This window comes from Nicoletella semolina, assembly GCF_004345745.1.
In the GTDB taxonomy this organism is placed as follows: domain Bacteria; phylum Pseudomonadota; class Gammaproteobacteria; order Enterobacterales; family Pasteurellaceae; genus Nicoletella; species Nicoletella semolina.
On the sequence record NZ_SLXJ01000003.1, the window covers coordinates 1 to 55,238 of the forward strand.

Here is a 55,238-nt window from a genome sequence, read left to right on the forward strand (position 1 = left end):
CGGTCAATGTCTAGCTTTAATTGTTTATGTGAACCAACCGTCAGTTCTTGTAGTTTCTGATTGATAATAGACTGGTTCTTTAGGGCGGCGATTAGAGCAGCGTCTTTGGGGCTGTTTCCAAATGGTAGCAACTTCATTGATACCAATGATGAATTAGATAAATTTCTGTCTGCTAATATCTCTTGTGCTTGTGTAGCTAACTCTTTGATTCCAATTTTTTTACCATTTCCGATATTTTCCATTATTTCTGACTTATTCCTTAGCACTTCCGTAACCTTAAGATATTGTGCTTCTGCTAAGCCTAACATTAATTTTTGTTGAGGCATTGGCAAAGACGGTAGTAATTCCTGCATACGTTTATAAATCCCATTCGCATACACGCCATTATAAGTAATCTTTGCAAAACTATCGAGAGTAAGAAGTTCAAGTTCTGTTTTCACATTATCTGAGATTTGCTCATGTCTATTATTAAGATATTCTTGGCTTTGCCCCAAAACAGATAGGCTATCGGCTTGTTGAGAAACACTCAACTTTGGATCAACAAGTGAACTGGAACTCTGAGCCACCCCCACACCACTCACACTCAACACAGCCAAAGCCACAACAGACTTCTTTAAGCTAAACACAGATTTTTGCATAATATTATTCTCCAAGTTAAGTAATATTACGCTGTCTAATACAGACAGCGACTTAACCACGGATTATCCCCCCCCCCCCCCCCGCATATTTTGTCAAGCGACTACACTCAAAATAGATAAAAAATTTATTTTTGTTTTAGCTAAAGAGGAAAAGCAGTGCGAATAACGCAGCATAGGGAATATATGAAATTACCTTTCAATCAGATTATTTAATTGTATTGCCAAAAACACTTTTCTGGCTGATTAGAGAAAGCTATTAAAGGCATAAAAAAGACCAAAACGGCTTTACTTTGTTACTCGTAAAACCGTTTTTCTCGCAGTTTTTGTAGTTCTCTACGTTGAAAGTTTCACTAATTTTCTTCTGGCTCGAAGAGAATTGAACAAAAGCCTTAATCATTAAGAGGGATAACAAGCATATCAACAGAGATATTATTCATCACTTGACGTGTTGATGAGATAAACTTACTCCAAAAATCTTGGTGATGTCCTGTTACTAATAAGTCAATTTGATATTTTTCAATCGTTTCTTCTAGCACCTGACTAAAATCACCTCTTCCATTTAGTCGTTCTGTAATAGGATAGTCAATTTTAGTAGATAATGCTTCCAACGCCTGATGAGAATCTTGCGAAGCACAGTCTTGGATAGAAGAAAGGTTAATATCAATTAATCCAGTGTAAAGGTCAGAGAAATTTACATCAACGTGAATAATAGACAGTTTAGCTTCACATTTTTTAGCTAGACTCGCCCCCTTACGGAGTAAAATTAGGCTCTCTTCTGAAAGATCTACTGCAACTAGGATATGTTTATACATAAAATCTCCTTATCTAATGAACGATTTTCAATCGTGATATTAGCATATTCTTTTAAACAAAAACTTGAACTCGTTCTCAAATTTACAAATTGATCGTAAAAAATTTATGCTAAAAAGCGTATAATTCGCATTATTTACACCGCTTGTTGGATTTATTTTTTCTATTCTAACATCAATATAATAGGTCTAACTTTTATGGCGAGCGGTCGATTTTTTGGAAAATTTTACACAGATGAGGTTGGTATGAAAAAAGAGGAAGTCGGTCATCACTTTTTAGCACGTCTTGGTAAAACACGCTTACGCCCAGGCGGTAAATTAGCAACAGACTGGCTGATTGCTAACGCTAATTTTCATTCAGAGAAAAAAGTGCTAGAAGTGGCTTGTAATATGGGGACAACCGCCATTCAAATTGCTAAACAGTTTGGTTGTCAAATCACAGGTGTTGATATTGATGAAGAAGCATTAAAAAAGGCAAAAGTCAATATTAATGAACAAGAAGTTAGCGATCTTGTTCAGGTTCAGCGTGGCAATGCGACAAGGCTACCTTTTGAAGATAACACTTTTGATATTGTTATTAACGAAGCAATGCTCACAATGCTTCCTATTGAAGCAAAAGAAAAAGCCATTCGTGAATATTTTCGAGTGCTAAAGCCAAATGGACTTTTACTGACTCACGATGTTATGCTCAATCGTGAGGATAATACTCAAGTTGTACTAGACAAGCTAAGAAATGCGATCAATATTTCCGTTACACCGCTCACTAAAGCAGGTTGGAAAAACACCTTTTCAAATTGTGGCTTTCGTAACGTAGAAACGTTTACTGGTGAGATGAGTTTACTCTCCCCTAAAGGGTTAATTCACGATGAAGGTATTTTAGGCACACTTAAAATTATTAAAAATGCTCTCAAACCAGAAAACCGAGAAACCTTCAAAAAAATGTTCAACACATTTAATGATCCTGAAAATAAACTCGGCTTTATCGCAGTGTGCAGCCAAAAATAAAAAATTGCATGTGTTGGCGATCAGTTTGCAAAAAATTGCAAGAATTCGACCGCTTACACACGCAATGTATCCATATTGTTTAACATTAATGTTCATCCACATCGTTTTGCAGATTTTTAGCTTTCACGATGAATGATAAAGCTCGCTAAACTCTCTAACGCAATTGTATCAAAAGGTAATTCCGCTAGTGCATTTAACGCTGTTTGGTATAATTCTTGAGCTTTATTTTTTGCCTCTTCTAAACCCAATAATTTAGGGTAGGTACTTTTATTTAGTGCCTGATCAACCCCTATATTTTTCCCCATTTGTTCACTGTTGCCAATCACATCAAGAATATCATCTTGCACTTGAAAAGCTAAACCAATCGCTTGTGCATAAGCAATTAATTTTTGCTTTATCTCTGACTGATTGACATATTCTGAAAGGTTAAACCCCATCAAAATAGCCGCCTCAATTAACGCACCCGTTTTGTAGCTATGAATCTGTTCTAATTCTGCTAACGACACTACCTTATGTTCAGAAAGTAAATCTAAACTTTGTCCTAAGCACATCGCTTTTGCAGATCCTGATAATACCAGACATTGTGCAACCTTTTGCTTATCCGTTAAATTTGGATCTTGTGTGATCAACTCAAAGGCAAAACTTTGTAACGCATCGCCTGCCAAAATGGCGGTTGCTTCGTCAAAGGCAATATGACAGGTTGGCTGACCACGGCGTAATTTGTCGTTATCCATTGCAGGTAAATCATCGTGTACTAACGAATAAGCATGAATGGCTTCCATCGCTGTAGCACAATGATCCAATTTATCCAGAGCAACGCCAAGCATTCTGCCCGTTGCATAAATCAAAAATGGGCGAATTCGTTTACCACCTAGCAGTACAGCGTAACGCATAGCGTTAAATAAGGGACTTTTACAAGCGGTCTGTTCTGCCAATTTTTTTGCAAGAAAATCATTTACACGTTGCTGGCATTGTGCGAGATCTGCATTGAGTGCGTAGTTCATCTTTCATTCCTTATGGTGTGTAATCCGAAAGGCTAGCATTCTCATCTTTCTGTAATAAAATTTGAATGCGTTGCTCCGCTTTTTGTAATTTCTCTTGCCCAAATTGTACTAATTTGATCGCAGTTTCAAATTCACTCAATGCCTCTTCAAGTGGCAGCTCCCCCCCCTCTAGACGTGAAACAATGTCTTCTAATTCCTTGAGCGTACTTTCAAAGTCTTGTGTTGGTTTTTTAGCCATTTATTCCTCCGATAAATAGAACTTCATTCTACTTGAGAATACTATAAAAGTAGATTTTTTTCTGCTATCGTGCAAAGTAATTTAAGATAAAACATCATTTAGGAGAATATGATGCAAGTCACAGAACTGAATCTTTATCCCATTAAATCAACTCAAGCCTATCAAGTCTCACAAGCTTTTATTCTCCCCCAAGGGTTACATTTCGATCGTGAGTTTATGCTAACAGAAACCACTGGAAAATTTATTACTGCTCGTAAAGATAGCTCACTTTATCGCCTCACCGCCTTTCCTATCCCGTTAGGTATTGTGATTTGTGATGAAAAAGGTGAACAGTGCATCGCACTTTACCGTGATTTTACGCACACTCAAACAAGCGAAGTATGGGGGACACATTTTCTCTCTTGGGTCGCACCTAAAAAAGTAAACTCGTGGCTTTCGCAATATATTGGACGAGAAGTTCAATTACGCTGGATTGGAGAACAGGGCTTGCGAACTGTGGAAACTTTCGCTAAAAATCCCCTCAGCTTTGCTGACAGCAATCCAATTCTACTTACCTCTGAATGCTCGCTTAAACAACTAAATAAATGGTCTCCTATCGCTGTCAGTATGGCACATTTTCGATCCAATATTGTCATTAATGGTCATACTCCTTTTGAAGAGGAACAGTGGCGGCGTATTCAAATTGGCAATGTCATTTTGCAATTTGCACAACATTGCACTCGTTGTGTGTTAGTTACACGAAATCCACACACACTTGAACTTGATCCTAACGTTGAACCCTTTAGAACCTTGAAACAACATCATACAAATGAGCAAGGTAAACCAATTTTTGGGATACATTTAGTACCTCAAAATAGTGGTGTAATTCGTTGTGGAGATACAGTGAAAGTGTTGGAAAAAAGATGAGGACAACAAAATGGAAGCATAAAAGGTGAGGGCACCTCCAGCTAAGTCTCGGCACATAAACATTTCGACTTTGGCTGCTTTCTTCCGAACCTGACCGAGTAAACCGAACGTTATTGCAAGCGACCGAAAATGCCCTCATAGAATTACACTTGATGTGTAAGGCTTGCGATTATAATGCTATCTTACTTATAGTACAAGCTAAATTATTGTTAAAACTGCCCAAACAAGTCATTGATTGCTTCGCTGATGGTTGGGTGAGTGAAGATTTGGCTCTTGAAATAATCCGCTTTGATGCCGTTATCCATCGCCAATTTAAATAAGTTGATGATTTCGTGGCTGTTTTCACAAAACAGCGTTACGCCTAGGATTTCACGAGTCTGTTTGTCAATAATCGCTTTTAAGAAGCCTTGCGTTTGATTGACGATTTTGGCTTTTGGTACGCTGTTTGCTGGCAGTTTGGCGACTTGATAATCCCTGCCACTGGCACGGGCTTGTTTTTCGGTCATACCGATGTGCGAAAGGGGCGGCTCAATAAAGACACTGGTTGGGAAAATTTGGCGATCATTGCGGCTTCTTGTGCCACTGCCAAACAAATCGTCCACCACGATGCGATAGTCATCAAGCGAGATGTAGGTAAACTGTGGGCTGCCTGCCACATCGCCCAATGCCCAGATGTGGTCGCTGGCTTTTAATTTGTCATTGCAAACCACATAGCCACGCTCATCAAGCTGCACTGAAGTGTTTTCTAATTTCAATCCGTCTGTATTGGCACGTCTGCCAATCGCCACCAGTACCGCATCAGCCTCAAGCGTGAGTTTATTGGTCAGCACTTCGGTGTGCGTATCTTGCTCTACAAACTGCTCAACGCTTGTGCCAAGATGTACCTCAATACCACGCTCAGCCAGCAGCCCTTGCATCACTTCACGCACATCGTCATCTTCTTTTGCCAGCAGAGTGTCATTTAGCTCAATAATACTCACTTTGCTACCAAAGGCTTGATACATAAAGGCAAATTCCAACGCAATAAATCCGCCGCCGACAATCACCAAACGCTCAGGGTGGCTGTCTTGAGTGTCGCCTAGATTGAGCATTTGTGTGCTGTTATAAATCCGCTTGCCGTCAATGCCTGCAATTTTTGGCATAATACTGACCGCTCCTGTATTGATAAAAATACGCTCAGCGGTGATTTGCTCGCCTGTGGAAAGCTCAACCGTGTGGTCATTGACAAAACTTGCCGTAGCGTTGATCACCTCAACATTCGCTAAATCGTCCACTTTTTTAAAATTCGCCTGACGCAAGGCTGAAATGAGGGCGGTTTTTTGAGCCATTGCAGAGGCAAAATCGTGCTTTTTGCCTGCAAATAGTAATTTTTTGGAGGGGATGCAGCCCACATTGATACAAGTTCCGCCATACATTTGGGCAGATTCTTCCACCAAAATGGTCGACTCGCCGTGTTTATCAAAGGTTGCCGCCAGCGTTTTACCTGCCTTACCAAAGCCAATGATAAGATTTTTGGTTTGTTTCATTTCTAACTCCTAGGTTATTTTATACGACATATTTTCATAACTACAAACGGCGAGCTTGCCAAAATGCTTTCGACCAGTAAGGGGAATTTATATCTGAATAAATCACACCACCTTTCGTTGAAGCGTGCAGAAATTGACCATTTTTAACATACACCCCAACATGCTTGCCGTTCGGTCCTCTACCTGTGTTAAAAAAGACTAGATCGCCTGTACGAATGTCTTTTCTATCCACTTTATTGCCAGCTTTTGCCTGTTCTACTGTTGTTCTTGGTAATTTAATGCCAAACAAATCACGATAAGTAATTTGCGTAAATGCAGAACAATCTACCCCCCTTTTACTGTTTCCTCCTAAACGATAGCGAGTATTTTTCCACTCTCGTTGGTGTTCACTTAGATGAGCGATCGTCATAATCGGATCGCTGATTGAAGTTTGATGAATAGCAAATATTTTATTGGTTGTTTTATTTGATACCTTTTCGCCTGTTTGGTTCGCACAAGCTGCCAATAATATTGATGTCCCTATAATGAATAAGAAACGACTCTTTCCAATTATGGTTTTCTTTATTTTTTTACATTCCATTTTGTTATTTACATATCCTATGAAATAGCCGACATAAAAGGCACTCAATAATAGAATGCCTTAATAAGAGAATAATAATTACGTCTTAACTTTCGCTTGTCCAACTCGCTCTCGCAATTTTTGCCCTGGTCTAAATGAAACTATCCTGCGTGCTGAAATGATTACATCTTCGCCTGTTCTAGGATTACGTCCTGGTCTAGGCTGTTTTTCTCGTAATAAGAAATTGCCAAACCCAGAAAGTTTTACATAATCCCCTTGCTCTAACGCAACACGAATTTCCTCAAAAAATTGCTCCACAAAGCATTTCGCAGTTTGTTGTTCAAGCCCACATTTATCAACTAGGTTTTCAACTATATCCATTTTAGTCAGTGTCATATTTCCCCCTACACTAATCTCGTAGCAAGGCTTGATAACGTTGAGATAAAGTTTCAAGAATTGATTGAACAACCGCATTAATTTCTTCATCTTCAAGTGTTTTTTCTGTGTCTTGAACCACTAAACTAATTGCAAGGCTCTTCTTACCCTCTGGTAAATTCTCTCCTTGATATACATCAAATAAATTAGCTGCGACCAATTTTTCTCCACCAATTTGACGACAAGTTTCTAAAACTTCACCTGCAAATACCGTTTTATCAACAACAATCGCAATATCACGCTTGTTAGCAGGGAAGCGAGAGATCTCTTTTGCATTTGGAATAAGGCGTTCTTCAATAGCTGAAAGACGCAGCTCAAATACAATTGGCCTACCAGACAAACCTAATTTTTGTGCAATTTTGGGGTGGAGCGTACCGATAAAGCCGACTTCTTCACCATCAACCACAATAGCTGCCGACTGTCCTGAGTGTAATGCTGGGAATATTTTAGCAACAAATTGCACATTGTCTTGTTTACTAGTCAAAGAAAGAATACGTTCCACATCGCCTTTCAAATCAAAGAAATCCACATTCTCACCTTTACTTTCCCAGTGTACTGAACGCTTATCCCCTGTAATCACCGCTCCTAACACAGCTTCTTGGCGAATACCATTTTCAGCATTTGCATCAGGAAGGAAACGTAGTCCTGTCTCAAAAATACGCACTCTATTTTGCTGGCGATTTTGATTATAAGCCACAGTATTTAATAAGCCTGTCAGCAGAGAGACACGCATTGCCGACATCTCACTCGAAATAGGATTTGGAAGAATAAGAGCTTCTTGCTCAGGGTGTAAAAGTTGTTGAATCTTTGGATCAACAAAGCTATAAGTAATCACCTCTTGATAATCATTATTCGCCAGAACTGCTCGAATATTCTTCTCTTCCAACACCTTTTCAGGCACCCCTTTCATTTGTAAATGTGCCAAAGGTGCATTATTTGGAATGCTGTTATAACCATAAATACGAGCGATTTCTTCAATCAGATCTTCCTCGATCTCGATATCAAACCGCCACGTTGGTGATTTCACTGTCCAGACCTCATCAGCATAAACCGCATTAAACCCTAAACGAGTAAAAATATCGGTAACGACCTCTGTTTCAATATGATGACCCAATAAGCTATCTAGCTTACTACGGCGTAATGTTACCTCTTTTGATTGAGGTAGATATTCATTATTCTCCGCTACATTAATTTCGCCAGCTTGTCCACCACAAATCTCCAGAATTAAGGCTGTTGCTCGTTCCATTGCTTGATAGGTCAATTCTGGATCAACGCCACGCTCAAAACGATGTGAAGCGTCAGTATGTAAACCATATTGGCGAGCACGACCCGCAATCGCAAGTGGTGCAAAAAATGCCGCTTCTAAGAGAATATCTTGAGTTTCACTGCTCACGCCACTCTCTTTTCCGCCAAAAATCCCTGCCATTGCAAGCGGTCCATTTTGATCAGAAATAAGTAATGTGTTTGACTGTAACTTAGCTGTTGTTCCATCAAGCAAGAGCAATTCTTCATTCTCTTTTGCAAAACGAACCTGTATAGGCTGAGCCACTTTCCCCATATCAAAGGCGTGCATTGGCTGTCCTAGTTCTAGCAAACTTAAATTGGTAATATCCACGATAGGATCAATAGAACGAACACCACAACGGCGTAGCTTTTCTTGTAGCCATAATGGTGATGGTGCTTTTACATTGACATTTTTAATCACACGCAAAAGATAGCGAGGGCAAGCTTCCGACGCTTGTAAATCTATCGCAATTTTATCCGCAATCGTCGCTTTAATTGGCTCAATTTTAGGCGTGTTTACAGACATTTGATTAACTACACCCACTTCTCGAGCAATGCCAGTAATACTCAAACAGTCTGCTCGATTTGGCGTTAAGCTAATTTCAATCGTATTATCATCAAGCGTTAAATAACGACGCAAATCTTCACCAATATGCTCTTTCGCATCGGCTGGCAATTCAATAATTCCATCAGTATCTATGCCAATGCCTAGTTCAGAAAATGAACAAAGCATACCCTCTGAAACTTGACCACGCAATTTAGTTTTCTTAATTTTAAAGTCATTTGGTAAAACAGCTCCCTCTGTAGCACAAGCCACCAGCAAGCCAGCACGGCAATTCGCCGCACCACACACAATATCCAATAAACGCTCGCCACCCACATTGACTTTTGTAACCCGCAATTTATCAGCGTCAGGGTGTTGCTCTGCTGAAACCACTTCCCCAACAACAACACCACTAAATTGTCCAGCAACGGGTTCAACGCTATCCACTTCTAGTCCTAGCATAGTGATTTGTTCACATAGCTGCTCTGTTGAAATAGTAGGGTTCACCCACTCTCGCAGCCAAGATTCGCTAAATTTCATTCTCTATCCCCTTCATTATAATTCTATTAGTCGTTTAAAAATTTGCAAAAATCAAACAAATAACGACCGCTTGTTAATCTATATCCTTGTTAATCTATGACTATTTAAATTGCTTTAAAAAACGCAGATCATTTTCAAAGAACGCTCGCAAGTCCGTTACATTGTATCGTAGCATAGTCAAACGCTCCACGCCCATACCTACCGCAAAACCTGAATATTCATTTGGATCAATACCTGCATTGCGAAGCACATTTGGGTGAACCATTCCACAGCCTAGCACTTCTAGCCATTTACCATTTTTCCCCATCACATCAACTTCCGCAGAAGGTTCAGTAAATGGGAAATAGGATGGACGAAACCGAACCTGCAAATCCTCTTCAAAAAAGCGGCGTAAGAAGTCGTGGAGCAGACCTTTTAACTCGGTGAAATTCGCTTTTTTATCCACATACAACAACTCGATTTGGTGAAACATCGGCGTGTGAGTTTGATCATAATCATTACGATATACTCGTCCTGGTGCCATAATACGGATTGGCGGCTGCATTTTTTCCATTGTACGAATTTGTACGCCTGAAGTCTGGGTACGCAACAAACGTTGAGCATCAAACCAAAAAGTATCGTGATCAGCCCTTGCTGGGTGATGAGCGGGAATATTCAACGCATCGAAATTATAATAATCGGTTTCAATCTCTGGACCTTTTTCTACGCTAAATCCTAATTCAGAGAAAAACTTCACCACTCGCTCAATCGTTATCGAAACAGGGTGAAATCCTCCCAACTCCATTTTTCGCCCTGGTAAGCTGACATCAATGCTTTCGCTTGCTAATTTAGCATTTAATTCCGCATTCTCGAGTTCTTCCTTTTTGCTATTCAGTGCATTTTGTGCAAGCTGCTTCGCTTCATTCACTTTTGCTCCAAAAGCAGGACGTTGTTCTACTGGCACATCACGTAACCCCTGCATTAATGCCGTAAAGTGTCCTTTTTTTCCAAAAAATTCAACTCGTAGTGTTTCTAAACCTGCCACATTCTCTGCTTTCTTAATCGCTGAAATTGCTTGTGCCACAATATTTTCCAATTGCTCAGCAATAGATTCTAAATTTTGCATACCAACCCTCTACTCAATAATAAAAATATGTTCACCAACTGAATATTTATTTGATGATGACAAAAACAAATGATAATACGTCTAGCGGAGCTTGTAAATTTTTATTACAACTAACACATTGATTTTAAACGCTCTTCATTTTCTTTTCGAAGTATAATTCAAGATTTATACTTGTTCAAAAACTCTCTTATTTTGTAAACTATTTGCAAAATCTTTCATCTATCTAACCGCTCGTGGGAGATTAATTCGTGATCTTCCCCACAACATACGCTAAAATAGCACCGAATATAAGAACGCAGGTGGCGTATTTTTGTATTACGTTGCTTAATTTAATCTGATCTATTTTATGGAGATACCTCTATGGCAATGAATAATATTTTAGGATTATTCGCACATTCGCCGCTTAAGCCATTACAAAAACATTCAAAAAAAGTAACTGAATGTTGTACATTATTAATTCCTTTCTTTGAAGCTACTTTTGATAATCGTTGGGAAGATGCAGAAGAAATTCGCAACAAAATCATTGATCTAGAACGTCGTGCTGATGCACTTAAACGTGAAATTCGATTAAAATTACCTCGTGGCTTATTTATGCCACTAGAACGTACCGATCTATTAGAACTCGTTACACAACTTGATAAATTAGCCAATTACTCAAAAGATATTTCAGGGCGTGTCATTGGTCGTCAATTATCTATCCCTTCGGAAATTCGCACTGATTTTATCCATTTCTTAGCTCGCAGCCTTGATGCTACCATTCAATCTGACAAAGTGATTAATGAGATGGATCAACTGCTTGAAACAGGTTTTCGTGGACGTGAACTTAACTTTGTCAATACGATGATTTTAGAGCTAGATACTATTGAAGATGATACGGATCAATTACAAATTATCCTACGCAAAGGATTGTTAGGAATTGAATCATCATATAATCCGATTGATATTATATTTTTATATAAAATCATTGAATGGGTTGGCGTACTAGCTGATCAAGCACAGCGTGTTGGATCACGTATTGAACTAATGTTAGCACGCTCATAGGAGAACAAAATGGAAATTATTCAACAATATGGACAGCTAATTATCATCATTACTACTATCTTCGGCTTTTTAATGGCGTTTGGAATAGGGGCTAATGATGTATCTAATGCAATGGGAACCTCCGTGGGATCAGGTACAATTACCGCTAAACAAGCAATTTTTATTGCCATGATCTTCGAATTTGCAGGCGCCTATCTAGCAGGTGGAGAAGTTACTGAGACAATAAAAAGTGGCATTGTTGATCCTAGTTTATTTACCCATACCCCTGACACTTTAGTCTTAGGAATGATGTCTGCCCTTTTGGCTGCAGGTGCTTGGCTACTCATTGCTAGTTTAATGGGTTGGCCAGTATCCACCACGCACTCTATTATTGGTGCAATTATCGGATTTTCTCTCGTTACCGTAGGAAGCGAAGCGGTAGAATGGAGACAACTCGGTGGCATTGTTGGAAGCTGGTTTGTAACCCCTCTTGTGGCTGGCTTAGTTTCATTTACTATTTTTAGCAGCACACAAAAATTAATTTTTGATACCGAACAACCAATGATAAATGCTCAAAAATATGGTCCTTTCTATATGGGATTAACTGCCTTTATTTTGAGCATTGTAACAATGACAAAAGGTTTAAAGCACGTTGGGCTTACTCTATCTACTTCAGAAACTGTCATTATTTCAAGTATTATTGCCGTAGTTTCAATCGTTGGCTGCTATTTCTATTTCCGTAGCAATGCCTTCGCCAACCGTGTACAAGGCGGTACGTTTGGTGGTGTTGAAAAAGTATTTAGCATTCTAATGCTGCTTACAGCTTGTTCAATGGCTTTTGCTCATGGGTCAAATGACGTCGCCAATGCAATTGGTCCATTGTCTGCTGTAGTATCCATCGTTGAACAAGGCGGTATCATTGCAGGCAAAAATACCTTAGCCCCGTGGATTTTACCATTAGGTGCAGCAGGCATTGTTGCTGGCATGGCAATAATGGGCTACAAAGTGATGGGAACAATTGGTACAGGGATTACAGATTTAACCCCTAGTCGTGGCTTTTCAGCAGAATTTGCGTGTGCGATTACTGTTGTTATAGCCTCAGGTACAGGCCTACCAATCTCAACAACTCAAACACTGGTTGGTGCGGTATTAGGGGTGGGTTTTGCAAGAGGAATTGCAGCACTAAATCTAGGCGTAATCCGAAATATTGTAGCCTCTTGGGTGATTACACTGCCTGCTGGAGCGATTCTTTCAATTATTATTTATCGTATTTTAGACTCATTTTTCCGTTAATTTGTAATTAAATCAAAAGGAAAGTGATTAATGCTTTCCTTTTGATTTTCTCTCCAATCTAGGATTTTCTATGCGGCAGCAAATTTCATCTTTATTTTTTGTATCATTACTAGCAAGTTTACTGTTGGGAATGTCTTTCTCCAGCTATGCACAAACATCACCATCTTCCCAAGCTTATCCAACACACTATGTTAGCGAAAATCTAAAGACCTATTTGCGTAAAGGACCAAGCGATCAATTTAAAATTTCAGGCACAATCACAGCAGGTGAAAAAATCACGTTAATAGAACGTAAAGAACGTTATTCCCTCATTCGTGATAGTAAAAACCGAGAAGCGTGGATACTCAATTCGGAACTGACCACAATCCCCAGTTCGAAGGAACTCACACCTAAACTTCAACAGCAAGTACAAGAATTAAGTCTCAAATTGCAAAAAATCGATCAAGATTGGCAACAACGTACCACAGAAATGCAGCGTAGAACGATCCAAGCACAGCAACAAAGCCACGATTTAATTGAACAAAATGCAAGACTAAAACAAGAAATCAACATTCTCAAAAATAAAAACCGAGAATTAGAAGCCTTTCAAGATACTGAGACTAGAGAAATTATGATTCAATATTTTATTTATGGTGGCAGTGTGCTATTTGTCGGACTGTTAATTGGATTATTGATGTCTATTTTCCTACCTAAACGCCGTTCACATTGGAATCACTAAATGTCTCTTAATAACATTAAAATTGTGCTAATTGAAACTTCTCACAGCGGCAATATTGGTTCTGCTGCTCGTGCAATGAAGACGATGGGATTATCCCAATTATGTCTTGTTTCACCAAAAAAACCTATTGATGAGCAGGCTATCTCATTAGCGGCAGGAGCAACGGATCTGTTAGAAAATTGCCAAACTTTCTCCAATTTTAATGACGCTGTTGCCAATTGTCAGCTTGTCATCGGCACCAGTGCTCGATTAAGACACCTACAAAATACCCTGTTTGAACCACGTGAGTGTGCAGAATTAGCGTTACAACGTAGTCTAAAAAACAAAATAGCGATTGTGTTTGGACGTGAAAGAATTGGGCTAACCAATAGCGAATTACTAAGATGCCACTATCATCTTAATATTCCAACTAACCCTGATTACGGCTCGCTAAATATTGCAATGGCGGTTCAACTTGTTAGCTATGAGCTACGAATGGCTTGGCGTACTATGCAAAAAAATCCTCAAAATCCACCGCTTGCAGACTACCCCACTGCTGAAGTGCTAGAACATTTTTTTGCACATACTGACCGTTTATACACACAACTCGGCTTTATTCGTAACGATAGCGTTATGTTGAAATTACGCCGGCTCTATCAACGAGCAGAACTTGAGACGGCTGAGTTAAACCTACTGCGAGGAATGCTTACCGCTGTGGAAAAATACACGGCTCAAAAATAACTGTTCCGCTACTGGCGAGCTAAACGCAAGTTCGCTGGAAGCGGTTCAAAATTGGATCGGAACGGATTAATATCTAGACCACCTCGCCTTGTATAACGAGCATAAACCGTTAATTTCTCTGGCTTTGCAAAACGCATTAAATCACAAAAAATTCGCTCAACACACTGCTCGTGAAATTCATTGTGTTCACGGAAGGACACCAAATAACGCAATAATTTTTCACGATCTAACCGCTTACCCACATAATGAATTTGCACGCTTCCCCAATCTGGCTGGTTGGTAATTAAACAGTTTGATTTTAATAAATGGCTGACCAATTTTTCCTCAACCATTTCGCCTGTCGCCACCTGTGCTAAATGCTCAACAGAAAATTGATAATCATTAATCTCAATATCCTGCTCATCAATTAACTCACCTTCCAAAGTTGTAATAGGTTGATTCGTGTAATCCGCTAATTTGCAAAGTTTTACTGAAATTTCACCGCTTGCACAACTTTGCAGGTCATGTTGCAGTGTAGTTTGTACATCATTCCAAGATGCAAAACGTGTCTGATTAAAACTATTCAAATATAATTTAAAACTTTTTGATTCAATTAAATTTTGGCTATCGGCATTAATCACCACATCAGCAATCGCTACTTGAGGTACACCTCTCATATTTAGCCAAGATAACTCATATAACGTCCAAAGATCAGCCCCAACAAATGGTGGATTTTCCATAATCCCTAAATCGGTTCGATTTAACTGGCGAGGTACAGATTGCAAAAGCGAAGCATCGTAAGCGTGCTTATATTCGGTTTTCTTTCCTAATTTCAACGTGGAAAGACTTTGATGATCGTACATAATTTTTTCCTTAACAATTAGAATGAAACAAGATGGTTAAAAAAAGCGAGGTAATTGTGCGAGACTATCCAACACCAAATCCGCTTTTTGCTCTGCTTCAACAGTAGTCATCTTACCTGTTCTAACCAGCACTTTTGTTTTCACTCCAGCATTTTCCGCTGCCAACAAATCGTCCAACTTATCGCCCACCATCACAGACTGCATAGGATCGATATTCAAATCTTCAATTGCCTGTAGCAGCATACCCGCCTGCGGTTTACGACAATCACATTCCTCACGATAAGGCTCTTTCCCTTCTGGGTGATGAGGACAATAATAGATCCCATCAAGCACCACGCCATAATCTTCTTCTAAAGACCAGTCTAGCCATTCTGTCAGCTTTTCAAATTCCGCTTCGCTAAAATAGCCTCGAGCAATGCCAGATTGATTGGTGACTAATACCAATAAATAGCCTTTATCTTGCAGCTGCTTTAACGCCTTCCCCACGCCATCAATCAACTGAAAATCATCTCTTTTATATACATAACCGTGATCGATATTAATCGTGCCATCACGATCGAGAAATATTGCTTTATTTACCATTTTTTTGCCCCTGTTGTGCAAGAATAAAATCAAGCAATCTCTGATGATGTTCTGATGTTTTAAATTTATCAAATACCGCCTCAATGATTCCTTTTTCATCAATCAAAAAACTCACACGGTGTATCCCCTCATAAGTTTTACCCATAAATTTCTTTTCACCCCAAACACCGAATGCTTGTGCAACTTGATGATCAGGATCAGAAAGTAGCGTGAAATTAAGGGATTTTTTTTCTTTAAATTGACGTAATTTCACAGGTAGATCAGGGCTAATCCCCAACACCACAACATTTAATTCATCAAATTGCGATAGATTATCTCGCAGTCCACAGGCTTGTGTGGTACAACCTGGGGTCAAGGCTTTTGGATAGAAATAAACGACAACTTTCTTCCCTAAAAATTGCGATATAGAAACAGTTTGCTCATCTTGATCAAGCAATGAAAATTGTGGCACTTTTTGTCCAACGGTTAATAAATTCATTACAAAGTTCCTTGTAAAAGATTATTTTAATTATTGCTATTTTACCTCTTTTTTTCGCCGACTGTCCTATTTTTCACACCACCCATAAATGAAAAAAGTTTCCTAGATTGTGTGTTGAGAACACACCACTTGCCAGCGATTTTTAGTTTCCTATCAAAAATTTATATGTGGTGTAGTATGAACGTTAGTGATAGAATACCTTCTAATTACATCACCACTAGCTGAACTCAATCCACGATTTAATCCTTATTTTATATAAAATAAACCCACACATTAGTGTGGGTTTGCGATGGAGTTTTTATGTCCAACATTTACCAAGGTTACAACACAGACACCACCTACACTTACGGCTATTATCTAGCCCTTAATCCCTCACAAATTATTATGCCATTTTTAGCATCGGGCATCGCACCGCCTGAAGTGATCAATGCCTGCGAACTCGGTTTTGGTCAAGGCGTTACCATCAATATGAATGCCGTCAATACCCAGACCCACTGGTATGGTACCGATTTTAACCCATCGCACGCAGCGTTTGCCCAGCATCTAAATCAAATCAGCGGTGCTGGCAGTGTGTTATCCGATCAAGGCTTTGATGAATTTTGTCAGCGTGATGACTTGCCTGAATTTGATTTTATCGCCCTGCACGGCATTTGGTCGTGGATATCCGACCACAACCGCCAAGTCATCATCGATTTTGTCCGCCGCAAACTCAAAATCGGTGGTGTGCTGTACATCAGCTACAATACCCTCCCTGGCTGGTCAGCAGCTGCTCCAATTCGCCACCTAATGGCAGAGCATCATCGTGTTATGTCGGCAACAGGCACTAACCATTTTGCCAATCTGGATAAAACACTAAACGACATTGAACAGATCTTTGAGAAAAGCCCTCGCTTACTAAACAATAATCCAAATATTTCTGCCCGACTAAAGGATTTAAAAGAACAGAATAAAAGCTACATTATTCACGAATACCTCAATCAAAACTGGTATCCGCAATATTTTTCAGAAATCGAACAAATGCTTCATGATGCCAAAGTCAGCTACGCTTGCTCGGCAAACTACCTAAACGACTTTGCCGAAACCACACTCAATAACGACCAAAAACAAATATTAGCAACCATAAGCAACCCAAGTTTTGCCCAAACCGTCAAAGACTTCTTCTTAAACACTCAATTTCGTGCCGACTATTGGGTCAAGGGCAAGCGTGAATTAAACTCTGTCGAGCTCAAAAAATACTGGTATGATCTGCGTGTAATGCTCAAAAATCGTGATCAAGTCAAGCTAGAAGCCTCACATGTGCTTTCTACCGAGCTGGTCGCTGATATTTTTAACCCAATTTTAGACTTACTTGCCGATAACAAACCTAAAGCTGTTGCACAAATCGCTGAAAAACTGACCGCTATCTCAGATGAGATTTTATTTCAGATCTTAACCATTCTACACGCCAAAGGCGATTTGGTATTGGTGCTGCCCGATGAACAAATTGAACAAAACAAAACTCGCACCCAAGCTCTAAATAGGTATCTACTCTCACAAGCTCACAGCAATCCTGAGGTATTATATCTGGCAAGCCCCGTCACTGGCACCGCCTTTAGCTATAATCACCCACAGTTGCTGTTCTTAAGTGCCTATTTAGCAGGTGAAAATCCCAAAAATTGGGGTAAATATGCAGTTAAAGCACTAGAAGCCAACAACCTATTGCTTAAAAAAGACGGTGAAATCCTCCAAGATCCAAAAGACAACCTCGCCGAAGCCAGACGACAAGCCGAAGAATTCCTCGCCAACGGTCTTGAAATGGCGAAAAGATTGGGGATTGTGGAGTAAATTTTAATATCAATGATTTCCTCCTTCTGTCTAACCCGAAGGAGGAAAAAATATTCACTTTGCCAAAGTTTAGTGAAATGCGGTATCATCTGCAAAAAACCATTACCGCTAAATCCTATGGCAACTTACCTTATTGGCGATTTACACGGCTGCTTTCGTGAATTTCAACAGCTACTTCAACAAGCAGATTTCAATCCACAATACGACGAACTTTGGCTAACAGGTGATCTCGTTGCTCGAGGAGAAGATTCACTTTGTTGCCTACGATTCGTCAAAAATCTAGGCAAACAAGCCACCGTCGTATTAGGAAACCACGATCTCCATTTACTCGCCGTCTTGCAAGGCATTCAGCCATTAAATCCTAAAGATCGGATTGAAGCCATACTTTCTGCTGATGACCGAGAAGAGTTGCAAGATTGGCTGAGAAATCAACCACTTGCAGCTTACCACCCTCAATATCAATTCTTACTTGTACACGCAGGCGTTAGTCCCGAATGGGATCTAGCCACCACATTGCAATGTGCCAATGAAATACAAGCGGTGCTTTCTAGCGAAAAATTTGCAGAGCTGCTAACACAAATGTATGGCAATATGCCTAATCAATGGTCGCCTCAATTACAAGGCATAGAAAAATTACGCTACGCAATCAACGTATTCACTCGAATGCGTTTTTGCTACCCCAATAAACAACTCGATTTTGAATGCAAACTGCCAGCTGATCAAGCTCCAGAAATATTAAAACCGTGGTTTGAATTAGATAATCCGCTATTTAAAACGCAATCAATTGTCTTCGGACATTGGGCAAGTCTAATCGGCTACCCGACCCCAACAAATATTTACGCACTAGATACAGGTTGCGTATGGGGAAACCATTTAACCATGCTACGCTGGGAAGACAAGCAGATTTTTACTCAACCTCGCCTACATGCGGCGTAAATTTCAGCAAACAAACCAGCAAGCGATTGACTAAACATTATAACCTCACTATAATTCGCCTCGTTTTCACGCAAATTGCGACTGTAGCTCAGTTGGTTAGAGCACCACCTTGACATGGTGGGGGTCACTGGTTCGAGTCCAGCCAGTCGCACCATCTTATCTTTCCTAATCTCTCATCGTTTATTGCAGTACATTCAAAATAATGGCACTAGCAAGTTTTTTCTCAGCCCTCGTTTCTCTTCTTATCATCTTTTTTCTTTGCAAATGTCGCAGTAACTGGATTAAATAACATATTCAGATCCCCTTCTCTTTCGCAAGTTTTTCAATTTTTCCTCATAATTTCTCATCACTACTTTCTAAAAAATAACATAAAAATATTACCGTTTATAGTAAACTAGCCCTAATTGAAATAATAAGGATAAATAAATAATGTGGTTCAAAAATCTAATCATTTATCGCTTAACAAAGCCGTTCTCTTTTGATTCTGAAATATTTTCTGATCTGCTTGAACAAAATAAATTTTTTCCTTGTAAACAGAGCGATATGAGTAAATTTGGTTGGTCATCACCACTCAATAACAGTGAGCTGCTTTATTTTAGTCAGGGCAAGCAGCTTTTATTGATCTCACATAAAGAAGATAAATTGTTGCCTTCATCTGTTGTGAAAAAAGAGACTGAATCTCGTATTGAATCATTAGAACAAAAAGAACAGCGTAAATTGAAAAAAAACGAAAAGCAGGCAATTAAAGAAGACGTAATTGCAATGTTATTGCCTCGTGCTTTCAGCAAACATCAATTAACCACCCTTTGGGTAGATTTAGAAAATCAGCTCATTTACATTGATACCGCCTCAACTAAACGAGCGGAAGATAGTCTTGCACTACTACGTAAAACGTTAGGTTCTTTGCCCGTTGTACCATTGTCATTCAAGCAATCTCCCAGTGAAATAATGACAAATTGGATTGCCAAAGGGCATCTCCCAAGCTGGCTAACGTTATTAGAAGAAGCGGAATTAACATCTTTTGAAACAGGCAGTATTATTCGTTGTAAAAGACAAGATTTAGAGAGTGAAGAGATTAGCCAACACCTCGCTGCGGGTAAATTTGTTACGAAACTGGCATTAGAATGGGAGAGGCATTTTTCTTTTGTTCTTAGTGAAGACGGCACGATGTTACGTTTAAAATTTACAGACGAGGTGCGAGACAAAAATGAAGATATTCTAAAAGAAGATAAAGCACAACGTTTTGATGCAGATTTTCTCTTGATGACAGAAGAATTGCGACTGTTTAGCGAAAAAATTATTGCCGAATTTGGTGGCATTCAGGAGAGCATTTGATGGAAATTTATTTGGTCGGTGGTGCAGTTCGAGATCGCTTGCTAGGTTTAGAAGTCGGCGATCGAGACTGGTTAGTCGTTGGTGCAACAACGGAACAACTCAAAAAAAGTGGCTTTCAACAAGTGGGAAGCGATTTTCCTGTGTTTTTACACCCAATAACGAAAGAGGAATATGCACTTGCTAGAACTGAGCGTAAAATTGGCAATGGCTATAATGGGTTTATTTGCGATTTTTCTCCGACCGTTACCCTTGAAGAAGACTTGCAACGGCGAGATTTAACTATTAATGCGATTGCAGAAGACAAAAATGGTCAATTACACGATGTTTACGGAGGCATTAAAGATCTGCACCAACGGGTATTACGCCATATTTCTCCCGCATTTAGAGAAGATCCTCTACGCGTCCTACGAGTGGCTCGTTTTGCTGCTCGCTATCATCATCTAGGATTTAAAATTGCACCTGAAACTGCAAAATTAATGCAAGAAATAACCGCTTGTGGTGAGCTTAATCATCTGACAGTAGAACGAATATGGCTTGAAACTCAAAAAGCATTTGCAACTGCCTCGCCACAAATTTACTTTCAGGTATTGCGTGAGGTCGGTGCTTTAGCTGTACTTTTCCCTGAACTTGATGCTTTATTTGGCATACCACAACCTGAAAAACATCACCCTGAAATTGATTCAGGTATTCATACCTTATTGGTGATCGAGCAGGCAAAAAAACGGATTGATCAAGCTCATAATCCTGAAGCTGTGCTGTTTGCCGCACTGTGCCACGATTTAGGCAAAGCACTCACGCCGAAAGCAATTTTGCCTCATCACTATGGACACGAACAAAAAGGTGTTGCTCCAACTACTCATTTAGCTAACCGTTTAAAAGTACCTAACGACCACAAAACGCTAGCAAAACTAACCGCTGAATTCCATACACACTGTCATAAAATTGCAGAGCTACGCCCTGAAACCATAGTAAAGCTATTCAATAAATTTGATGCGTGGAGAAAGCCTGAACGTTTTTTTGATTTTCTCCTAGTCTGTGAAGCAGATAGCAAAGGACGATTAGGATTTGAACAACGTGAATATCCACAACGAGACAACATAAAACAATTGCTAGATATTGCAAACCAAGTCAGCGTGCAGCAGGTAATTGCTGACGGTTTTGAACAATCTGCTATCCGTGTTGAATTAGATAAACGTAGAGCGTTAGCAATTAAACAGCATTCTACGATAGCTCATAAATCTTCATGATCATACCCACTCATACCCCAAAAAATAAAAGCGACCGAAGTCGCTTTTATCAAAATCATCGCCCATTAGAGATTAAACACGTTTAAAATCTAAGTGAACTAATTTTGGTTTAGTTGGGTGGCGTTGAATTGCTTGAACTTTTACTTGCTCTTCTTTTCCATTAACAGAGATCGTTAATACTTCGTTATAGAATGCATCGTGAGCTTGTGCATTATTCACTTTATCGTGATCTAATATAACAGAAACAGGTTCTGCAGAACCACCATAGATAATTGCAGGTACTTGACCATTATGACGCAGGCGGCGGCTCGCACCCTTACCTTGCGCTACACGCACTTCAGCTTCAAATTTAAATGACATAAATACATTTCTCATTCATTGAGTTTTTCAACTCGAGTAAATAAACAAAAATAGCAGGCGACCCAGCTATTCCCTAAAATCTCGACTAAAAAGTCGGTGGCAGATTCTAATCAAAAAAGATTAAAAAGTCAAAAATAACGTAGCTGAAACTCAATGATAAATTGCAGTTACCTCACTGACGATTTCACCTTGCGAGAGCGTAGTAGTAATTTTTTCTCCTATTTTGACCGCTTGTGGATTAATCAACGCTCTTCCTTGTGAGTCTAAGGTAACTGAATACCCTCTTGATAGCACATTCAACGGGCTTAAATTATCGAGTTGTAAGCAGATGGATTGGAATTGTTGCTGCCGCTGCCGTAATTTGGCTACCATTGCAATACGCAGACGCTGTTGCAAATATTTATGATCTTTTTTATAGCGTGCCAATTGATGACTTAATGCGGACTGATCTAACTTGATCATTATTTTTTCTAATTTATTTTGCTGATGAGTAACGATTATGCGGCATACTTTTTGTAATCGCCGTTGCATTTGATTAAGCTGTTGCTGCTGCCCCCTTAATTTTTGTTGAGGCTGTTGCTGATGTAAACGGTCAGATAAGCGAGCAAATTTTGTAGAAGACATTGCCAATAAATTGGTCATCGCTCTTGCTAATCGTTGTTGTAATATGGAAAGTAATTTATGCTGCTGTTGCCATATTCTAAGCGGATTTTGTGCATTTAAACGTGTATTTAAGTGAGCAAAACCACTCAATTTATCATTCCAAAGCCGATCAAATGCCAAATTTGTCCTATTCTGCAATTGTGATAATCGACGAATCCACTCTTGTCTGTCTCGACTTACTAGCTCTGCGGCAGCCGATGGTGTTGCTGCTCGAATGTCGGCAACAAAATCAGCAATGGTAAAATCAACCTCGTGTCCAACAGCACTCACAATAGGTAATGAAGAGTAGTAAATTGCCTGAGCCACAACTTCTTCATTAAAGCACCACAAATCCTCAAGAGAACCGCCGCCTCGCCCAACAATCAGTACCTCACACTCTTGACGCCTATTTGCCAGCTCAATCATTTTAACGATCTCACCTGCCGCTTCTTTTCCTTGCACTAAGCTAGGGTAGATAATGACCTCAAGGGTTGGATCTCGCCGTTGTAGTACAGAGAGAATATCCTGCAATGCAGCCCCATTGGAAGAGGTAATCACGCCAATTCGCCTGATAAATGTCGGTAAGCTTTTTTTGTGCGATGGGTCAAACCAGCCTTGATGTGATAATTTATTTTTTAATGCCTCAAATTGTTGCTGTAAAACGCCTTCACCTGCAAGTTGCATACTCTCAATAATCACTTGATAGTCACCACGAGGTTCATATAAACTGACGCTAGCACGCACTAAAACTTGTAAGCCATTTTGTGGCCTAAAAGCCACTCGCAAATTTTTCATTCTAAACATCGCACAGCGAACTTGTGCGTGTTCATCTTTCAGTGTCAAATACCAATGCCCTGAAACTGGACAGCTAAAATTAGAAATTTCTCCTACTAGCCAAATATGCCCAAATTCCGTTTCTAATAGTTGTTTAATTGAACCGTTAAGTTGCGTTACGGTAAAAATATTTTGCTGCATCTTGGGTCTCGCCTATCCTAATCCACATAAAGTCTCTTTTCATATTCTAGAGCATATACGAACAAGAACATATAAAAACAGCACAAATAAAAAATTACAACACTAAATTTATTTACAATTCGCCTTGTTTCTGTATAATTCGCTCGCAATTTTTCCACCTACTTTTTACCTTTTTAAGGAATTATTGCTATGCTAAGAATTGTACAAGAAGCTCTTACATTTGACGATGTACTTCTTATTCCTGCACATTCAACTGTCTTGCCGAATACTGCCGATCTTTCTACTCAATTAACTAAAGATATTCGATTAAATATTCCAATGCTTTCTGCTGCAATGGATACCGTTACTGAAGCTAAATTAGCCATTTCTCTTGCACAAGAAGGCGGTATTGGCTTTATTCATAAGAATATGTCCATTGAACGCCAAGCAGATCGTGTGCGTAAAGTGAAAAAATTTGAAAGCGGTATCGTTTCTGATCCTGTAACCGTCTCACCAGATATGACGCTCTCTGAACTTGCACAACTCGTTAAGAAGAATGGTTTTGCGGGTTATCCAGTCGTTGATGGCGAAGGTAATTTAGTGGGGATCATTACAGGACGAGATACTCGTTTTGTATCAGACTTAAGCAAAACTGTCGCTGATTTTATGACGCCAAAAGATCGCTTAGTCACTGTGAAAGAAAATGCCAAACGTGAAGAAATTTTTCACTTAATGCACGAACATCGTGTTGAAAAAGTGTTAGTCATCAATGACTCATTCAAATTACAAGGTATGATTACCTTAAAAGACTATCAAAAAGCGGAACAAAAACCAAATGCCTGTAAAGATGAATTTGGACGTTTACGTGTAGGTGCAGCAGTCGGAGCTGGGGCTGGTAACGAAGAACGGATTGAAGCACTTGTTGCTGCAGGTGTTGATGTATTATTAATTGATTCCTCTCACGGTCATTCTGAAGGTGTGTTGCAACGAGTACGAGAAACTCGAGCCAAATACCCAAATCTACCCATTATTGCAGGCAATATTGCGACCGCTGAAGGAGCAATTGCATTAGCTGATGCTGGAGCAAGTGCCGTTAAAGTCGGGATTGGACCAGGTTCAATCTGTACCACTCGCATTGTAACAGGCGTTGGCGTCCCACAAATCACAGCGATTTCTAATGCTGCCGAAGCACTAAAAGATCGTGGTATTCCTGTGATTGCTGATGGTGGCATTCGCTATTCTGGCGATATTGCAAAAGCCATTGCAGCAGGAGCAAATTGTGTGATGGTTGGCTCAATGTTTGCTGGAACAGAAGAAGCACCAGGGGAAGTTGAACTCTTCCAAGGCAGAGCATTTAAATCCTACCGTGGAATGGGATCGCTGGGTGCCATGAGTAAAGGGTCATCAGATCGCTATTTCCAATCAGATAACGCTGCGGATAAGCTCGTGCCAGAAGGTATAGAAGGTCGTATTCCATACAAAGGTTTCTTAAAAGAAATTATCCATCAACAAATGGGCGGATTACGTTCTTGTATGGGCTTAACAGGTTCAGCGACGATCGAAGATCTCCGCACTAAAGCTCAATTTGTTCGTATTAGTGGTGCGGGTATCAAAGAGAGCCACGTCCACGACGTAACCATTACCAAAGAAGCGCCAAACTATCGCTTGGGCTAACTAGTGTATGGACTAGTTTGAACGAAATTATCCGTTCACAAGCGGTCAAATGCAGCAAAAATTTTGTAAAATTGACCGCTCTTTTGCTAATTAAAATAAATTAACCTATGCAATTCTTAACAAGAATTACCAACAAATTCAACCGAGCTATTCGGATTTTGCACAATCGAAGAAGCCAAGAAAAATTACTTAACCGTAATTTAACGTTGCTCTCGAGCAATTGCACAGGTGCATTTATTTTGCACGATTTAAATGTCCGTTTTAATTCGCCCTTCGTGAATTTATATTTAACACCAAAAGATTTCATTCGTTATCTAAAAAATATCGAATTTTATCAACAACAAGCATTAACGTTTATTCAAACGGGGAAACCATATCCTGTTGCTAATTTAGCGAATTTAACTATTCATTTTATGCACTATCACAGCGAACAAGAGGCTGCAAAAAAATGGCAAGAACGCACCGCTAGAATGAATTTAGAGCAGCTCTTTATTATAATGAGCGAGCGTGATGGCTGTACTTACCAAGATCTTGTCGAATTTGACAACTTAGCATTCTCAAACAAAGTGGTCTTCACCTACAAAGTCTACCCCGAGCTTAAAAGTGCAGTGCATATTTCAGGCTTTGAAGATAAAAACCAACTTGGTGATTTATACGAATACGTTGGATTAACAGGCAAACGCCATTACGATAAATTCGACTATGTTCGCTGGTTTAATCAAATGGATTAATTTTTAAAAATTAATAAATAATACAGCCTAAAATCATACTAATTTTTACTTAAAGAGAAATAAAATGAACAACATTCACGATCATAAAATTTTAATTTTGGACTTTGGTTCACAATATACGCAACTTATCGCACGCCGTGTGCGTGAAATTGGAGTTTACTGTGAACTTTGGGCGTGGGACGTAACGGAAGAGCAAATCCGTGAATTTAACCCAACGGGAATTATTCTATCAGGTAGCCCTGAAAGCACCACTGAAGAAGGCAGCCCACGAGCCCCTGAATATGTATTCAACGCTGGCGTGCCAGTGCTTGGTATTTGCTACGGAATGCAAACGATGGCAATGCAATTAGGCGGATTAGCTGAAAGTTCTGAACAGCGTGAGTTTGGTTATGCTTCAGTTGATTTAAAAGCAACGGACGCCTTATTTTCAAAACTTAACGATGATTTGACCGCTAGTCAGCCTAAATTAGACGTTTGGATGAGCCACGGCGACAAAGTCACTCATTTGCCACAAGGTTTCCAAATCACAGGCGTCACGCCAACTTGTCCGATTGCCGCAATGTCAGACGAAAGCCGTCGTTTCTATGGCGTGCAATTCCACCCAGAAGTTACCCACACCAAAAGCGGTTTGGCATTATTAACCAACTTTGTGGTAGATATTTGTGGTTGTGAATGCAAATGGACAGCCGAAAATATTATCGAAGACGCTGTCGCTCGCATCAAAGCACAAGTGGGCGATAATGAAGTCATTTTAGGCTTATCTGGTGGTGTAGATTCATCAGTCACTGCATTGTTGTTACACCGAGCTATCGGCAAAAACTTACACTGCGTATTCGTAGACAACGGCTTACTTCGTCTAAACGAAGGCGATCAAGTCATGGAAATGTTTGGCGATAAATTTGGGCTGAACATCATTCGTGTGAATGCAGAAGATCGTTTCCTAGATGCACTCAAAGGTATTGATGAGCCAGAAGCGAAACGCAAAACCATCGGTAAAGTCTTCGTGGACGTATTTGATGACGAATCCAAAAAACTCACCTCAGTAAAATGGTTAGCACAAGGTACAATTTACCCAGACGTGATCGAATCCGCCGCCAGCAAAACAGGCAAAGCCCACGTTATCAAGTCTCACCACAACGTAGGCGGTCTGCCAGATTATATGAAATTAGGCTTGGTTGAACCGTTACGTGAACTATTCAAAGACGAAGTGCGTAAAATTGGCTTGGCGTTAGGCTTGCCTGCACAAATGCTCAATCGCCACCCATTTCCTGGTCCTGGCTTAGGCGTGCGTGTGTTAGGCGAAATCAAAAAAGAATACTGCGATTTACTCCGCAAAGCAGATGCTATCTTTATCGAAGAATTACACAGGTCAGGTTGGTATGAGAAAACCAGTCAGGCATTCACGGTTTTCCTACCCGTAAAATCGGTTGGTGTAATGGGCGATGGTCGAAAATATGACTGGGTTGTCTCACTCCGTGCCGTACAAACAATTGATTTTATGACCGCACACTGGGCAGAACTCCCTTACGATTTACTCGGTAAAGTATCCAATCGTATCATCAATGAAGTAAATGGTATCTCTCGAGTGGTATACGACATTTCAGGCAAGCCGCCAGCCACAATTGAGTGGGAGTAAAGAAATAAATTAGCTCTTTCATCATTGTAGTTGTGCATCATATAAGGGCTAAATAAAAATAAAAGAGTTATGAAACAATTCATAACTCTTTCAAATACACTGAAATATATCTTTTCTATTACTTAATATGCCGTTCAAGTTCTCCAATATAGATTTGTCTTGGACGAACAATTTTTAGGCTGCTTTCATACATTTCTTTCCAATTTGCTATCCACCCTACTGTTCGAGCTAAGGCGAAAATAACGGTAAACATTGATGTTGGAATACCAATTGCTTGTAAAATAATGCCTGAGTAAAAATCAACATTTGGGTACAGTTTACGTTCAATAAAATAGGGATCATTGAGTGCTATCTGCTCTAGCTCCATTGCAACTTCTAACAACGGTGTATTTACGCCCAACTCCTTTAACACTTCGTGGCAAGTTTCTCTCATTACTTTTGCCCTAGGATCATAGTTTTTATATACTCGATGTCCAAATCCCATTAATCGGAAAGGATCATTTTTATCTTTCGCTCGAGCAATAAATTCTGGAATACGATCAACAGTTCCAATTTCTTCTAACATTCTGATACAGGCTTCATTTGCTCCACCGTGAGCAGGTCCCCATAGAGAAGCAATGCCTGCGGAAATACAAGCAAATGGATTTGGTCCTGAAGAAGCGACACTGCGAACAGAGGACGTGGAGGCATTTTGTTCGTGATCGGCGTGGAGAGTGAAAATTCTATCTATCGCACGTTCAACAACAGGATTGACAACGTATGGTTCGCAAGGTGTCGCAAACATCATATATAAAAAATTGCCTGCATAAGATAAGTGATATTGAGGATACATAAATGGGCGACCAATGCTGTATTTATAACACATTGCAGCCAATGTTGGCATTTTGGCAAGTAATCGGATAGCTGTTTTGTCACGTGATTCTCGATTACCAGAATCGACCATTTCATTATAAAAGGCTGCCAATGCACTACTCGCTGCACACATTACAGCCATTGGGTGAGAATCTCGTCTGAAACCTTGGAATAGACGAGTGAATTGCTCATTAACCATATAGTGAGAGCTAATTTCCTTCTTAAAATCAGAAAATTCTTCTTGCGTAGGCAATTCACCATTCAAAAGAAGATAAGCCACATCAAGATAAGATTTATTCAATGCCAACTCATCAATTGGATACCCTCGGTGAAGCAAAATACCCTCCTCGCCGTCAATGTATGTGATACTAGATTCACACAATGCGGTTGAGGTCAGTCCTTGGTCATAGGTAAATAATTTTTCTCTTTGCAATTGCTCAACATCAATTGCATCATAGCCTAAATTGCTTTGATATACAGGAAGTTGAAATTTACGTCCATCACTTAAATGTAATTCAGCAGTTAATGTTGGGTGGAGTTTTGGCATAACAATTCCCTCTTGGTTAGTTTAATTCACTGAAATAACGTTCCGTCATACAGTCTTACACAGCGGTCTGGAAAATAATATTTTCTGCTTTTTTCATATAGCTATTGATTTCATTAAAATTCATATAGCGATAAGTATCTTCTTTGTCATTTTCTAAGCGATTCACATAGGATAAATATTCCTCTGGGTTTGGAATTCGTCCTAATAAAGCACACACAGAGGCAAGCTCTGCTGACGCTAAATAGACAAATGCCCCTTTCCCCATACGGTTAGGAAAATTTCTTGTAGAAGTAGAAACAACCGTTGCCCCATCTTCTACTCGAGCCTGATTCCCCATACAAAGTGAACAACCTGGTACTTCAATCCTTGCTCCACTTTTATCATAAATGTTGTAGTAACCTTCTTCATTCAATAATGAAGCGTCCATTTTTGTTGGCGGAACAACCCACAAACGAGTAGGAATTTCACCTTGATGTTGATTCAATAATTTACCTGCTGCTCGGAAATGCCCAATATTGGTCATACAAGAACCAATAAACACCTCATCGACCTTATCACCTTGCACCTCCGATAATTTCCGTGCATCATCAGGATCATTTGGAGCACAAACAATCGGTTCTTTAATCTCATTCAAATCGATCTCAATAATTGCTGCATACTCTGCGTTGGAATCAGCCTCAAACAGTTCAGGATTAGCAATCCACTCTTCCATTGCTCGTATACGTCGTTCCAACGTACGCACATCACCATATCCCTCAGCTATCATCCATTTTAATAACACGATATTCGAATTGAGATATTCAATAATAGGTGCTTTGTCCAATTTAATCGTACAAGCCGCCGCAGAACGTTCTGCTGAAGCATCAGATAATTCAAACGCTTGTTCAACTTTTAAATGTTCTAGCCCCTCAATCTCAAGAATTTTGCCTGAAAAAATATTTTTCTTACCTGCTTTTTCTACCGTTAATAAACCTTGTTTAATCGCATAATAAGGAATAGCGTGAACCAAATCTCGTAACGTAATGCCAGCTTGCAATTCACCTTTAAAACGCACCAATACAGATTCTGGCATATCTAATGGCATAACCCCTGTTGCTGCAGCAAATGCGACTAGACCAGAGCCTGCTGGAAATGAAATACCTATCGGAAAACGAGTGTGTGAATCGCCACCAGTTCCTACCGTATCAGGTAGTAACATACGGTTTAACCAAGAGTGAATAACGCCATCACCAGGACGGAGCGACACACCGCCACGGTTCATAATAAAGTCAGGTAAAGTATGGTGGGTGACTAAATCAACGGGTTTAGGATAAGCTGCAGTGTGGCAAAATGATTGCATCACAAGATCCGCTGAGAAACCTAAACAAGCTAAATCCTTTAATTCATCTCGAGTCATTGGTCCTGTCGTATCTTGCGATCCCACACTCGTCATTCTAGGTTCGCAATATTGTCCTGCTCGAATACCTTCAACGCCACACGCACGTCCAACCATTTTTTGTGCCAAAGTATAGCCTTTATTACCATTAGAAACAGATTGTGGCTTCACAAAAACATCACTTTCTGGCAATCCTAATGCTAAACGAGCCTTGTGAGTTAAGCCACGTCCAATAATAAGTGGAATTCGCCCCCCAGCACGCACTTCGTCAAGTAACACTTCTGTTTTTAAGCAAAATTTTGCTAAAATCTCACCGCTAGTATGATCACAAATCTTGCCTTCATAAGGATAAAGATCAATCACATCGCCCATATTCAAGCGACTCACATCAACCTCTATCGGTAAAGACCCAGCATCTTCCATCGTATTAAAAAAAATTGGGGCAATTTTTCCACCTAATACGACACCGCCTGCACGTTTATTCGGAATATAAGGAATATCCTCACCCATCAACCACAATACCGAGTTAGTCGCCGATTTTCGAGAAGACCCCGTTCCTACAACATCGCCAACATAGACGAGTGGAAACCCTTTCTCTTTTAATTTTGCAATTTGCTTCATCGGACCAATTGTGCCAGCCTCATCAGGCTCAATCCCCTCTCGCTCATTTTTCAACATTGCCAAAGCATGTAATGGAATATCAGGGCGAGACCACGCATCTTGAGCAGGAGACAAATCATCGGTATTGGTTTCACCCGTAACTTTAAATACCGTCAAGGTAATCTTTTCCGCCAATTTAGGGCGAGATAAAAACCATTCTGCCTCTGCCCAAGAGTGCAGGATTTGCTGTGCAAATGCATTCCCTTTTTCAGCCTTTTCAACCACATCGTGAAAATTATCAAACATAAGTAATGTCTTAGAAAGTGCTTTAACGGCAAGTGGAGCAAGCTGTTCATTATCAAGTGCGTCCAATAGAGGTTCAATATTGTATCCCCCTTGCATTGTGCCTAATAAATGAATAGCTTGTTGAGGCGAAATCAAAGGTGAACTAACCTCTCCTTTTATCAGAGCAGCCAAGAAAGAAGCTTTAACATAAGCCGCTTCATCAACGCCTGCTGGCACTCTATTTTCAAACAACTCAACTAAAAATGCCTCTTCACCAACAATAGGTTTCTTCAATAATTCTACCAAGTGTGCCGTCTGCTCTGCATTCAACGGCAAAGGAACAACGCCCTGCTCTGCACGTTCCTTAACCTGAGTACGATAATCAGCTAAAAAAGACATAATTTGTCACTCCAATATAAAAGTAGATACCGCTAAAACTAGCTTCATCATAACAAACAAAATGAAAACAACAAATAACAAAATTAAAAAATATTTAACATTAAAAACAAAAATATATACAAAAATTAACATTATCTATTTCATTTGTAATTATGATTACATACGCCCTTACTCTCTCATTTAATTCTGTTCTCTCTTAGTCCCGAAAATAGCTCCTGTAAATTTGCTCTGCTTACATGCAACAAGATAGGCTTGCGTGTAGTTGCCTTGGTTTAAATAACGAAAAAAGTAGAACGCTTCACCACCCTTCAGCATTGCCTATTACCTCAAGTCCTTTTTTGCTAGTACGGAATTCATCGCTATAATGAGCTAATGTCAATCCGATGATAATCGAAACACTGCAGACAATAATCTTCTTCTTGTGTTTAACTACTCTCATTCTAACAATTTCCCTTTTTTATCTCGCACTCCAGCTTTGATTTCCTCAAGCTCAGTCATTCGCTTTTTAAAGCGAGATTCTCGAACATAGCCACAGACCGTAACCACAATACCAATAATCACCGCCCATTCGTGTAAAGTCAGCACACCAACAATAGAAGTTATCCAGCCGTAGACTTGCGAACCTAACGGAATATCTTTAAACGTATCTTTCATTGCATCGTTCCCCTCCTTGATTTTCAGGCAATAAAAAACCCCGACTGGCAAAACCAATCAGGGCTATAAAATTTACTTGGTGAACATCAGTTATACGACGACCACCATCGCTGATATACTATATGAAACCACCACCAAATTCAATGCCTTTTTACACGTTAAAAGCAAATTTCTTTAACTTATCGGCATTTTTATGATTTTTAATCGCAAGATCGAGAAATTTAGCAATTACCCATTCAGACGATTTGATACTTTCACTTATCCGCTTATACCAACCATTCCGAGAAATAGACTTGTCTTTTTCCCACTGATACTTCGCAATCGCATAAACCGACAATCCATACACATATTTGGCTTCGAGGTATTTAAAATCCTGTGGGCAAGGATTTTTAATGCAGTAACCTACAACCGAACTAATTACCAAGCCTAAATCATCATCGCACATCTCACGCTCTGGCACAGTAATACGAGCTGGGTCGGCAGACATCATCAACTTGGCAATCATATTCATACGGCGGTTAAAATCTAAGCCACTAAATACCCAAGCTCCCCAAAGGTTCAGAAGATTCTCAATCCATTCTTGCTTCGGTTCTTTCAGTAATTTATCTGTCATTAACTCAACTCCCTTATCCTGACTACCACTCTTCCACCTTTCTCTATACCCACAGCCTCAATCGACTGCTTAGGCACACATTGCCAACAATCATCAGGCAAGATTTGAGCATTGACCAAACTATCTAACAACACCTTCCACAGATTATCCAAATCTCGTTTACGATTGTCAGGCAACCATACCTTGACAGAAATAGACACTGGCTTTTCAAACTTCAAATAGCCTAAACAAGCAACAAACACCTTGCTTTGATACATCTTGCCTTTCTCCGTAATGTAATGCCTACCTTGTTTAGTATGCCGCCAATAAGTATTCACTGTCGGCGGATAAGGCAAATCAATCGTGATTTCATTCGCAATATCGGTCATCGTTTTCCTTCTCGTTGTAAAATCGCTTGTGTACGAAATACCCCTTCAGAATGAAACAGCCTCAACTGCTCACGGTCATAGTCCACTTTCATTCGTCCATCAATCGCATCGTGGCAACTACTACAACAGAACGCCCCAAACAAATCATCAGGCTTCATTCCCACGCCATTTAGCCCAGCCAGACGATAATGAGCCAGTACCACCGTTTCAGGATTATGATTGCAGACGCCTACCACTCGCACTTGACATTCTCGCCCTTTTGCTTCCTTACGCAGATTTACCATCATCACCCCTCTCATTTTATTATTTGCATAATTGCACTGTGCATTTGTTTCTGATAAAATATCCTCATTACGACATAACAAGGAAACCCGATGTTTAACCTAACCGCCGCACACTTTCGAGATGATTACCTTTACCAGTTTTTCATCAACGGTACAGCTCACAGCAAAATACCGTCAAACTTGACTGGCGTACTTGCTCGTAAGCTCGATATGATCAGTGCGGCTAAAAACTTAAACGACCTACGAGTACCGCCAGCGAACCGCCTTGAATTGCTCGAACCGAAAGAAAACAACCGCTACTCAATTCGAGTAAACAAGCAATACCGCCTAATTTTTACCTTTGAAAATGGCGAACTCTCAAACTTGTATTTAGATCCACATACACCCTATAAGGAGTCACTATGTTAAATATGCAACGTAAACCAACACCTGTTGGCGAAATTCTTTTAGAAGAATTTTTAGAACCACTTAATCTTAAAATTGGTGATCTTGCCCAAATTCTTGACGTACACCGCAACACTGCTAGCAGCCTCATCAATAACAACACACGCATTAGCCTAGAAATGGCGGTAAAACTCTCAAAAGCCTTTGGCACAACACCTGAATTTTGGCTCAACCTCCAACACAGCGTGGATTTATGGGAACTCAACCACAACAAACGTTTTCAGCAAACCTTAGCGAACGTACGAGTAGCCAATCAATGCCAACCTACGCCTGCTTTTGCGATGTAATCCCCCCTACGCTTGAATCGATCAAGCGTAGTTTTACCCCAAAAACTTCAACCCCAACACAGAAAGCCTCGTTATCCCAGTTTTTCACTGTTCCTCCATAAAAACAAATTACACACCTTACACATAAAACCATTGACAACTACAGTTTTTATACTTATACTACACATATATAAGCAACCACGAGGGCAGATAAATGTGGCCAGTAGCAGACAAATAATTAAACTTATTGAGAAAGACGGCTGGGTCTTCCACCACGCAACAGGAAGCCACCACCACTTTACTCACCCAACCAAAAAAGGCATTGTTACCGTACAGCACCCTAACAAGGACTTAAAAAAAGGAACGGAACATTCAATACTTAAACAAGCAGGGCTGAAATAGCCCTGCTATAACAGGAGCATAAAAATGTTATACCCACTCGCAATCGAACCGGGCGATGACACTCACGCATTTGGCGTAGTTGTACCAGATATTCCAGGCTGTTTTTCTGCTGGCGACACACTAGATGAAGCCTATAAAAATGCGAAAGAAGCTATCGTTGGTCATCTTGAATTATTAGTAGAAATGGGCGAAGAAGTACCATTGCCTACTTCAATCGACAACCACCGCAACAACCCTGACTTTACCGAATATGATTTCTTCTTCGGTTTTGTGGACGTGGACATCACACACTTACTCGGCAAAGCAGAACGCATTAATATCACAATGCCATCGCATTTGCTCAAACGCATTGATGACTTCGTCGCCACGCATAAAGAGTACAAAAACCGCAGTAGCTTTTTAGCCCAAATCGCAGCGGATAAAATCTTAGCGGTGGCTTAACCTCCCCCTACGCTTGACAGCTTCACTTGTTAGGCGTAGGGCTACAAAAGAAAGGAAAATTTGAAAGGAATTTAGATAAGCCAGATATTATTCACTAACCAGTGTCAGTTTTGGATGAATTTTATCTAACATCTCATAAAAATTTTCCCTATCTTTTGACAGTTTTAAAATCGTAATAACGGATGACAAATGTTCTCGCAATTTTGGATGCCCAATATCCTCACTTAAGAATTGGTGTAACTTAACTTTCCTTGCTTGCTTATTCGCCATTTTCTTCAATTCAGGCAGTAACTCGGGTGCTAAACGCTCATAAATCGCATTGTTTGTAACATGTCCAAAGAATTGTGGAAATTGCGTTCCTATTTTTGGCGGAAATTGCACACCATACAAACGGCATAATTCTTTGTAATAATCCAAAGGAAAAGTTTTTACCCACGGCTGCAATTCTTTTGCGACAAAAGCTTCAAAAATTTTCGCTAATGCATCTTTTGCACGAGCATCTTGATAACCTGTTGCTTCATCAACAAGAGCAACAATCCCGACTTTCGCCAACGAACGTACTAAAATTTCTGCTTTTTTAGCGGTGTCTTGCTGAATTTTGGTTAAAGCATTTTCTTCACGTGCTTTTAAATAAACATCACAAACAATCGGTAAAATAGTTGCATCATATCCCTCCTTAATCTGCCCGTCTTTAGTCTTAAATTTGACCCTTTTGATCACATCAATAACATCTTGATTTATAAAGGGTTTTAAGTTATTTGCATCCATAAAAGCAGGTAAGTTGATCACCTCTTCATTTTCAGTAATGGATGCACCTCGAGAACCTCGCTTAGGACGATCTAATGCTTGGAAAACAGAAGCGGTAGAAATAACCCGCTTATCATCTTCCAATACAGCAACATCAAGTAGCATATCGCCAATCGTCAAAATACCTTCATGTATTGCTAGCGGTAGCTCATCTAGCATTTTTTTGTGTTCCCAACGAGTTTGAGCGGCTTTCTCGGCTCGTGCTTTGCATAATTCTGGTGTTAATTTTTTTGTTGTCATAAAAACGCCCTCTTGCTAATTTAAACTTAAAATATAGCATAATGCTAAATAAATAGCATTTCAAGTTTTATTTGACAACGACTAAAAAACGGCGTAGGATATTTCACACGGAGCGTCGAAAACTCCCAGTTTATAATGACCGTTCTTCACCACGTCAGCGTGATTTTTTTGTACCTATTACTTGCTCTTCGTTGTTACCATTATTCGAGTTGCAGTTTTGGTCAAAAATATATTTATTTCAATCTATGGTTAGGTGGGTGTGGAAATATCCAATACCACACGGCAGGTCGTCATTACCTGTTTTTCGAACCACCTAACCACCAATCCCATCGAAAAGGAAAACAAAAATGACAACTCAAATCTCAACATTCAATTTCAAATCATTACCTGTTCGTGTAGAGCTTTTCAACAATCAACCGCATTTTTGCTTGATTGATGTTTGCAACATTTTTGAGATCCAAAATTCACGTCGAGTACAGCGTGAAATGTTAGATCCGCAAGGTGTACGCTTGGCGTACGTTTTGGCAAAAGACGACAAACAACGCAGAACGGCATTTATCAATGAGCCAAATCTCTACCGAATTATTTTCCGTAGCGAAAAAGAAATCGCCAAAACATTCCAAAACTGGGTATTTGAAGAAGTATTACCGCAAATCCGCCAAACTGGGCAGTATTCGCAAAATCATCAACCAAACTTACCGCTTGCTAAACCAACCAAAGACACAATGTCAGTAGACGTGAATGTCTTTCACCACTTGCTACATCTAGCACGCACCGCAAGCGACACTTGCGAAGAACTAATGCAAAAACAAATCCGCATACTCGACACCTTCGACTTAACGCTAATGCCACGAAATAGGCTCACATTAAATTACGAGCTAGTTAAAGAAATGCAGTTTGCGATTGATGATGCCGAAGAAACCGCACGTAAACACCTGCGCCGTTTCTAATGGATAACAAACCTAACCAACCGCCCACAAGGGCGGTTTTTTCTTTCCAGTTTATTGCTTTGCATTACATTTTGCATTACAATCGCCACAAATTTAACCACTCAAGGAGAATACGAATGGCAACCTTAAACGTCCGCTTAGACGACAACCTAAAACAACAAGCCTATGCGGTTTTGGCAGATCTTAACATCTCGCCAAGTGAGGCAATCCGCCTTTATTTCCAATACATCACCGATAATCACAGTCTGCCGATTAAGCAAGCGGTCATTACCGATGAAGAAGATGAGCTAATTCGCATTGCTCGCCAACGTCTCGCCAACCCTCAAGGCTTTGTTGAGGTAACCTTAGATGACCTATAAACTCGTCTTCGAAACGCAAGCGTTGAAAGAGTGGCAAAAACTCAATCACAGCATACGAGAACAGTTTAAGAAAAAGCTCGCTAAAGTCTTGGAAAATCCAGAAATCCCTGCAAACAAATTGCGAGAAATCCCTAATGGTTACAAAATCAAACTCCGCTCTGCAGGGTACCGCCTCATCTACCAAGTGCAAAATCAACAAGTCACTGTCGTTGTGGTAGCCATTGGCAAGCGAGAACGTTCAGAAGCCTACGAAACCGCCAAACATCGGCTTGCTCACTAACCCAACCGCCCACAAGGGCGGTTATTTTTTTATGCCTTACTACCTACTACACTCGTTACTACCAAAAAAACGCATACAACTGAGCTTCTGTTTGGCTGTCGCACCCCTTGAAAATGTGCTGAATGGCAGCGGTAATCAATGCCTGATAGCATCGTTCGAACTCGTCTTGCTCCATATTGCCGTAAGCCAAGGATTTCGCCTCTACTCGCATACGCCCATCAATCGTATAGCTCACGTCCTTAAAGCCAGCTAACACCGTTAAATTTTTACGAAACACATCAAACTGCGTCCTTTCATCGAAATACTTCCACTCCGTTTTATCTGCCGCCCAATGGTCGAAACAGAACTTGAAAAAAGCAAACACCTTGCGATGAAACTGCGGATTGCGTGATAGCTTGATTTCAATCTCATACTGCTCGCCATTGCGAAACTTCTTTAACGCCTCTGCTTCTGTATCATCTAATGGCACAAACGTCCCACCAGCCGCTTTAATCATCTGAGCTTTCATCACTTAACCCTAAATCACTTGGCTCCAACCCAATTATCTTCCCATTTGAAAAGCTGACCATCACATTTTGGGCATTTCAGTTCAGTAAATTGTTCACACATCTTGAAACGCCCAATGTTTTCCGTAGAGCTGAAAATCGCTTATCTATTACGTCTGGTGGTAGTGGACGACTTTCCGATTTTTTAGGTAAAGTTAAATTTGGTGCTGGAATTTGCTCGCCTACCTGAATCCGTTTTGCCATCGCCTTCAACGCTTTTTCTGCTTCATTGCGTAGCGTGTCATCTTTCCAGCCACGCTGACGGTTTCGCTGGTAGAGGTCAGTCAAAAGCCAGTATTCCGCATTCGACCGAAATTTAAACTTGTGGATTTCCTCAAACCCATAAGACGAGAAATGATTCAACCGCTTGAGCAGTTGCTCAACGTTCGGTAAGCCTAAATCCTTAAAATCAATCTGCTTACACCAACCAATGAACTTCCCCACACTTGGCACATAATCGTCCTCTTTGGCTCGCAAGGCTTTCATTCCTTGCCGAACTTGCTCAACCGTGCGAATGTTGTTTTCGACAAATCCCATAATCCATTGCTGTTTTGCGATGGAGATTTGTTGAGGCGTGTAGTACGACAATCTCGGACAACTTGCGAGCATCTGCTCGAAAATGCGATTTACCAACATTTCCGCCCCCTCGTTCACAAGCGGTCGATTTGCGGTCTTATTTTGCAAAGCAACAGCAGTCATAACACCCCCTCCCACGCTTCAGGCGTATTCCACGCTTGGGACAAGTTATCTCCACGCTGTCGAGATTTCGGCTGTGCATCTTCCCACTCCCAGCTAGATTTAAAACCACGCCAGCCACGCTCAATCGAAATAGAGACCGCCTGCTGAATGGAAATCCCAGCCTTGTCCGCTTCACGTTGAAAACCATCTAGGGCAGTCTTTGTGATAGTCGATCGACAAGCTTTACGATGTTTTACAAAATCTTCAGCCAATTGCCCTGTAATGCCGAACTGCTCAAGTAAATCCAACGCATCGGATTTTCTCGTGCGTGCGTTACTAACCGTTAGGTTAGTATTGTTAGTATTCTCTGTAGTAATCTTTGTATTAACGAATGGCGGATTTGCGACTTCCCGAATGCTTTCCATCAAGGCATCAAATTTTGCTAAATCTAATTTGAAATAAATTCGATGTTCTAGGCGTTTGTGCGTTTCAATTAAAATGCCTAACTCGACTAATTTTTTGCGTGCGGTTTCCTGTTCTCGACGACCTAACCCCGTTTCTTGCTCAAGCTCAGCTTGTGTTTTGTACACACCTAGCGGATTTTCTGTTTTATCTTGCCAGTAAAAAATCTGTCCAAATAAAACAGCGGCAGTCACACCGCCTAATGGCTTCGCTAACTGTGGATAATAGGCAATAGGCTGTCCTAATCGCCGTAAATGTTGGCTAAAACTCATTCCGACACCTCAATAAAATACTGCTTCACACGCTTGCCATTTGGCAACGTAATCCATTCATCTTTCACGTTATAACCCTGTGATTTAATGTCATAAATTCGAGCCGAAAGCCTAAAACTGCCCACGCCTTCTAACGCTGAAATTTGCGTAATTCGCCCACCTTCGAGCATATACTGCAAAATCCGCTTGGTTTGCGATTGACTGCTTTGAGCGTTTGGATTATCATTTCCCTGTGTTTTCAAAACATACCTCCTTCGAATACCACCGTGACTGCGGTGGTTTTTTATTGCTTATTTTCTGGCGGAAACACGTCATCAATTGAGACATTCGCTCCGAATTTATTTAACGCTTCTACTAATTTTCTAGCCATTGCTAGCGATGAATTTCTTCTCTGTTGCTCATAATGCCCTAAAGCTCCTTGAGTAATATTGATTGCACTAGCTAATTCTGTTTGAGTTAAGCCTATTTTTTTTCTAAATATAATTATCTTGTTCATAGTTCCTTACCATCACAAATTAAAATACATTATGTATTTTTATTCTATAAAAGTAAATACTTTTTGTATTTTGAAAAACTAATACAAAACGTAATAATTAGAAAAAGCTAAAATTAGGAGGAGTTATGAAAAGACAGTGGAGTGAATTAGTACGCGAAAAAATGGCTGAAAAGAATCTTAAACAAGATGATCTCGCTGAAGCACTTGATAAAACACAGGGAGCAATAGGACACTGGCTCACAGGTAAACGAAAACCTAATTTTGATGATGTGGCTAAAATGCTAGGTGTTGTTGGGGTTGAACGTGTAATGCTCAACTCTGATGGGCTAATCTTGCTAGAAGATGAAGTTGAACTCGCAGGAAAACCTAAAGAAGGCTTGATCCGAGTACTCGGCGAAGCGGTCATGGGAGCAGATGGTGAATTTGAGATAAGCGAAGAACTAATGGGGTTTGTTCGTATATACAGTTCAGACAAAGAAGCCTACTGCTTACGAGTAAAAGGCAACTCTATGGAACCTCGCATTCTCAGTGGTGAATTTGTCGTCATTGAGCCAAATACAGAGATTTACCCAGGCGACGAAGTATTTGTCCGCACAAACAACGGCAAGAATATGATTAAGGTAATGGATTATTGCCGTGATGGAGAATATCGTTTTTCTAGCATTAACAAAGCTCACGATTCTTTTACCCTAGATTATGATGAAGTCAATACCGTCGCATCAGTAGCAGCTATTGTTAAACGCAGTCGGTTTATTTCATTAGAGGAAATACCAGAAACAGAATTTCATTCCATTTGATACCCTACGCAAGGTAAAAATCCACCAAAGTCAGCGGTTGGATTTTGTTAGGTGATTTTTTTGCAAAGAAAAAGGAAATTTTATGAATATCAATGAGTTATCACTTATTAATGAATTAAGTGATCAGAAGCGTAAAGTTGATTTCAATAGCTACGATTTTAGTGTCAAAGAATTAGTTTCTATGGTAGCTGAAGGTATTATTGATATTGCTCCAGAATATCAAAGACAATTTCGGTGGGAAGATGCTCGCCAATCTAAATTGATTGAATCACTCTTACTAGGTATCCCTATTCCCAATATCTTTATGGCAACAAATAATGATGGTAGCTGGGAAGTCATTGATGGTGTACAACGACTAACTACGATTATTCGCTTTATGGATAATCAAAATGCCAAAGATAAAGTTGGTGTAACGGATAATCTTATTTTGCAAAAACTGGAGAAAATTCCATCTTTCAATAAACAAGTTTTTGCAAAATTACCACAAAAAATTAAATTAGATTTTATGTTACGTACACTTAAAGTTACAACACTCACAGACAAAAGTGATCTTGATGTTCGCTTCGATCTCTTTGAGCGGTTAAATACAGGCGGTATAAAATTAACAGCACAAGAAATACGTAGCTGTGTCTTTCGTGGTAGCTTTAACGAATTTGTTAAACGAATGGCTCAAGACAAAAACTTCTTAAAATCCACTTTACTGAAAGAACAACGCATAAAAGACGGTACGGCAGAAGAAGCCGTACTCCGATTTTTTGCATTTTTGCATAATTATAAAAACTTCAAATATAACGTAACGAGTTTCTTAAATAACTACATGTCTTTTGCAAATAAAGATTTTGACTACGAACAAAATGAAAAACTCTTCAAAAAGACATTCAAAGAACTTGCTAAGCTCGAATTTGGCATATCAAAAGGGCAAACTGCTCGCCGATATAGTTTCAAAATCAACTTCTTTGAAGGTGTTGCGGTCGGTGCTGCTCTTGCTTTGCAAAAAAAATCAAAACTCAATCTTAGTTCCTTTTATGAATGGGTAAATGACCCAAGTTTTATTGAGTCCACCACAGGGGCAACAAACCGTCCTCAAATGGTTCAACATCGCATTGAATTTTGCAAAAACCACTTTTTAGAAAATGTTTAGTTCAATCAAAACCGAACATTCCACAAAGCAATTAGAAATTCAAGCTTTTTTTGCACAAATTAAGCAACTGAATAATGAGCAAAATGAATGTGTAGTAACACGACAAGTTTTTACAAAAGAATTATTGTTCAACACGCTCAAAGGAATGCTTTTTGTTCTCTTATATGGATCTATTGAATACACTGTTTCAGAAACAGTAAAAATAGCAGAGAGAGAAATTTCTTTGCAAAATCTCCATTTAAACGAAGTTCAACCAAGCTTACTTATCCGTTTTTTGCATAAAAATTTTGATGCTTTGCACAACGTAGGTAGAAAATATAAATGGCAAAAACGCCTTGATTTTATGCAAATTTTCTCAAGCAATAGCAAAATTATAGAAAACATTTGCGATGATTTAGAATTACCAACCGATGGAAAGAATATACGAGTTGAACAACTTCGTAGTATTTTTTGCACATTCAATATTGAACCCACATTACTTAATGCTCAATGGGGTGGTCGCCTAAAAGATATTGTGGAAAATAGAAATACGATTGCTCACGGCAATACCACAGCTGCAGATGTGGGTAAGAATCTGTTTATCTCCGATTTACAGGTTAGAATAGATGAAGTGAACGCATTCTGCACAACATTCATTGCCTTGTTTGAAGACTATCTTAATAATAAAAAATATAAAGTATAACCGCCCACCATGGCGGTTTTTCTTTACCCAAAATCTACTCTTAACTACGCCTTACTACTCTAAACCCACCTCACAAGCGGTCAAATTCCTTTCAAAATCTGCAAAACAAAGCCCACCAAAGCGGGCTATATTATGCGTGTGCGACTTGCTTTACTTTAAGGGTAAGACTGAATACTCGCATTACTTTGCTCCATCAAAAAAGCAATAGGTAAAACAGACTTTTTACGTGCTTGTTTTAACAACCATAAATCATATTTAGTCTGTAAATTCAGCCATAATCTTGCCGTACTAATACCTGCTTCTTCCAAAGATAAGGCTAAATTTGCCGTCATAGGCGATTTACCATGCAACACTCGTGAAAGTGTTTCACGAGAAAAACCCAAATGGGTAGCAAGTGTACTGATTTTTATATTATTCGGCTCAATAAATCCATCTAATAAAATCTGCCCTGGGTGTGCTGGTTTACGCATAACATTAAGCCTGCGCGACCTGTTTTATTTCAATGTTCAAATTCAACGCTTTCATCACTTTTAACACCGTAGCAAATGTCGGATTGCCTTTGCCTGAGAAGGCTTTATACAATCCCTCACGGCTTACACCTGTTTCTCTTGCTAATTGGCTCATATTGCGTGCTTTCGCAATATCGCCTAATGCTGAAAGGATTAAATCCACATCATCTTCTTTCAGCACTTCATTTAAGTAAGCCTGAATTTCCTCTTCGTTTCTCAAATGTTCTGCCACATCAAAATCTTGTAGTTCTATCATATTAAACTCCTAATTCTTTTGCTAAGGCTTTCGCCCTTTTAATATCATTCTCTTGTGTGGACTTATCACCACCACAAACTAAAATCACAATTACACCGTTCTGATTCTTCAGATATACCCGATAACCTTTCCCTTCTGTAATTCTTAACTCTGAAAGCCCATCACCAATAGGCTTCACATCACCAAAATTACCAAGCTGTAACCGCTTAATCCGTGTTTTTATTTTGGCTCTTGCACGCAAATCCTTCAGTGTATCTAACCATTCTTTAAAAATTGCCGTGGATTTAATCTGTATCATAACAATCCCCTTTCATAGTTGGATTATATCACTGTGAACTATAATTCACAACAAATCAAAGTGCGGTCAAATCTCCTAAATCTTTCCATTTTTTCTTTCTCTTTTTACTTAACTGAATAAAAAACAAGCAGTCAAACACATCAACTAAAATTTACCTCCTTATAAATCAACACATTAAATACATTTTGTATTTTTAATTTAAAAATAAATACATTTTGTATTGACAAATAAAATACTTATTGTATTATGCCCCCATCAAAACAAAACGCCCACACGGAGAAAACAAGATGAACGTACAAAGCCTAAATGAAAATAAAGATTACATCTTATGCAGACGCAAAGAAAAACGTGGAAACGGATTTATTCAAATTTTTGAAGCGTTCCAAAACGAAAAAAACGGCGAGTTAGTTATTGAGCGTGCAATGTTTAGAAACGGTGAGTTAATTGATTGGAACCAAAGCGAAAAAATGAATGCAAAGCAAGCTGAAAATCTTTGGAAGATGTACACCGTTCACTAAGAATTTTTACCAAAGCCCTTTATAGAGGGCTTGAATAGCAATACAGGAAAACACGGAGGAAAAAATGCGAGTTGGATCACTAGAACACGAAAAAATGATGGAAGTCTTTGAAAAAACCATACAAGGCAGATTTGACAGAGAGCCTTATGAACTTTGGAAAAAAAGTCGGATTTACCAAGATGGAGAGACTAATGAGAAGTTCATCATGTTTAGGTTTGGCTACTCAGCAGGAAGATTAGAGTATATGCACCGATAACAGAATTTTTACCAAAGCCCTTTATAGAGGGCTTGAATAAAGGTTCTAAACCAGCCGAAAGGCAATGTTCTTTAAAAATTGAGATAAAACCGCATTATGCCTGATGGTGAAAGGTAGGAAGATGAAAAATCGGAGGAAGCCCATAAAACCCCCACTACCTCACAGCGTGATGCCTTTTTGATTAAACAAAGAGGAAACAGACATCACCCATAATGCGGTTTAGGTGAAATCTGGGCGTGGACAGTGAGCCACAAGAGAGTAGCCGAAAATCACCGAGCAAGGTTTGCTGTTTTGTGGAAAAACAGATTTTTTAATCCCTGTTGAATGATAGTGGGGTCAGAACCCATCTTGCTCACCATTGAAAACCGTACTGGTTCTCCCTTGAGGGTTTTACCTTTTTACCCTCAAGCAGTGCGGTTTTCAATGGTAACAACGGAGAAACCTCCAGACCTTGCCACTGGGTCACAAAAAAATAGTGGTAAATTAATGGCAGTATAAAGGGATTTAGGCACTTTGCCCGCCCTGCTCTGTTGATAGTCGGTGTAGGGACGATTCAGTTGCTTGACGCATTCACAAGCAATCATACAAAGAAGCTAAGCCTGAAAGGGGAGTGAGCAGTCTACACAGTGTAGGTAATCCGCCAGCGACAATGCCTCACAGCACATGTCCTTGAATTTTTAAGGTTTTGAAAAGGGGAAAACCTGAATGCAACAATCAACCCTTGATCTATGCTCGCAAGATGGTTTCTACAAAGGAAAAAGAAAATGAACAAATACGAACTGCTGAAAGACGACACAATCCAGTATGCAGGAAAAACACTTTACCGAATTAAAGCATTAACTTCTTTTGGTGTGGTTAAAGCAGGTGATTTAGGCGGATATATCGAAAAAGAAGCTAATCTATCACATACTGGCGATGCTTGGGTATATGACAATGCTGAGGTATATGACAATGCTAAGGTATGTGGCAATGCTGAGGTATATGGCGATGCTTGGGTATGTGGCAATGCTGAGGTATATGACAATGCTTGGGTATATGACAATGCTGAGGTATATGGCAATGCTAAGGTATGTGGCAATGCTTGGGTGTCTGGCAATGCTGAGGTATATGACAATGCTAAGGTATGTGGCAATGCTTGGGTGTCTGGCAATGCTGAGGTATATGACAATGCTAAGGTATATGACAATGCTAAGGTATATGACAATGCTAAGGTATGTGGCAATGCTAGGGTATGTGGCGATGCTTGGGTATATGACAATGCTAGGGTATGTGGCGATGCTGAGGTGTCTGGCGATGCTAGAGTGCATAAAATAAACCATATTGTGTGCTTTTCTAACGTTGGTCGTGAAAATGGTACACTGACTGTCTATGCTGGCGAGGAAGGTTTAATTGCCACTCGTGGCTGTTTCTGCGGTACGGTTGATGAATTTTTAGCGAAATCTGCCGAAGTCCATGACGAAAAAACCAAGCGAGAGTATCAATTACTGATTGAAGTAGCAAAAAGTAGAATTCTAGGCGAATAATGGCTTTTATACTAAATTCAAAAAGGAAAACCGAATGAAACGTAACTGGGATTTAATCCGTAAAATCTTGCTCAAGCTGGAAGACAAAGCTGATAATACAAGTTGGCTAGAAAGCTCAGATATCAAAGGTTACGATTATTGCACTGTCGCTTATCACTACGGCTTATTAACCGAAGCACAGCTAATCAAAAGTATTGATATAATTTGACACCACCACCCACTTCGGATACGATGACCTCAATTTCAAGCCGTTTCAAACGGCTTTTTTTGTATCTAAATTCGGAGAATAAAAATGGCAAATAATGTAATCACTGTCCAAGATGCAGAAATACGAGTCATTGAACGGAACGGTGAAGATTATATCAATTTGACCGATATGTTGAGAGCAAAAGATGGGGAGTTCTTCATCAGCGATTGGTTGAGAAATCGCAACACATTGGAATATATCGGCATTTGGGAAGAAATTAACAACCCTAATTTTAATTATGGCGAATTCGCCACAATTAGAAACCAATCTGGTTTAAACCGATTTAAAATTAGCGTGAAAGAATTCGTGGCACAAACGAATGCCATTGGCTTACAAGCTAAAGCAGGGCGTTATGGTGGCACCTATGCTCATAAGGATATTGCATTAGAATTTGCAATGTGGATCAGCCCAGAGTTCAAACTCTACCTCATCAAAGAGTTCCAACGTCTTAAACAAAAAGAAGCCACAGAAAACAAGCTGGAATGGAACGTTAAACGTATTCTCAGTAAAGCAAACTACCGCATTCACACCGATGCAATCAAAGCCCACATTATCCCAGCGTTGCTCAATACCAAACAACACAATTTTGCCTATTCAAGCGAGGCGGATATTCTCAATCAAGCCCTGTTCGTGTAGAACTCTTCGAAAATCAACCGCACTTTTGTTTAGCTGATGTTTGCGAAATCTTAGAAATTAAAAATTCTCGCCGTGTAAATGCTGAAATGCTAAATGAAAAGGGGGTACGTAAAACGTACACCCTTACCAAAGGCGGAAAACAGGAGCTTACATTCATCAACGAACCGAATTTATACCGCATTATTTTTAAATCAAGAAAAGCTGAAGCGGTAGAATTTCAAAACTGGGTATTTGAAGAAGTTTTGCCACAAATTCGCAAAACTGGGAAATACTTGCAAAATCAACAACCAAACTTACCGCTTGCTAAACCAACCAAAGACACAATGTCAGTAGACGTGAATGTCTTTCACCACTTGCTACATCTAGCACGCACCGCAAGCGACACTTGCGAAGAACTAATGCGAAAACAAATCCGCATACTCGACACCTTCGACTTAACGCTAATGCCACGAAATAGGCTCACATTAAATTACGAACTAGTTAAAGAAATGCAGTTTGCGATTGATGATGCAGAAAAAGTCGCTCGTCAGCACGTCAGAAATCGCTTCTAATTGCAAAAAATTAAACACAACCGACCGCTTGTGAAACATCAAGCGGTGGGTTTCTACACCCTACAATTTAATAAATATGAAAACACATTTAATACATTTTTAACCATAGGAACCCCCAATGAAAAACTTACTTAAACAGATTATCACAACACTATTACAAGACAACTACGCCTTAACGCTTTGGATATTAATTGCCATTACAACAGTCGCCTTGCTTGCGGCTTAAAATCCAACTTTTACATAAGGAAACAAAAAATGAACCACTTTAACTATCATTTTAAACCCCTACTTATCGCCTTCATCGCCATACTTTTCTTTGCCATTGTGTTAGAGATAGTAGAGGACGAACCGATACCTTCCACGCCCACCCTAGCCGTGGAAGACAATTTTAACGCTACCAAAATTTGGACAGAATATGACTTCCAACAAGCGGAAATTGACCCACTTGATATTTCATACCACGACCCTTGCCAAACCGCCTGCCCTGATAATCTCACGGCAGACGACCTCGCTCTCCTCCAGCAACACTATCAAAAACAAATACAACGATTAACCGCAGGAGGTCAGTGATGGCTAAGAATAAACTGGAAGACCTAACCGACCACCTATTTATGGCAATGGAACGGCTAAATGAAGAAGACTTAGATGCCGAACAAATTCAACAAGAAGCGACCCTTGCCAAAGCGATTGTCGATATTGGCGACAAAATTATTGATGTGGCAAAAGTCTCGCTTGAAGCGATGAAAGTACAAAGCGACTACCTTGGTAATTCATCAGCATTACCAAAGATTTTTCAATCTACCCCACTTTTGGAGAATAAATCATGATAAACCCAATCACCGAAATGCAAGCACAAATCACCACGGCTAAAGTTTTACAACGTGATTTACGTCAGGTAGTTCAAGAGAAGAAAGAGAGTATCCGTAACTTCTACCACGCCAAAGAGAAAGCTCAACAAGCGGTACAAACACCCCAAAAAATTGCAAAAACCGCCGAAGCGACGCCGATAGAGACTAAACCTAGACAGATTATTGCCGACCAAGAAAAAGAGCAGCAGCTGCTGAAAATGGCAAAAGAACATTATACAGGCTATGAAGATGTTGCAAAATTTGCCCAGGCATTAAATTTAAGTGCAGAAGTTGTCTATCTGACACTGAAATATCATAGCTTCATCATACAGAACGAAACGACACAATATCGAGTGCTAGATAGCTACTACCGCAACAACGGCAACCTAAAAGCGATGACAATCGACACTGGCTTAAAAGTATGGATTGTCTCCAAAACGCTTGAAGGACTAGGCTTGTCTCCCAACTGGGCAAGTTACAAGAACTTCTCAATAAGAATGCGAGCAGTTTTACTACTAGCGTGTTACAAATCGTCAATAGCAATTCAATGTTAAAAAATGCTGACCCTCAAAGCGTTTTCAATGCAGCCTGTATGGCAGCAACACTTAACCTACCTATTCAAAATGGACTAGGCTTTGCCTACATTGTGCCATATCAAAACAAGAAAGAGAAAAAAACCGAAGCCCAATTCCAATTAGGCTACAAAGGACTCATTCAACTGGCACAACGTAGTGGACAATTTAAAAGATTGGTTGCTGTACCTGTTTATGAAAAACAACTTATTGCAGAAGATCCAATTAACGGCTTTGAATTTGACTGGAAGCAAAAGCCCGAAAATGGCGAAAAGCCTATTGGCTACTACGCCTACTTCAAACTCCTTAATGATTTCACCGCTGAACTCTATATGACCACGCATGAGGTGGACGAACACGCTCAACGTTACAGCCAAACTTACCGAACCTATTTAGATAAGAAATCCAAAGGACAATGGGCAAGCAGTGTATGGGCAGATAACTTTGAAGCGATGGCTCTCAAAACCGTAATGAAGCTTCTACTATCCAAACAAGCCCCACTTTCGGTCGAAATGCAACAAGCCGTACTTGCCGATCAAGCGGTTGTAAAAAATGTTGAAACAAACGAGTTTAGCTATGTGGATAATCAAATCGAAGAAGCGGAATACACCGAATTAAAAGTGAGCACGGACATCTTCGAGAAATGCAAACAAAGTATTCTCAACAAAGAAACTACGCTTCAAGAACTCTGTGATAGTGGCTATGAGTTCAGTCAAGAACAGTATGCTGAATTAGAGAAATTGGAAGTGGAATAATTTGACAAACCGCCAAAATCGGCTAAGATAACCGCACTACAATATCTGGCGGTTATCCGCACCCGACAATAAGCGTTTTTTTTATGCCCAAAATTTACATAGTGATCTATGTCGGGTCGAGAGAACCTAATAAAATACCGAAAGGAAATAAGTTCCGCCGTCCAGATACGGTAGTTGAAGCCCGACACCCTACTAAGGTTTCGGATTACTAACTAAATTATCTGGAGCATAAAAATGTCAAATTCTCAAATCTTAACTTTCGATTTCAAATCTCAACCTGTTCGTATTCAATCATTTAACGATGAACCATATTTCTGTTTAACTGATGTTTGCTTTGTACTAGGTGTAAATCGTCGTAGTTCTGAAGCCTTTCGCTTAAATACAGAGGGGTGCAAAGAAATTGCAACCCTTACAAACGGGGGTGAACAGATTGTTACTTTCATCAACGAACCAAACCTTTACCGCATCATTTTCAGATCGAACAAAGCTAACGCTGTAGAATTTCAAAACTGGGTATTTGAAGAAGTCTTGCCACAAATTCGCAAAACTGGGAAATACTTGCAAAATCAACAACCAAACTTACCGCTTGCTAAACCAACCAAAGACACAATGTCAGTAGACGTGAATGTCTTTCACCACTTGCTACATCTAGCACGCACCGCAAGCGACACTTGCGAAGAACTAATGCAAAAACAAATCCGCATACTCGACACCTTCGACTTAACGCTAATGCCACGAAATAGGCTCACATTAAATTACGAGCTAGTTAAAGAAATGCAGTTTGCGATTGATGATGCAGAAAAAGTCGCTCGCCAGCACATCAGAAATTGCTTCTAATTGCAAAAAATTAAACACAACCAACCGCTTGTGAAACATCAAGCGGTGGGTTTTTACACCCAAAAGGTATCAAAATGACTATGCTTTATACATTCAAACCACGCTGCTCAATGCTACATCAGCTAATGAGTGAGCCCAAAACAAAAGCTGACAAAGAGGCAGGCAAAATATCCGATACGGCAAAAGCTGCTGTTCGAGAAATTGCAAAATTTGACCTGTTCGGCTATTCCAGTTTTGACGGCAACAAATATACCCAAAAAGGTATTCAGCTCGAAGATCAAGCCATTAAATTAAGTGGTTTTACTCGTGGCTTAGCACTCAAGAAGAACACTGAAAGACGTGAAAACGATTGGATTTCAGGCGAGTGCGACATTTACGTTCCAAGCCGAAAACTCATCATCGACACAAAATGTTCGTGGGATATTGGCTCACATCCATTCTTTGCTGACGAAGCCGAAGCCAAAGCACAAAAATCTGGCTACGACATTCAAATGCAAGCCTATATGTGGCTTTGGGAGTGCGAACAAGCCGAAATAGATTTTGTGCTTTTCCCCACGCCAATAGACTTAATCAGCACCTACGACAATGACGAGAAGTTGATTGATTTAGTCGAGCAAATCCCACAACACAAACGAATCACCACCGTTACGATTAAGCGAGATGATGAAATCATCGAGAAAATCAAAGAGCGAGTGGAAGCAGCCCGACATTATTACGACAAACTTATTCAAGAGGCAATTTAATTATCACCCAAAAGAGAAATAATGATGTTTACCTACGGATCAATATGTTCAGGAATTGAAGCTGTATCGGTTGCGTGGAAAGGCATTGGAAAGCCTGCTTGGTTTTCTGAAATTGAGCCTTTCCCTTGTGCCATTCTTGCTCATCACTACCCTAATATTCCCAATCTAGGCGATATGACCGCCCTAGTACCAAAAATTCTCAATCGTGAAATTCCCGCACCTGATGTATTAGTTGGCGGCACACCTTGCCAAGCATTTTCTGTTGCAGGCAAGCGTGAAAGTTTAGATGACGACAGAGGAAATCTTACTTTAACCCTCATTCAAATTTTGGAGGCAATTGATTATGTCCGACTCTCTGACGGAAAACAACCTTGCATACTTGTGTGGGAAAACGTGCCGGGTGTTTTATCCACCAAGGACAACGCATTCGGACACTTTTTGGCTGGATTGGCTCAAGAATATCAGCCATTACAACCACCAGGTAACAAATGGACAAACGCTGGTTATGTGCATTCAGTCAGAACTATCTCGTGGCGAGTCCTCAATGCTCAATACTTCGGAGTTGCCCAACGACGTAAGCGAGTGTTCCTTGTGGCAAGTGCTAGAAAGCGAAGTGTCGCACAAATACTCATTGAGCAAAAGAGCTTGCGAGGGAATTTTGGTGAGAGCAACGAAAAGAAGGAAGAATTTACCACCAATTCTAAAACAAGCGTTACTTGCTCACGCCAAGTGATTTGTAAAGGCAAAGAGCATTCCGTTTGTTTTAATATCGCACCAACAATGACAGCCTCCCAATATAAAGAACCACAGATTATTGTCCACGGCACTCAAGATCCGATTGTTAATACCCAAATTGCTCATTGTTTAGGCAGGAATAACGGACAAGAAAATGTGTTATTTGAAATCAAAGGTTCAGAAGCTATTCGAGTTTCAAATTCATCTATATCCCCCACTCTGAAAGCTCGAATGGGAACTGGTGGTGGGAATGTTCCTTGCATTGCTCTTGCTGGCAACATAATCGGCAGAAAATCAGAAAACGGAGGGAATGGCAACGGATTTGATGAACGTGGCATTAGTTATACACTAACCGCAACAGATGTTCACGCAGTCTGCAACGAATACACCATTCGCAAACTCACGCCAAAAGAATGTGAACGCTTGCAAGGTTTTCCAGATGACTACACCGAAATCCCCTATCGAAATAAACCCGCAGAAAATTGCCCTGATAGCCCACGTTACAAAGCGATTGGTAACTCAATGGCAGTACCTGTAATGCAATGGATTGGCGAAAGAGTTGTGGAATACCTTAAATCTGAACACTAACCACAGACCATTTTCCTGACGCCAGGAAAATGGTTTTATTTGACAAACCGCCCAGCCCTATTCTAGAATGCCTTCACTTTCAACAGAAAGTCGGGAATTGGCGTTCCTGAATTGAATTTTAAGGGTGGAAATGATAGTCGCCCAAAGCGACTTTTTTTATTTCTATGATCAGAAAAATCAAACCTTTCAAAGGGTGTTACGAATTATCATACCCTTTTAAAAGTAGTCAATGATGGACTGGTTAAGGGATCAAAAGATCGCCGTCTTTACCTTAAAGTTCAACGGTACGCCAACCTTGATCAGTTCATCACCAGTAATTGGCGTTGCTAGTGATGAGTTTTACAACTTTGAACTATAAGGACAGTCAAAATGACTACATTAACATTTCAAGCTACAACTCTTTCAGTTATCAATCAACAAAATAAAATTTGGTTTTCTATCTCTGATGTTGCAAATGCATTGGGCTATAAAGAAACAAATGGCGTTACTCGTTTATACAATGCCCACCAAGATGAGTTCACTCAAAATATGACTACACTTATTGATATGCAAACAAATGGTGGCATTCAGAAAGTCCGTATTTTCTCACTGCGTGGTTGCCATCTTATCGGAATGCTTTCACACACCAAAGTCGCCAAAGACTTCCGCAAATGGGTTCTAGACATTCTCGACAAAGAGCTTTTGCAAAATTCCCAACCGAACATACCGCTTGTCGAAGAGAAAAGCTAGATAAATTTTGCGATCAAGATCGAAGAATTGACTTTTGATGTTTGACACTTGCCGCCTTTTAAGGCTAACATAACAAAACAAATTGATTAGTGACAGTAATCTTACGTTCTTTATGACAATTAAACTATGATACCAGCTTACCAAAGGAATTTGTGTAGGCTATTTTAGTTTGTGAAATGAGGGGGTTATGATGAAGAATACAATTTTAAAGCCTGTTAAAAAACGGTATCTTTCTCCAAAAGACTATTTAAAAGACGTGCAGTTAAATAGCACGAATAATAATATCGACCGAGTTCGATTTATTCCGCCAGAAATTGGTAAATCTGGATTTGGGAAATTCCTTGTTGAATATAAAACTGCGGTATTGGTGGCTCGATGAACAACGAAAATCTTCCACAACCATTTGAAAATAAAGATGAATTCATCAAAGAATTTTTTGCTATCCAGCAACAAGAAGTGGCTGTTAAGCGTGATGAATTGGCAATCCGAAAAGAAGAAACCAAATTAAACCAAGAAGTTGCACTCGCTTCTATTGCATCGCAGGAAAAAGTTGAGTTAAAGCGTGGTGATGTGTTTTTGAAAACACAAATCGGCAAATATTGGCTTTGGGGCGTATTAGGTGTTTTGTTTGCTGTCATTATAGGTGTCGCAATGTACCTCAACCAATCGGATATTGCTATTCGGATTATTGAAATTAGTGGTGCTGTTTTATTGGGGTATTTCGCTGGTGTAAACCGAGGAAAAGCTCAAATACTTGAGCAACAAAACAGACAAAAAGAAGAATGACAATTAAATCCCACTTTAACCAGTGGGATTTTTATTTGACACCTTAAAAACTTTATACTACTATTCCGCTAACGGTGCTCAACACACCTTGACTCAAAGCGGAATATGACCGCAGGAATGCGGTTTTTTTGTATCCTGATTTTATGATCGGGTGGTGTTCCGTTCATACAATACCGAAAGGAAAAGACGGAAGGCTGACTTTGAGCAGTGTTGAAGCACCCGATCGCCCTATCTCAACAGTAGGGTAAATTTAAAATACTCAAAGGATACAAAACAATGTCAAATTTACCAATCCAATTCCAATCATTTGATTTCAATTCATCGACTGTCCGTGTCATCATTGATCCAAACCAAGAACCGTGGTTCTGTGGTGCAGATGTCTGCGATAATCTAGGATATACAAATGCTCCCGATGCATTAAGAAAACATTGTAAAGAGAGGGGTATCGCAAAACGCTATACCCCCACTAAAAGCGGTGAACAAGAGATGATTTTCATCAACGAACCCAACTTATACCGCCTGATCATCAAATCACGCAAACCACAAGCGGAAAAATTCGAGGCGTGGGTATTTGAAGAAGTCTTGCCTCAAATCCGCAAGACTGGGCAATATTCACAAAATCCCCAACCAAACTTACCCTTGTTGAACCAACCTATAGTATCGAACTCAAAGAGGAAGAAATCCGCCAACTTGCTTGGCTACACTTCTCACACCGCAGAATGATGTCCCTACTCGGCTGGGTTGCCAAAGGGCTTGAAGTTATCGGTTCAAAATTCGCAGGCGAGGCTTACGGTTGTTCAACAGAATACCGTCGCCAAAGTGATAAAACTAAACCCACGCTTGAGCTAATGATCGCCAAAATCGAACACAAAGGCACACGACAAGAACTCACGCACCGCCTAACAGCGTCCGTTTAACTCCCATTCCCTCCCCTTTATCCCCAATCGTACTGGGGAGGGCTTTTTACACCCAAAAATTTACCAAGAGGTGGAAAAATGAACCGAGAAAAAATACATCAATGAATTAG

General features: G+C 39.9%; 68 protein-coding genes, 1 tRNA gene, 1 other RNA gene and 2 pseudogenes. 42 read left to right on the plus strand and 30 right to left on the minus strand.

Going from position 1 to position 55,238, the window contains the following annotated elements; genetic code table 11:
• Both EV693_RS02735 and EV693_RS02740 read right to left on the minus strand, forming a co-directional pair.
• On the minus strand, positions 1-638 hold a 638-nt coding region (locus EV693_RS02735; protein ID WP_132500866.1), incomplete at its 3' end, for a hypothetical protein.
• 389 nt (positions 639-1,027) lie between these two features.
• Positions 1,028-1,450 carry a universal stress protein gene (locus EV693_RS02740; protein ID WP_132500867.1) on the minus strand — a complete coding sequence of 141 codons (423 nt, stop codon included), beginning with the start codon at positions 1,448-1,450 and terminating at the stop codon, positions 1,028-1,030.
• 243 nt (positions 1,451-1,693) lie between these two features.
• On the opposite strand from EV693_RS02740, the gene EV693_RS02745 reads away from it, so the two are divergent.
• Positions 1,694-2,452 carry a class I SAM-dependent methyltransferase gene (locus EV693_RS02745; RefSeq protein WP_132500868.1) on the plus strand — a complete coding sequence of 253 codons (759 nt, stop codon included), beginning with the start codon at positions 1,694-1,696 and terminating at the stop codon, positions 2,450-2,452.
• 116 nt (positions 2,453-2,568) lie between these two features.
• On the opposite strand, the gene ispA is transcribed toward EV693_RS02745, so the two are convergent.
• The gene (gene ispA, locus EV693_RS02750; protein ID WP_132500869.1) at positions 2,569-3,456 is read right to left on the minus strand and encodes a (2E,6E)-farnesyl diphosphate synthase; all 888 of its coding nucleotides are present in this window, start codon (positions 3,454-3,456) and stop codon (positions 2,569-2,571) included.
• Positions 3,457-3,466: 10 nt separating this feature from the next.
• Positions 3,467-3,694, minus strand: a complete 228-nt coding sequence (xseB, locus tag EV693_RS02755) for an exodeoxyribonuclease VII small subunit (protein ID WP_132500870.1) — start codon at positions 3,692-3,694, stop codon at positions 3,467-3,469.
• Positions 3,695-3,805: 111 nt separating this feature from the next.
• Here xseB and EV693_RS02760 point away from each other — a divergent pair, with 111 nt between their 5' ends.
• Entirely contained in the window at positions 3,806-4,600 is a 795-nt protein-coding gene (locus EV693_RS02760; RefSeq protein WP_132501007.1) for an MOSC domain-containing protein, read from the plus strand.
• Positions 4,601-4,631: 31 nt separating this feature from the next.
• Here the strand turns inward: EV693_RS02760 and ffs are convergent.
• The 6 genes from ffs to pheS all read right to left on the minus strand — a co-directional run bounded on the left by ffs (position 4,632) and on the right by pheS (position 10,593).
• Positions 4,632-4,730: signal recognition particle sRNA small type (ffs, locus tag EV693_RS02765), an RNA gene on the minus strand.
• A 79-nt stretch (positions 4,731-4,809) separates the two neighbouring features.
• Positions 4,810-6,126, minus strand: a complete 1,317-nt coding sequence (locus EV693_RS02770; protein WP_132500871.1) for an FAD-dependent oxidoreductase — start codon at positions 6,124-6,126, stop codon at positions 4,810-4,812.
• Between the two features lie 40 nt (positions 6,127-6,166).
• Entirely contained in the window at positions 6,167-6,706 is a 540-nt protein-coding gene (locus EV693_RS02775; RefSeq protein ID WP_132500872.1) for a C40 family peptidase, read from the minus strand.
• A 78-nt stretch (positions 6,707-6,784) separates the two neighbouring features.
• Positions 6,785-7,081 carry an integration host factor subunit alpha gene (locus EV693_RS02780; RefSeq protein WP_132500873.1) on the minus strand — a complete coding sequence of 99 codons (297 nt, stop codon included), beginning with the start codon at positions 7,079-7,081 and terminating at the stop codon, positions 6,785-6,787.
• Between the two features lie 13 nt (positions 7,082-7,094).
• Positions 7,095-9,488 carry a phenylalanine--tRNA ligase subunit beta gene (gene pheT / locus EV693_RS02785; RefSeq protein WP_132500874.1) on the minus strand — a complete coding sequence of 798 codons (2,394 nt, stop codon included), beginning with the start codon at positions 9,486-9,488 and terminating at the stop codon, positions 7,095-7,097.
• A gap of 100 nt (positions 9,489-9,588) precedes the next feature.
• The gene (pheS, locus tag EV693_RS02790) at positions 9,589-10,593 is read right to left on the minus strand and encodes a phenylalanine--tRNA ligase subunit alpha (protein ID WP_132500875.1); all 1,005 of its coding nucleotides are present in this window, start codon (positions 10,591-10,593) and stop codon (positions 9,589-9,591) included.
• Positions 10,594-10,953: 360 nt separating this feature from the next.
• Here pheS and EV693_RS02795 point away from each other — a divergent pair, with 360 nt between their 5' ends.
• The 4 genes from EV693_RS02795 to trmJ all read left to right on the plus strand — a co-directional run bounded on the left by EV693_RS02795 (position 10,954) and on the right by trmJ (position 14,344).
• Positions 10,954-11,634, plus strand: coding sequence for a TIGR00153 family protein (locus EV693_RS02795; protein WP_132500876.1), 681 nt, complete (start codon positions 10,954-10,956; stop codon positions 11,632-11,634).
• A 9-nt stretch (positions 11,635-11,643) separates the two neighbouring features.
• Positions 11,644-12,906, plus strand: a complete 1,263-nt coding sequence (locus EV693_RS02800) for an inorganic phosphate transporter (RefSeq protein WP_132500877.1) — start codon at positions 11,644-11,646, stop codon at positions 12,904-12,906.
• Positions 12,907-12,976: 70 nt separating this feature from the next.
• Positions 12,977-13,624 (plus strand): TIGR04211 family SH3 domain-containing protein, encoded by a 648-nt coding sequence (locus EV693_RS02805; protein ID WP_424991503.1) that lies wholly within the window; start codon positions 12,977-12,979, stop codon positions 13,622-13,624.
• Positions 13,625-14,344: a tRNA (cytosine(32)/uridine(32)-2'-O)-methyltransferase TrmJ gene (trmJ, locus tag EV693_RS02810; protein WP_132500878.1), complete on the plus strand. Its 720-nt coding sequence runs from the start codon at positions 13,625-13,627 to the stop codon at positions 14,342-14,344. It abuts the gene before it with no gap.
• Between the two features lie 8 nt (positions 14,345-14,352).
• Here the strand turns inward: trmJ and queF are convergent, their stop codons facing one another.
• From queF to bcp, 3 genes are read right to left on the minus strand one after another with little or no spacing between them, the layout of a single operon-like run.
• The gene (gene queF, locus EV693_RS02815) at positions 14,353-15,189 is read right to left on the minus strand and encodes an NADPH-dependent 7-cyano-7-deazaguanine reductase QueF (protein ID WP_165904867.1); all 837 of its coding nucleotides are present in this window, start codon (positions 15,187-15,189) and stop codon (positions 14,353-14,355) included.
• A 33-nt stretch (positions 15,190-15,222) separates the two neighbouring features.
• Positions 15,223-15,768 carry a D-glycero-beta-D-manno-heptose 1,7-bisphosphate 7-phosphatase gene (gene gmhB, locus EV693_RS02820; protein ID WP_132500880.1) on the minus strand — a complete coding sequence of 182 codons (546 nt, stop codon included), beginning with the start codon at positions 15,766-15,768 and terminating at the stop codon, positions 15,223-15,225.
• On the minus strand, positions 15,758-16,246 hold the full coding sequence (bcp, locus tag EV693_RS02825) for a thioredoxin-dependent thiol peroxidase (RefSeq protein ID WP_132500881.1): 489 nt from the start codon (positions 16,244-16,246) through the stop codon (positions 15,758-15,760). Before bcp ends, gmhB begins: the two co-directional genes overlap by 11 nt.
• A gap of 300 nt (positions 16,247-16,546) precedes the next feature.
• Here bcp and EV693_RS02830 point away from each other — a divergent pair, with 300 nt between their 5' ends.
• The 5 genes from EV693_RS02830 to EV693_RS02850 all read left to right on the plus strand — a co-directional run bounded on the left by EV693_RS02830 (position 16,547) and on the right by EV693_RS02850 (position 21,588).
• Positions 16,547-18,070 (plus strand): class I SAM-dependent methyltransferase, encoded by a 1,524-nt coding sequence (locus EV693_RS02830; protein ID WP_132500882.1) that lies wholly within the window; start codon positions 16,547-16,549, stop codon positions 18,068-18,070.
• 117 nt (positions 18,071-18,187) lie between these two features.
• Entirely contained in the window at positions 18,188-19,006 is an 819-nt protein-coding gene (gene apaH / locus EV693_RS02835; protein WP_132500883.1) for a bis(5'-nucleosyl)-tetraphosphatase (symmetrical) ApaH, read from the plus strand.
• A 77-nt stretch (positions 19,007-19,083) separates the two neighbouring features.
• Positions 19,084-19,160, plus strand: a tRNA-Val gene (locus EV693_RS02840).
• 272 nt (positions 19,161-19,432) lie between these two features.
• Positions 19,433-20,341: a recombination-associated protein RdgC gene (rdgC, locus tag EV693_RS02845; RefSeq protein WP_132500884.1), complete on the plus strand. Its 909-nt coding sequence runs from the start codon at positions 19,433-19,435 to the stop codon at positions 20,339-20,341.
• Positions 20,341-21,588: a multifunctional CCA addition/repair protein gene (locus tag EV693_RS02850; RefSeq protein WP_132500885.1), complete on the plus strand. Its 1,248-nt coding sequence runs from the start codon at positions 20,341-20,343 to the stop codon at positions 21,586-21,588. The genes rdgC and EV693_RS02850 overlap by 1 nt, the downstream gene beginning before the upstream one ends.
• A gap of 72 nt (positions 21,589-21,660) precedes the next feature.
• Here the strand turns inward: EV693_RS02850 and rplY are convergent, their stop codons facing one another.
• Both rplY and xseA read right to left on the minus strand, forming a co-directional pair.
• Positions 21,661-21,948, minus strand: a complete 288-nt coding sequence (gene rplY / locus EV693_RS02855) for a 50S ribosomal protein L25 (protein ID WP_132500886.1) — start codon at positions 21,946-21,948, stop codon at positions 21,661-21,663.
• Positions 21,949-22,098: 150 nt separating this feature from the next.
• Positions 22,099-23,565: an exodeoxyribonuclease VII large subunit gene (xseA, locus tag EV693_RS02860; RefSeq protein ID WP_132500887.1), complete on the minus strand. Its 1,467-nt coding sequence runs from the start codon at positions 23,563-23,565 to the stop codon at positions 22,099-22,101.
• 189 nt (positions 23,566-23,754) lie between these two features.
• Between xseA and guaB the strand changes: the two genes are divergently transcribed.
• From guaB to guaA, 3 genes are all read left to right on the plus strand, one after another.
• Entirely contained in the window at positions 23,755-25,218 is a 1,464-nt protein-coding gene (guaB, locus tag EV693_RS02865; protein WP_132500888.1) for an IMP dehydrogenase, read from the plus strand.
• 107 nt (positions 25,219-25,325) lie between these two features.
• Positions 25,326-25,949 (plus strand): DUF1919 domain-containing protein, encoded by a 624-nt coding sequence (locus EV693_RS02870; protein WP_132500889.1) that lies wholly within the window; start codon positions 25,326-25,328, stop codon positions 25,947-25,949.
• Between the two features lie 64 nt (positions 25,950-26,013).
• Positions 26,014-27,585: a glutamine-hydrolyzing GMP synthase gene (gene guaA, locus EV693_RS02875; RefSeq protein WP_132500890.1), complete on the plus strand. Its 1,572-nt coding sequence runs from the start codon at positions 26,014-26,016 to the stop codon at positions 27,583-27,585.
• Positions 27,586-27,703: 118 nt separating this feature from the next.
• Here guaA and EV693_RS02880 read toward each other — a convergent pair whose 3' ends face one another.
• The 6 genes from EV693_RS02880 to EV693_RS02905 form a co-directional block, all read right to left on the minus strand.
• Positions 27,704-28,984, minus strand: coding sequence for a citrate synthase (locus tag EV693_RS02880; RefSeq protein ID WP_132500891.1), 1,281 nt, complete (start codon positions 28,982-28,984; stop codon positions 27,704-27,706).
• Positions 28,985-29,039: 55 nt separating this feature from the next.
• Complete coding sequence (gene acnB / locus EV693_RS02885; protein ID WP_424991504.1) at positions 29,040-31,643, minus strand: bifunctional aconitate hydratase 2/2-methylisocitrate dehydratase; 2,604 nt, start codon at positions 31,641-31,643, stop codon at positions 29,040-29,042.
• Between the two features lie 435 nt (positions 31,644-32,078).
• On the minus strand, positions 32,079-32,297 hold the full coding sequence (locus tag EV693_RS02890; RefSeq protein ID WP_132500893.1) for an HP1 family phage holin: 219 nt from the start codon (positions 32,295-32,297) through the stop codon (positions 32,079-32,081).
• A 151-nt stretch (positions 32,298-32,448) separates the two neighbouring features.
• Positions 32,449-32,910, minus strand: coding sequence for an antiterminator Q family protein (locus tag EV693_RS02895; RefSeq protein WP_132500894.1), 462 nt, complete (start codon positions 32,908-32,910; stop codon positions 32,449-32,451).
• Positions 32,910-33,278 carry a RusA family crossover junction endodeoxyribonuclease gene (locus EV693_RS02900; RefSeq protein WP_132500895.1) on the minus strand — a complete coding sequence of 123 codons (369 nt, stop codon included), beginning with the start codon at positions 33,276-33,278 and terminating at the stop codon, positions 32,910-32,912. The genes EV693_RS02895 and EV693_RS02900 overlap by 1 nt, the downstream gene beginning before the upstream one ends.
• The gene (locus EV693_RS02905) at positions 33,275-33,565 is read right to left on the minus strand and encodes a DUF1364 domain-containing protein (RefSeq protein ID WP_424991505.1); all 291 of its coding nucleotides are present in this window, start codon (positions 33,563-33,565) and stop codon (positions 33,275-33,277) included. The genes EV693_RS02900 and EV693_RS02905 overlap by 4 nt, the downstream gene beginning before the upstream one ends.
• A gap of 87 nt (positions 33,566-33,652) precedes the next feature.
• Here EV693_RS02905 and EV693_RS02910 point away from each other — a divergent pair, with 87 nt between their 5' ends.
• The 4 genes from EV693_RS02910 (at position 33,653) to EV693_RS02925 (ending at position 35,115) form a co-directional block, all read left to right on the plus strand.
• Positions 33,653-33,970: a type II toxin-antitoxin system RelE/ParE family toxin gene (locus tag EV693_RS02910; protein ID WP_132500896.1), complete on the plus strand. Its 318-nt coding sequence runs from the start codon at positions 33,653-33,655 to the stop codon at positions 33,968-33,970.
• Entirely contained in the window at positions 33,964-34,293 is a 330-nt protein-coding gene (locus EV693_RS02915) for a HigA family addiction module antitoxin (RefSeq protein WP_132500897.1), read from the plus strand. The genes EV693_RS02910 and EV693_RS02915 overlap by 7 nt, the downstream gene beginning before the upstream one ends.
• A gap of 195 nt (positions 34,294-34,488) precedes the next feature.
• Positions 34,489-34,674: a type II toxin-antitoxin system HicA family toxin gene (locus tag EV693_RS02920; RefSeq protein WP_132500898.1), complete on the plus strand. Its 186-nt coding sequence runs from the start codon at positions 34,489-34,491 to the stop codon at positions 34,672-34,674.
• A gap of 24 nt (positions 34,675-34,698) precedes the next feature.
• A complete protein-coding gene (locus EV693_RS02925; RefSeq protein WP_132500899.1) occupies positions 34,699-35,115 on the plus strand; it encodes a type II toxin-antitoxin system HicB family antitoxin in 417 nt (138 codons plus the stop codon).
• 87 nt (positions 35,116-35,202) lie between these two features.
• Here the strand turns inward: EV693_RS02925 and EV693_RS02930 are convergent, their stop codons facing one another.
• Positions 35,203-36,162, minus strand: a complete 960-nt coding sequence (locus EV693_RS02930; protein ID WP_132500900.1) for a P63C domain-containing protein — start codon at positions 36,160-36,162, stop codon at positions 35,203-35,205.
• A gap of 347 nt (positions 36,163-36,509) precedes the next feature.
• Between EV693_RS02930 and EV693_RS09600 the strand changes: the two genes are divergently transcribed.
• The 3 genes from EV693_RS09600 (at position 36,510) to EV693_RS02945 (ending at position 37,751) form a co-directional block, all read left to right on the plus strand.
• Entirely contained in the window at positions 36,510-37,112 is a 603-nt protein-coding gene (locus tag EV693_RS09600) for a BRO-N domain-containing protein (protein WP_243694553.1), read from the plus strand.
• 116 nt (positions 37,113-37,228) lie between these two features.
• The gene (locus EV693_RS02940) at positions 37,229-37,471 is read left to right on the plus strand and encodes a type II toxin-antitoxin system RelB/DinJ family antitoxin (RefSeq protein ID WP_132500901.1); all 243 of its coding nucleotides are present in this window, start codon (positions 37,229-37,231) and stop codon (positions 37,469-37,471) included.
• On the plus strand, positions 37,461-37,751 hold the full coding sequence (locus tag EV693_RS02945) for a type II toxin-antitoxin system RelE family toxin (protein WP_132500902.1): 291 nt from the start codon (positions 37,461-37,463) through the stop codon (positions 37,749-37,751). The genes EV693_RS02940 and EV693_RS02945 overlap by 11 nt, the downstream gene beginning before the upstream one ends.
• Positions 37,752-37,809: 58 nt before the next feature.
• On the opposite strand, the gene EV693_RS02950 is transcribed toward EV693_RS02945, so the two are convergent.
• The 5 genes from EV693_RS02950 to EV693_RS02975 form a co-directional block, all read right to left on the minus strand.
• Positions 37,810-38,259, minus strand: coding sequence for a DUF1367 family protein (locus EV693_RS02950; protein WP_132500903.1), 450 nt, complete (start codon positions 38,257-38,259; stop codon positions 37,810-37,812).
• A gap of 76 nt (positions 38,260-38,335) precedes the next feature.
• Positions 38,336-38,995 (minus strand): replication protein P, encoded by a 660-nt coding sequence (locus EV693_RS02955; RefSeq protein ID WP_132500904.1) that lies wholly within the window; start codon positions 38,993-38,995, stop codon positions 38,336-38,338.
• Positions 38,992-39,708, minus strand: a complete 717-nt coding sequence (locus tag EV693_RS09605) for a DNA replication protein (RefSeq protein WP_243694554.1) — start codon at positions 39,706-39,708, stop codon at positions 38,992-38,994. The genes EV693_RS02955 and EV693_RS09605 overlap by 4 nt, the downstream gene beginning before the upstream one ends.
• Positions 39,705-39,950 (minus strand): helix-turn-helix domain-containing protein, encoded by a 246-nt coding sequence (locus EV693_RS02970; protein WP_243694555.1) that lies wholly within the window; start codon positions 39,948-39,950, stop codon positions 39,705-39,707. Before EV693_RS02970 ends, EV693_RS09605 begins: the two co-directional genes overlap by 4 nt.
• Positions 39,951-39,991: 41 nt before the next feature.
• Positions 39,992-40,204 (minus strand): helix-turn-helix transcriptional regulator, encoded by a 213-nt coding sequence (locus EV693_RS02975; RefSeq protein ID WP_132500905.1) that lies wholly within the window; start codon positions 40,202-40,204, stop codon positions 39,992-39,994.
• A 125-nt stretch (positions 40,205-40,329) separates the two neighbouring features.
• Between EV693_RS02975 and EV693_RS02980 the strand changes: the two genes are divergently transcribed.
• The 3 genes from EV693_RS02980 (at position 40,330) to EV693_RS02990 (ending at position 42,824) form a co-directional block, all read left to right on the plus strand.
• Complete coding sequence (locus tag EV693_RS02980; protein WP_132500906.1) at positions 40,330-41,001, plus strand: LexA family transcriptional regulator; 672 nt, start codon at positions 40,330-40,332, stop codon at positions 40,999-41,001.
• Positions 41,002-41,083: 82 nt separating this feature from the next.
• A complete protein-coding gene (locus EV693_RS02985) occupies positions 41,084-42,142 on the plus strand; it encodes a DUF262 domain-containing protein (RefSeq protein WP_132500907.1) in 1,059 nt (352 codons plus the stop codon).
• Positions 42,135-42,824: an MAE_28990/MAE_18760 family HEPN-like nuclease gene (locus EV693_RS02990; RefSeq protein WP_132500908.1), complete on the plus strand. Its 690-nt coding sequence runs from the start codon at positions 42,135-42,137 to the stop codon at positions 42,822-42,824. The genes EV693_RS02985 and EV693_RS02990 overlap by 8 nt, the downstream gene beginning before the upstream one ends.
• Before the next feature lie 155 nt (positions 42,825-42,979).
• On the opposite strand, the gene EV693_RS02995 is transcribed toward EV693_RS02990, so the two are convergent.
• The 3 genes from EV693_RS02995 to EV693_RS03005 are packed head-to-tail and all read right to left on the minus strand — an operon-like array spanning position 42,980 to position 43,887.
• The gene (locus tag EV693_RS02995) at positions 42,980-43,294 is read right to left on the minus strand and encodes a HigA family addiction module antitoxin (protein WP_132500909.1); all 315 of its coding nucleotides are present in this window, start codon (positions 43,292-43,294) and stop codon (positions 42,980-42,982) included.
• A 4-nt stretch (positions 43,295-43,298) separates the two neighbouring features.
• A complete protein-coding gene (locus EV693_RS03000) occupies positions 43,299-43,589 on the minus strand; it encodes an addiction module antidote protein (RefSeq protein ID WP_132500910.1) in 291 nt (96 codons plus the stop codon).
• A 1-nt stretch (position 43,590) separates the two neighbouring features.
• A complete protein-coding gene (locus EV693_RS03005; RefSeq protein WP_132500911.1) occupies positions 43,591-43,887 on the minus strand; it encodes a type II toxin-antitoxin system RelE/ParE family toxin in 297 nt (98 codons plus the stop codon).
• A gap of 287 nt (positions 43,888-44,174) precedes the next feature.
• Here EV693_RS03005 and EV693_RS03010 point away from each other — a divergent pair, with 287 nt between their 5' ends.
• The 18 genes and pseudogenes from EV693_RS03010 (at position 44,175) to EV693_RS09715 (ending at position 55,128) form a co-directional block, all read left to right on the plus strand.
• Entirely contained in the window at positions 44,175-44,405 is a 231-nt protein-coding gene (locus EV693_RS03010; RefSeq protein ID WP_132500912.1) for a hypothetical protein, read from the plus strand.
• A gap of 64 nt (positions 44,406-44,469) precedes the next feature.
• Positions 44,470-44,661 carry a hypothetical protein gene (locus EV693_RS03015; protein WP_132500913.1) on the plus strand — a complete coding sequence of 64 codons (192 nt, stop codon included), beginning with the start codon at positions 44,470-44,472 and terminating at the stop codon, positions 44,659-44,661.
• 764 nt (positions 44,662-45,425) lie between these two features.
• Positions 45,426-46,184, plus strand: a complete 759-nt coding sequence (locus EV693_RS03020; RefSeq protein WP_132500914.1) for a polymer-forming cytoskeletal protein — start codon at positions 45,426-45,428, stop codon at positions 46,182-46,184.
• Positions 46,185-46,218: 34 nt separating this feature from the next.
• Entirely contained in the window at positions 46,219-46,392 is a 174-nt protein-coding gene (locus tag EV693_RS03025; protein ID WP_132500915.1) for a DUF2513 domain-containing protein, read from the plus strand.
• A gap of 84 nt (positions 46,393-46,476) precedes the next feature.
• Positions 46,477-47,061, plus strand: a pseudogene (locus tag EV693_RS03030) (KilA-N domain-containing protein); the annotation flags it as partial.
• Between the two features lie 53 nt (positions 47,062-47,114).
• The gene (locus EV693_RS09710; RefSeq protein WP_341802520.1) at positions 47,115-47,618 is read left to right on the plus strand and encodes a BRO-N domain-containing protein; all 504 of its coding nucleotides are present in this window, start codon (positions 47,115-47,117) and stop codon (positions 47,616-47,618) included.
• A 255-nt stretch (positions 47,619-47,873) separates the two neighbouring features.
• Positions 47,874-48,188 (plus strand): hypothetical protein, encoded by a 315-nt coding sequence (locus tag EV693_RS03040; RefSeq protein WP_132500916.1) that lies wholly within the window; start codon positions 47,874-47,876, stop codon positions 48,186-48,188.
• A complete protein-coding gene (locus EV693_RS03045; protein ID WP_207906472.1) occupies positions 48,188-48,445 on the plus strand; it encodes a hypothetical protein in 258 nt (85 codons plus the stop codon). Before EV693_RS03040 ends, EV693_RS03045 begins: the two co-directional genes overlap by 1 nt.
• Entirely contained in the window at positions 48,442-49,020 is a 579-nt protein-coding gene (locus EV693_RS09615; protein ID WP_243694556.1) for a hypothetical protein, read from the plus strand. The genes EV693_RS03045 and EV693_RS09615 overlap by 4 nt, the downstream gene beginning before the upstream one ends.
• Positions 48,939-49,793, plus strand: a pseudogene (locus EV693_RS03055) (recombinase RecT); the annotation flags it as partial. The gene EV693_RS09615 and the pseudogene EV693_RS03055, both read left to right, overlap by 82 nt.
• Before the next feature lie 234 nt (positions 49,794-50,027).
• Positions 50,028-50,630, plus strand: coding sequence for a BRO-N domain-containing protein (locus EV693_RS03060; protein ID WP_132500918.1), 603 nt, complete (start codon positions 50,028-50,030; stop codon positions 50,628-50,630).
• A gap of 74 nt (positions 50,631-50,704) precedes the next feature.
• Positions 50,705-51,373, plus strand: coding sequence for a translocation protein TolB precursor (locus tag EV693_RS03065; protein WP_243694557.1), 669 nt, complete (start codon positions 50,705-50,707; stop codon positions 51,371-51,373).
• A 24-nt stretch (positions 51,374-51,397) separates the two neighbouring features.
• Entirely contained in the window at positions 51,398-52,696 is a 1,299-nt protein-coding gene (locus tag EV693_RS03070) for a DNA cytosine methyltransferase (RefSeq protein WP_132501013.1), read from the plus strand.
• Positions 52,697-53,065: 369 nt separating this feature from the next.
• Positions 53,066-53,425: a BRO-N domain-containing protein gene (locus tag EV693_RS03075; RefSeq protein ID WP_132500919.1), complete on the plus strand. Its 360-nt coding sequence runs from the start codon at positions 53,066-53,068 to the stop codon at positions 53,423-53,425.
• 190 nt (positions 53,426-53,615) lie between these two features.
• Positions 53,616-53,804, plus strand: coding sequence for a hypothetical protein (locus tag EV693_RS03080; RefSeq protein ID WP_132500920.1), 189 nt, complete (start codon positions 53,616-53,618; stop codon positions 53,802-53,804).
• Positions 53,801-54,211: a hypothetical protein gene (locus tag EV693_RS03085; RefSeq protein ID WP_132500921.1), complete on the plus strand. Its 411-nt coding sequence runs from the start codon at positions 53,801-53,803 to the stop codon at positions 54,209-54,211. The genes EV693_RS03080 and EV693_RS03085 overlap by 4 nt, the downstream gene beginning before the upstream one ends.
• A gap of 276 nt (positions 54,212-54,487) precedes the next feature.
• Positions 54,488-54,934, plus strand: a complete 447-nt coding sequence (locus EV693_RS03090; protein WP_341802518.1) for a BRO-N domain-containing protein — start codon at positions 54,488-54,490, stop codon at positions 54,932-54,934.
• Positions 54,931-55,128: a P22AR C-terminal domain-containing protein gene (locus EV693_RS09715; RefSeq protein ID WP_341802519.1), complete on the plus strand. Its 198-nt coding sequence runs from the start codon at positions 54,931-54,933 to the stop codon at positions 55,126-55,128. Before EV693_RS03090 ends, EV693_RS09715 begins: the two co-directional genes overlap by 4 nt.
• Positions 55,129-55,238: the final 110 nt, after the last annotated feature.

Coding starts and splice junctions, on each gene's coding strand:
- EV693_RS02740 (WP_132500867.1), bottom strand. CDS start 1,450: ATGTATAAACATATCCTAGTTGCAGTAGATCTTTCAGAAGAGAGCCTA.
- EV693_RS02745 (WP_132500868.1), top strand. CDS start 1,694: ATGAAAAAAGAGGAAGTCGGTCATCACTTTTTAGCACGTCTTGGTAAA.
- ispA (WP_132500869.1), bottom strand. CDS start 3,456: ATGAACTACGCACTCAATGCAGATCTCGCACAATGCCAGCAACGTGTA.
- xseB (WP_132500870.1), bottom strand. CDS start 3,694: ATGGCTAAAAAACCAACACAAGACTTTGAAAGTACGCTCAAGGAATTA.
- EV693_RS02760 (WP_132501007.1), top strand. CDS start 3,806: ATGCAAGTCACAGAACTGAATCTTTATCCCATTAAATCAACTCAAGCC.
- EV693_RS02770 (WP_132500871.1), bottom strand. CDS start 6,126: ATGAAACAAACCAAAAATCTTATCATTGGCTTTGGTAAGGCAGGTAAA.
- EV693_RS02775 (WP_132500872.1), bottom strand. CDS start 6,706: ATGGAATGTAAAAAAATAAAGAAAACCATAATTGGAAAGAGTCGTTTC.
- EV693_RS02780 (WP_132500873.1), bottom strand. CDS start 7,081: ATGACACTGACTAAAATGGATATAGTTGAAAACCTAGTTGATAAATGT.
- pheT (WP_132500874.1), bottom strand. CDS start 9,488: ATGAAATTTAGCGAATCTTGGCTGCGAGAGTGGGTGAACCCTACTATT.
- pheS (WP_132500875.1), bottom strand. CDS start 10,593: ATGCAAAATTTAGAATCTATTGCTGAGCAATTGGAAAATATTGTGGCA.
- EV693_RS02795 (WP_132500876.1), top strand. CDS start 10,954: ATGGCAATGAATAATATTTTAGGATTATTCGCACATTCGCCGCTTAAG.
- EV693_RS02800 (WP_132500877.1), top strand. CDS start 11,644: ATGGAAATTATTCAACAATATGGACAGCTAATTATCATCATTACTACT.
- EV693_RS02805 (WP_424991503.1), top strand. CDS start 12,977: ATGCGGCAGCAAATTTCATCTTTATTTTTTGTATCATTACTAGCAAGT.
- trmJ (WP_132500878.1), top strand. CDS start 13,625: ATGTCTCTTAATAACATTAAAATTGTGCTAATTGAAACTTCTCACAGC.
- gmhB (WP_132500880.1), bottom strand. CDS start 15,768: ATGGTAAATAAAGCAATATTTCTCGATCGTGATGGCACGATTAATATC.
- bcp (WP_132500881.1), bottom strand. CDS start 16,246: ATGAATTTATTAACCGTTGGACAAAAAGTGCCACAATTTTCATTGCTT.
- EV693_RS02830 (WP_132500882.1), top strand. CDS start 16,547: ATGTCCAACATTTACCAAGGTTACAACACAGACACCACCTACACTTAC.
- apaH (WP_132500883.1), top strand. CDS start 18,188: ATGGCAACTTACCTTATTGGCGATTTACACGGCTGCTTTCGTGAATTT.
- EV693_RS02850 (WP_132500885.1), top strand. CDS start 20,341: ATGGAAATTTATTTGGTCGGTGGTGCAGTTCGAGATCGCTTGCTAGGT.
- rplY (WP_132500886.1), bottom strand. CDS start 21,948: ATGTCATTTAAATTTGAAGCTGAAGTGCGTGTAGCGCAAGGTAAGGGT.
- xseA (WP_132500887.1), bottom strand. CDS start 23,565: ATGCAGCAAAATATTTTTACCGTAACGCAACTTAACGGTTCAATTAAA.
- guaB (WP_132500888.1), top strand. CDS start 23,755: ATGCTAAGAATTGTACAAGAAGCTCTTACATTTGACGATGTACTTCTT.
- EV693_RS02870 (WP_132500889.1), top strand. CDS start 25,326: ATGCAATTCTTAACAAGAATTACCAACAAATTCAACCGAGCTATTCGG.
- guaA (WP_132500890.1), top strand. CDS start 26,014: ATGAACAACATTCACGATCATAAAATTTTAATTTTGGACTTTGGTTCA.
- EV693_RS02880 (WP_132500891.1), bottom strand. CDS start 28,984: ATGCCAAAACTCCACCCAACATTAACTGCTGAATTACATTTAAGTGAT.
- acnB (WP_424991504.1), bottom strand. CDS start 31,643: ATGTCTTTTTTAGCTGATTATCGTACTCAGGTTAAGGAACGTGCAGAG.
- EV693_RS02890 (WP_132500893.1), bottom strand. CDS start 32,297: ATGAAAGATACGTTTAAAGATATTCCGTTAGGTTCGCAAGTCTACGGC.
- EV693_RS02895 (WP_132500894.1), bottom strand. CDS start 32,910: ATGACAGATAAATTACTGAAAGAACCGAAGCAAGAATGGATTGAGAAT.
- EV693_RS02900 (WP_132500895.1), bottom strand. CDS start 33,278: ATGACCGATATTGCGAATGAAATCACGATTGATTTGCCTTATCCGCCG.
- EV693_RS02905 (WP_424991505.1), bottom strand. CDS start 33,565: ATGATGGTAAATCTGCGTAAGGAAGCAAAAGGGCGAGAATGTCAAGTG.
- EV693_RS02910 (WP_132500896.1), top strand. CDS start 33,653: ATGTTTAACCTAACCGCCGCACACTTTCGAGATGATTACCTTTACCAG.
- EV693_RS02915 (WP_132500897.1), top strand. CDS start 33,964: ATGTTAAATATGCAACGTAAACCAACACCTGTTGGCGAAATTCTTTTA.
- EV693_RS02925 (WP_132500899.1), top strand. CDS start 34,699: ATGTTATACCCACTCGCAATCGAACCGGGCGATGACACTCACGCATTT.
- EV693_RS02930 (WP_132500900.1), bottom strand. CDS start 36,162: ATGACAACAAAAAAATTAACACCAGAATTATGCAAAGCACGAGCCGAG.
- EV693_RS09600 (WP_243694553.1), top strand. CDS start 36,510: ATGACAACTCAAATCTCAACATTCAATTTCAAATCATTACCTGTTCGT.
- EV693_RS02940 (WP_132500901.1), top strand. CDS start 37,229: ATGGCAACCTTAAACGTCCGCTTAGACGACAACCTAAAACAACAAGCC.
- EV693_RS02945 (WP_132500902.1), top strand. CDS start 37,461: ATGACCTATAAACTCGTCTTCGAAACGCAAGCGTTGAAAGAGTGGCAA.
- EV693_RS02950 (WP_132500903.1), bottom strand. CDS start 38,259: ATGAAAGCTCAGATGATTAAAGCGGCTGGTGGGACGTTTGTGCCATTA.
- EV693_RS02955 (WP_132500904.1), bottom strand. CDS start 38,995: ATGACTGCTGTTGCTTTGCAAAATAAGACCGCAAATCGACCGCTTGTG.
- EV693_RS09605 (WP_243694554.1), bottom strand. CDS start 39,708: ATGAGTTTTAGCCAACATTTACGGCGATTAGGACAGCCTATTGCCTAT.
- EV693_RS02975 (WP_132500905.1), bottom strand. CDS start 40,204: ATGAACAAGATAATTATATTTAGAAAAAAAATAGGCTTAACTCAAACA.
- EV693_RS02980 (WP_132500906.1), top strand. CDS start 40,330: ATGAAAAGACAGTGGAGTGAATTAGTACGCGAAAAAATGGCTGAAAAG.
- EV693_RS02985 (WP_132500907.1), top strand. CDS start 41,084: ATGAATATCAATGAGTTATCACTTATTAATGAATTAAGTGATCAGAAG.
- EV693_RS02990 (WP_132500908.1), top strand. CDS start 42,135: ATGTTTAGTTCAATCAAAACCGAACATTCCACAAAGCAATTAGAAATT.
- EV693_RS02995 (WP_132500909.1), bottom strand. CDS start 43,294: ATGCGTAAACCAGCACACCCAGGGCAGATTTTATTAGATGGATTTATT.
- EV693_RS03000 (WP_132500910.1), bottom strand. CDS start 43,589: ATGATAGAACTACAAGATTTTGATGTGGCAGAACATTTGAGAAACGAA.
- EV693_RS03005 (WP_132500911.1), bottom strand. CDS start 43,887: ATGATACAGATTAAATCCACGGCAATTTTTAAAGAATGGTTAGATACA.
- EV693_RS03010 (WP_132500912.1), top strand. CDS start 44,175: ATGAACGTACAAAGCCTAAATGAAAATAAAGATTACATCTTATGCAGA.
- EV693_RS03015 (WP_132500913.1), top strand. CDS start 44,470: ATGCGAGTTGGATCACTAGAACACGAAAAAATGATGGAAGTCTTTGAA.
- EV693_RS03020 (WP_132500914.1), top strand. CDS start 45,426: ATGAACAAATACGAACTGCTGAAAGACGACACAATCCAGTATGCAGGA.
- EV693_RS03025 (WP_132500915.1), top strand. CDS start 46,219: ATGAAACGTAACTGGGATTTAATCCGTAAAATCTTGCTCAAGCTGGAA.
- EV693_RS03040 (WP_132500916.1), top strand. CDS start 47,874: ATGAACCACTTTAACTATCATTTTAAACCCCTACTTATCGCCTTCATC.
- EV693_RS03045 (WP_207906472.1), top strand. CDS start 48,188: ATGGCTAAGAATAAACTGGAAGACCTAACCGACCACCTATTTATGGCA.
- EV693_RS09615 (WP_243694556.1), top strand. CDS start 48,442: ATGATAAACCCAATCACCGAAATGCAAGCACAAATCACCACGGCTAAA.
- EV693_RS03060 (WP_132500918.1), top strand. CDS start 50,028: ATGTCAAATTCTCAAATCTTAACTTTCGATTTCAAATCTCAACCTGTT.
- EV693_RS03065 (WP_243694557.1), top strand. CDS start 50,705: ATGACTATGCTTTATACATTCAAACCACGCTGCTCAATGCTACATCAG.
- EV693_RS03070 (WP_132501013.1), top strand. CDS start 51,398: ATGTTTACCTACGGATCAATATGTTCAGGAATTGAAGCTGTATCGGTT.
- EV693_RS03075 (WP_132500919.1), top strand. CDS start 53,066: ATGACTACATTAACATTTCAAGCTACAACTCTTTCAGTTATCAATCAA.
- EV693_RS03080 (WP_132500920.1), top strand. CDS start 53,616: ATGAAGAATACAATTTTAAAGCCTGTTAAAAAACGGTATCTTTCTCCA.
- EV693_RS03085 (WP_132500921.1), top strand. CDS start 53,801: ATGAACAACGAAAATCTTCCACAACCATTTGAAAATAAAGATGAATTC.
- EV693_RS03090 (WP_341802518.1), top strand. CDS start 54,488: ATGTCAAATTTACCAATCCAATTCCAATCATTTGATTTCAATTCATCG.
- EV693_RS09715 (WP_341802519.1), top strand. CDS start 54,931: ATGATGTCCCTACTCGGCTGGGTTGCCAAAGGGCTTGAAGTTATCGGT.